The organism is Roseomonas sp. BN140053, assembly GCF_047690175.1.
Lineage (GTDB): Bacteria > Pseudomonadota > Alphaproteobacteria > Acetobacterales > Acetobacteraceae > Roseomonas.
In genome coordinates this window covers 1-54602 of the sequence record NZ_JBLLEB010000021.1, presented here as the reverse complement: position 1 = coordinate 54602, position 54602 = coordinate 1, and the positions used below count along the sequence as shown (strand labels likewise).

General features: G+C 72.4%; 55 protein-coding genes and 2 tRNA genes (1 of these 57 running past the window's edge). 16 read left to right on the top strand and 41 right to left on the bottom strand.

Translation table 11 applies throughout. The features are described 5' to 3' along the window. The 3 genes from ACLIBK_RS17455 to ACLIBK_RS17445 all read right to left on the bottom strand — a co-directional run. A protein-coding gene (locus ACLIBK_RS17455) for a cation:proton antiporter (protein ID WP_415388564.1) crosses the window boundary here: on the bottom strand, window positions 1–1172 show its 5' portion. It extends 88 nt beyond the left edge of the window; only the first 1172 of its 1260 coding nucleotides appear in the window; its start codon is at window positions 1170–1172; its stop codon lies off the left edge, out of view. Between the two features lie 139 nt (window positions 1173–1311). Further along, window positions 1312–1560, bottom strand: coding sequence for a hypothetical protein (locus ACLIBK_RS17450; protein WP_415388563.1), 249 nt, complete (start codon window positions 1558–1560; stop codon window positions 1312–1314). A 627-nt stretch (window positions 1561–2187) separates the two neighbouring features. Continuing rightward, on the bottom strand, window positions 2188–2496 hold the full coding sequence (locus ACLIBK_RS17445; RefSeq protein ID WP_415388562.1) for a hypothetical protein: 309 nt from the start codon (window positions 2494–2496) through the stop codon (window positions 2188–2190). Window positions 2497–2708: 212 nt separating this feature from the next. On the opposite strand from ACLIBK_RS17445, the gene ACLIBK_RS17440 reads away from it, so the two are divergent. After that, a complete protein-coding gene (locus ACLIBK_RS17440) occupies window positions 2709–3095 on the top strand; it encodes a hypothetical protein (protein ID WP_415388561.1) in 387 nt (128 codons plus the stop codon). Window positions 3096–3113: 18 nt separating this feature from the next. Here ACLIBK_RS17440 and ACLIBK_RS17435 read toward each other — a convergent pair whose 3' ends face one another. The 4 genes from ACLIBK_RS17435 to ACLIBK_RS17420 all read right to left on the bottom strand — a co-directional run bounded on the left by ACLIBK_RS17435 (window position 3114) and on the right by ACLIBK_RS17420 (window position 6049). Beyond that, window positions 3114–3314 carry a KTSC domain-containing protein gene (locus tag ACLIBK_RS17435; protein ID WP_415388560.1) on the bottom strand — a complete coding sequence of 67 codons (201 nt, stop codon included), beginning with the start codon at window positions 3312–3314 and terminating at the stop codon, window positions 3114–3116. 87 nt (window positions 3315–3401) lie between these two features. Continuing rightward, window positions 3402–4265 (bottom strand): tellurite resistance TerB family protein, encoded by an 864-nt coding sequence (locus ACLIBK_RS17430; protein ID WP_415388559.1) that lies wholly within the window; start codon window positions 4263–4265, stop codon window positions 3402–3404. Between the two features lie 129 nt (window positions 4266–4394). Beyond that, window positions 4395–5321: a CDP-alcohol phosphatidyltransferase family protein gene (locus ACLIBK_RS17425; protein ID WP_415388558.1), complete on the bottom strand. Its 927-nt coding sequence runs from the start codon at window positions 5319–5321 to the stop codon at window positions 4395–4397. Continuing rightward, a complete protein-coding gene (locus ACLIBK_RS17420) occupies window positions 5318–6049 on the bottom strand; it encodes a phosphatidylserine decarboxylase (RefSeq protein WP_415388557.1) in 732 nt (243 codons plus the stop codon). Before ACLIBK_RS17420 ends, ACLIBK_RS17425 begins: the two co-directional genes overlap by 4 nt. A gap of 49 nt (window positions 6050–6098) precedes the next feature. On the opposite strand from ACLIBK_RS17420, the gene ACLIBK_RS17415 reads away from it, so the two are divergent. Then, entirely contained in the window at window positions 6099–6551 is a 453-nt protein-coding gene (locus ACLIBK_RS17415) for a hypothetical protein (protein WP_415388556.1), read from the top strand. Here the strand turns inward: ACLIBK_RS17415 and ACLIBK_RS17410 are convergent. Then, window positions 6479–7867 (bottom strand): LysM peptidoglycan-binding domain-containing protein, encoded by a 1389-nt coding sequence (locus ACLIBK_RS17410; RefSeq protein WP_415388555.1) that lies wholly within the window; start codon window positions 7865–7867, stop codon window positions 6479–6481. The two genes, ACLIBK_RS17415 and ACLIBK_RS17410, sit on opposite strands and share 73 nt — an antisense overlap. Before the next feature lie 61 nt (window positions 7868–7928). Beyond that, complete coding sequence (locus tag ACLIBK_RS17405; protein ID WP_415388554.1) at window positions 7929–8726, bottom strand: hypothetical protein; 798 nt, start codon at window positions 8724–8726, stop codon at window positions 7929–7931. A 90-nt stretch (window positions 8727–8816) separates the two neighbouring features. Between ACLIBK_RS17405 and ACLIBK_RS17400 the strand changes: the two genes are divergently transcribed. Further along, a complete protein-coding gene (locus ACLIBK_RS17400) occupies window positions 8817–9485 on the top strand; it encodes a cytochrome b/b6 domain-containing protein (RefSeq protein WP_415388553.1) in 669 nt (222 codons plus the stop codon). A 71-nt stretch (window positions 9486–9556) separates the two neighbouring features. Here ACLIBK_RS17400 and ACLIBK_RS17395 read toward each other — a convergent pair whose 3' ends face one another. The 3 genes from ACLIBK_RS17395 to ACLIBK_RS17385 all read right to left on the bottom strand — a co-directional run bounded on the left by ACLIBK_RS17395 (window position 9557) and on the right by ACLIBK_RS17385 (window position 11516). Continuing rightward, window positions 9557–10021 carry a cytochrome c gene (locus ACLIBK_RS17395; protein WP_415388552.1) on the bottom strand — a complete coding sequence of 155 codons (465 nt, stop codon included), beginning with the start codon at window positions 10019–10021 and terminating at the stop codon, window positions 9557–9559. Window positions 10022–10110: 89 nt separating this feature from the next. Next, entirely contained in the window at window positions 10111–10653 is a 543-nt protein-coding gene (locus ACLIBK_RS17390) for an MOSC domain-containing protein (protein ID WP_415388551.1), read from the bottom strand. Window positions 10654–10670: 17 nt separating this feature from the next. Further along, complete coding sequence (locus tag ACLIBK_RS17385) at window positions 10671–11516, bottom strand: uroporphyrinogen-III synthase (protein ID WP_415388550.1); 846 nt, start codon at window positions 11514–11516, stop codon at window positions 10671–10673. A gap of 345 nt (window positions 11517–11861) precedes the next feature. Here ACLIBK_RS17385 and ACLIBK_RS17380 point away from each other — a divergent pair, with 345 nt between their 5' ends. Continuing rightward, on the top strand, window positions 11862–12125 hold the full coding sequence (locus ACLIBK_RS17380; RefSeq protein WP_415388549.1) for a DUF3072 domain-containing protein: 264 nt from the start codon (window positions 11862–11864) through the stop codon (window positions 12123–12125). Window positions 12126–12191: 66 nt separating this feature from the next. Here ACLIBK_RS17380 and ACLIBK_RS17375 read toward each other — a convergent pair whose 3' ends face one another. Next, a complete protein-coding gene (locus ACLIBK_RS17375) occupies window positions 12192–12764 on the bottom strand; it encodes a Yip1 family protein (RefSeq protein ID WP_415388548.1) in 573 nt (190 codons plus the stop codon). A 161-nt stretch (window positions 12765–12925) separates the two neighbouring features. Here ACLIBK_RS17375 and ACLIBK_RS17370 point away from each other — a divergent pair, with 161 nt between their 5' ends. Both ACLIBK_RS17370 and ACLIBK_RS17365 read left to right on the top strand, forming a co-directional pair. Next, window positions 12926–14209, top strand: a complete 1284-nt coding sequence (locus tag ACLIBK_RS17370) for an AmpG family muropeptide MFS transporter (protein ID WP_415388547.1) — start codon at window positions 12926–12928, stop codon at window positions 14207–14209. Between the two features lie 161 nt (window positions 14210–14370). Further along, window positions 14371–14589 carry a DUF2842 domain-containing protein gene (locus ACLIBK_RS17365; protein ID WP_415388546.1) on the top strand — a complete coding sequence of 73 codons (219 nt, stop codon included), beginning with the start codon at window positions 14371–14373 and terminating at the stop codon, window positions 14587–14589. Between the two features lie 39 nt (window positions 14590–14628). Here ACLIBK_RS17365 and ACLIBK_RS17360 read toward each other — a convergent pair whose 3' ends face one another. Next, window positions 14629–15378, bottom strand: coding sequence for a TorF family putative porin (locus ACLIBK_RS17360; protein ID WP_415388545.1), 750 nt, complete (start codon window positions 15376–15378; stop codon window positions 14629–14631). Between the two features lie 231 nt (window positions 15379–15609). On the opposite strand from ACLIBK_RS17360, the gene ACLIBK_RS17355 reads away from it, so the two are divergent. Next, entirely contained in the window at window positions 15610–16122 is a 513-nt protein-coding gene (locus ACLIBK_RS17355; protein ID WP_415388544.1) for a hypothetical protein, read from the top strand. Between the two features lie 349 nt (window positions 16123–16471). Further along, complete coding sequence (locus ACLIBK_RS17350; protein WP_415388543.1) at window positions 16472–16657, top strand: hypothetical protein; 186 nt, start codon at window positions 16472–16474, stop codon at window positions 16655–16657. A 76-nt stretch (window positions 16658–16733) separates the two neighbouring features. Here ACLIBK_RS17350 and ACLIBK_RS17345 read toward each other — a convergent pair. From ACLIBK_RS17345 to ACLIBK_RS17325, 5 genes are all read right to left on the bottom strand, one after another. Beyond that, window positions 16734–16810, bottom strand: a tRNA-Pro gene (locus tag ACLIBK_RS17345). Window positions 16811–17200: 390 nt separating this feature from the next. Beyond that, on the bottom strand, window positions 17201–19030 hold the full coding sequence (gene typA, locus ACLIBK_RS17340) for a translational GTPase TypA (RefSeq protein WP_415388542.1): 1830 nt from the start codon (window positions 19028–19030) through the stop codon (window positions 17201–17203). Window positions 19031–19225: 195 nt separating this feature from the next. Next, on the bottom strand, window positions 19226–19483 hold the full coding sequence (locus ACLIBK_RS17335; protein ID WP_415388541.1) for a hypothetical protein: 258 nt from the start codon (window positions 19481–19483) through the stop codon (window positions 19226–19228). 138 nt (window positions 19484–19621) lie between these two features. Then, window positions 19622–19789 carry a hypothetical protein gene (locus ACLIBK_RS17330; protein WP_415388540.1) on the bottom strand — a complete coding sequence of 56 codons (168 nt, stop codon included), beginning with the start codon at window positions 19787–19789 and terminating at the stop codon, window positions 19622–19624. A gap of 160 nt (window positions 19790–19949) precedes the next feature. Further along, window positions 19950–20936, bottom strand: a complete 987-nt coding sequence (locus ACLIBK_RS17325) for an adenosine kinase (protein ID WP_415388539.1) — start codon at window positions 20934–20936, stop codon at window positions 19950–19952. A gap of 445 nt (window positions 20937–21381) precedes the next feature. Here ACLIBK_RS17325 and ACLIBK_RS17320 point away from each other — a divergent pair, with 445 nt between their 5' ends. Beyond that, the gene (locus ACLIBK_RS17320; protein WP_415388538.1) at window positions 21382–22080 is read left to right on the top strand and encodes a polymer-forming cytoskeletal protein; all 699 of its coding nucleotides are present in this window, start codon (window positions 21382–21384) and stop codon (window positions 22078–22080) included. A gap of 3 nt (window positions 22081–22083) precedes the next feature. Then, on the top strand, window positions 22084–22692 hold the full coding sequence (locus tag ACLIBK_RS17315; protein ID WP_415388537.1) for a hypothetical protein: 609 nt from the start codon (window positions 22084–22086) through the stop codon (window positions 22690–22692). A gap of 358 nt (window positions 22693–23050) precedes the next feature. Here the strand turns inward: ACLIBK_RS17315 and ACLIBK_RS17310 are convergent, their stop codons facing one another. The 7 genes from ACLIBK_RS17310 to ACLIBK_RS17280 are packed head-to-tail and all read right to left on the bottom strand — an operon-like array spanning window position 23051 to window position 32419. Continuing rightward, window positions 23051–25099, bottom strand: coding sequence for a hydantoinase/oxoprolinase family protein (locus ACLIBK_RS17310; RefSeq protein ID WP_415388536.1), 2049 nt, complete (start codon window positions 25097–25099; stop codon window positions 23051–23053). Continuing rightward, on the bottom strand, window positions 25086–26876 hold the full coding sequence (locus ACLIBK_RS17305; RefSeq protein ID WP_415388535.1) for a hydantoinase B/oxoprolinase family protein: 1791 nt from the start codon (window positions 26874–26876) through the stop codon (window positions 25086–25088). Before ACLIBK_RS17305 ends, ACLIBK_RS17310 begins: the two co-directional genes overlap by 14 nt. Before the next feature lie 13 nt (window positions 26877–26889). After that, complete coding sequence (locus tag ACLIBK_RS17300; RefSeq protein WP_415388534.1) at window positions 26890–27864, bottom strand: ABC transporter ATP-binding protein; 975 nt, start codon at window positions 27862–27864, stop codon at window positions 26890–26892. Then, complete coding sequence (locus ACLIBK_RS17295) at window positions 27852–28856, bottom strand: ABC transporter ATP-binding protein (protein ID WP_415388533.1); 1005 nt, start codon at window positions 28854–28856, stop codon at window positions 27852–27854. Before ACLIBK_RS17295 ends, ACLIBK_RS17300 begins: the two co-directional genes overlap by 13 nt. Further along, window positions 28856–29761 (bottom strand): ABC transporter permease, encoded by a 906-nt coding sequence (locus tag ACLIBK_RS17290; RefSeq protein WP_415388532.1) that lies wholly within the window; start codon window positions 29759–29761, stop codon window positions 28856–28858. Before ACLIBK_RS17290 ends, ACLIBK_RS17295 begins: the two co-directional genes overlap by 1 nt. 4 nt (window positions 29762–29765) lie before the next feature. Beyond that, window positions 29766–30746, bottom strand: a complete 981-nt coding sequence (locus ACLIBK_RS17285; protein WP_415388531.1) for an ABC transporter permease — start codon at window positions 30744–30746, stop codon at window positions 29766–29768. Further along, window positions 30743–32419, bottom strand: a complete 1677-nt coding sequence (locus ACLIBK_RS17280) for an ABC transporter substrate-binding protein (RefSeq protein WP_415388530.1) — start codon at window positions 32417–32419, stop codon at window positions 30743–30745. The genes ACLIBK_RS17285 and ACLIBK_RS17280 overlap by 4 nt, the downstream gene beginning before the upstream one ends. Window positions 32420–32556: 137 nt before the next feature. Between ACLIBK_RS17280 and ACLIBK_RS17275 the strand changes: the two genes are divergently transcribed. Further along, the gene (locus ACLIBK_RS17275; protein ID WP_415388529.1) at window positions 32557–34281 is read left to right on the top strand and encodes a M28 family peptidase; all 1725 of its coding nucleotides are present in this window, start codon (window positions 32557–32559) and stop codon (window positions 34279–34281) included. 136 nt (window positions 34282–34417) lie between these two features. On the opposite strand, the gene ACLIBK_RS17270 is transcribed toward ACLIBK_RS17275, so the two are convergent. Then, window positions 34418–35020: a nitroreductase family protein gene (locus tag ACLIBK_RS17270; RefSeq protein WP_415388528.1), complete on the bottom strand. Its 603-nt coding sequence runs from the start codon at window positions 35018–35020 to the stop codon at window positions 34418–34420. A gap of 479 nt (window positions 35021–35499) precedes the next feature. On the opposite strand from ACLIBK_RS17270, the gene ACLIBK_RS17265 reads away from it, so the two are divergent. Both ACLIBK_RS17265 and ACLIBK_RS17260 read left to right on the top strand, forming a co-directional pair. Continuing rightward, the gene (locus tag ACLIBK_RS17265; RefSeq protein WP_415388527.1) at window positions 35500–35718 is read left to right on the top strand and encodes a hypothetical protein; all 219 of its coding nucleotides are present in this window, start codon (window positions 35500–35502) and stop codon (window positions 35716–35718) included. 327 nt (window positions 35719–36045) lie between these two features. Beyond that, the gene (locus ACLIBK_RS17260; protein WP_415388526.1) at window positions 36046–36711 is read left to right on the top strand and encodes a Crp/Fnr family transcriptional regulator; all 666 of its coding nucleotides are present in this window, start codon (window positions 36046–36048) and stop codon (window positions 36709–36711) included. 166 nt (window positions 36712–36877) lie between these two features. Here ACLIBK_RS17260 and ACLIBK_RS17255 read toward each other — a convergent pair. From ACLIBK_RS17255 to ACLIBK_RS17200, 12 genes are all read right to left on the bottom strand, one after another. Further along, window positions 36878–36953 (bottom strand) — tRNA-Glu (locus ACLIBK_RS17255). 270 nt (window positions 36954–37223) lie between these two features. Further along, window positions 37224–37706, bottom strand: a complete 483-nt coding sequence (locus tag ACLIBK_RS17250) for a DUF2267 domain-containing protein (RefSeq protein ID WP_415388525.1) — start codon at window positions 37704–37706, stop codon at window positions 37224–37226. Between the two features lie 234 nt (window positions 37707–37940). Further along, complete coding sequence (ybaL, locus tag ACLIBK_RS17245; RefSeq protein ID WP_415388524.1) at window positions 37941–39704, bottom strand: YbaL family putative K(+) efflux transporter; 1764 nt, start codon at window positions 39702–39704, stop codon at window positions 37941–37943. Between the two features lie 445 nt (window positions 39705–40149). Next, complete coding sequence (locus ACLIBK_RS17240; RefSeq protein WP_415388523.1) at window positions 40150–41493, bottom strand: erythromycin esterase family protein; 1344 nt, start codon at window positions 41491–41493, stop codon at window positions 40150–40152. A gap of 318 nt (window positions 41494–41811) precedes the next feature. After that, on the bottom strand, window positions 41812–43257 hold the full coding sequence (locus ACLIBK_RS17235; RefSeq protein ID WP_415388522.1) for an amidohydrolase family protein: 1446 nt from the start codon (window positions 43255–43257) through the stop codon (window positions 41812–41814). Next, window positions 43254–44147: a LysR family transcriptional regulator gene (locus ACLIBK_RS17230; protein ID WP_415388521.1), complete on the bottom strand. Its 894-nt coding sequence runs from the start codon at window positions 44145–44147 to the stop codon at window positions 43254–43256. Before ACLIBK_RS17230 ends, ACLIBK_RS17235 begins: the two co-directional genes overlap by 4 nt. Before the next feature lie 15 nt (window positions 44148–44162). Further along, the gene (locus tag ACLIBK_RS17225; RefSeq protein ID WP_415388520.1) at window positions 44163–44936 is read right to left on the bottom strand and encodes an enoyl-CoA hydratase-related protein; all 774 of its coding nucleotides are present in this window, start codon (window positions 44934–44936) and stop codon (window positions 44163–44165) included. Further along, window positions 44933–46117 carry a CaiB/BaiF CoA transferase family protein gene (locus ACLIBK_RS17220; RefSeq protein WP_415388519.1) on the bottom strand — a complete coding sequence of 395 codons (1185 nt, stop codon included), beginning with the start codon at window positions 46115–46117 and terminating at the stop codon, window positions 44933–44935. The genes ACLIBK_RS17225 and ACLIBK_RS17220 overlap by 4 nt, the downstream gene beginning before the upstream one ends. Beyond that, window positions 46114–47460, bottom strand: a complete 1347-nt coding sequence (locus ACLIBK_RS17215) for an FAD-dependent oxidoreductase (protein WP_415388518.1) — start codon at window positions 47458–47460, stop codon at window positions 46114–46116. The genes ACLIBK_RS17220 and ACLIBK_RS17215 overlap by 4 nt, the downstream gene beginning before the upstream one ends. Before the next feature lie 11 nt (window positions 47461–47471). After that, window positions 47472–48317, bottom strand: a complete 846-nt coding sequence (locus ACLIBK_RS17210) for an ABC transporter permease (protein WP_415388517.1) — start codon at window positions 48315–48317, stop codon at window positions 47472–47474. Further along, the gene (locus ACLIBK_RS17205; RefSeq protein ID WP_415388516.1) at window positions 48317–49042 is read right to left on the bottom strand and encodes an ABC transporter ATP-binding protein; all 726 of its coding nucleotides are present in this window, start codon (window positions 49040–49042) and stop codon (window positions 48317–48319) included. Before ACLIBK_RS17205 ends, ACLIBK_RS17210 begins: the two co-directional genes overlap by 1 nt. Window positions 49043–49191: 149 nt before the next feature. After that, window positions 49192–50232 (bottom strand): ABC transporter substrate-binding protein, encoded by a 1041-nt coding sequence (locus tag ACLIBK_RS17200; protein ID WP_415388515.1) that lies wholly within the window; start codon window positions 50230–50232, stop codon window positions 49192–49194. 633 nt (window positions 50233–50865) lie between these two features. Between ACLIBK_RS17200 and ACLIBK_RS17195 the strand changes: the two genes are divergently transcribed. From ACLIBK_RS17195 to ACLIBK_RS17185, 3 genes are all read left to right on the top strand, one after another. Continuing rightward, entirely contained in the window at window positions 50866–52218 is a 1353-nt protein-coding gene (locus tag ACLIBK_RS17195; protein WP_415388514.1) for a tyrosine-type recombinase/integrase, read from the top strand. Between the two features lie 317 nt (window positions 52219–52535). Next, on the top strand, window positions 52536–53393 hold the full coding sequence (locus ACLIBK_RS17190; RefSeq protein ID WP_415388513.1) for a hypothetical protein: 858 nt from the start codon (window positions 52536–52538) through the stop codon (window positions 53391–53393). Continuing rightward, window positions 53377–53928, top strand: a complete 552-nt coding sequence (locus ACLIBK_RS17185; RefSeq protein WP_415388512.1) for a type II toxin-antitoxin system VapC family toxin — start codon at window positions 53377–53379, stop codon at window positions 53926–53928. The genes ACLIBK_RS17190 and ACLIBK_RS17185 overlap by 17 nt, the downstream gene beginning before the upstream one ends. A gap of 123 nt (window positions 53929–54051) precedes the next feature. Here ACLIBK_RS17185 and ACLIBK_RS17180 read toward each other — a convergent pair whose 3' ends face one another. Continuing rightward, window positions 54052–54294, bottom strand: a complete 243-nt coding sequence (locus ACLIBK_RS17180) for a helix-turn-helix domain-containing protein (RefSeq protein WP_415388511.1) — start codon at window positions 54292–54294, stop codon at window positions 54052–54054. A gap of 61 nt (window positions 54295–54355) precedes the next feature. Next, window positions 54356–54602, bottom strand: a 247-nt coding sequence (locus tag ACLIBK_RS17175) for a hypothetical protein (RefSeq protein WP_415388510.1), incomplete at its 5' end; no start/stop codon positions are given.

Here is a 54602-nt window from a genome sequence, read left to right as displayed (position 1 = left end):
AGGGCGATGGACAGCACCACCGTCAGCCCCATCACGGCCCAGATCTCCTCGGCCCGGTCCCAGCGCGTCTCGTTCACCGCGTAGGCCAGGTAGTAGAAGCTGCCCAGGCCGCGGATGCCGAAGAAGGCCAGAGTCGCGCGTTCCTGCCAGGGCAGCGTCGTGCCGAGCAGGCTGACCACTCCCGCCACCGGCCGCACCACGAACACGAAGATCAGCACCGCCAGCACGTCCGGCCAGGTCAGCGGTGCCAGCAGCCCGCCCGCCACGGCGCCGCCCAGCAGCACCAGCAGCACCATCATCAGCAGCCGCTCGATCTGCTCGGAAAAGTCATGCAGCCGCTCGTGGAAGTCGTGCTCGCGCTCGGTGTCGCGCACCGCCACGGCGGCCACGAACACCGCCAGGAAGCCGTAGCCGTGCGCGATCTCGGTGATGCCGTAGGCCAGGAAGGTGATGCCCAGCGCCAGGAAGCCGTCCCCCGTGCGCGCCAGCCCGGCGCGGTTGGGGACGTGGAACATCAGCCAGCCCAGGCCGCGCCCCACCACCCAGCCGACGCCCAACCCGGCCGCCAGCTTCCACACCACGTCGGTCAGCAGCCATTCCGTGCCCCACTCCCTGAAACCGCCCGCGCCCAGGGTGGCGGCGGCGATCGCCAGGTTCACGAAGGGAAAGGACAACCCGTCGTTCAGCCCGGCCTCGGCGGTCAGGGCGAAGCGCACCTCGTCCTCCTCGCCCGAACCGGGCGGCCCGACCTGCACGTCGGCGGCCAGCACGGGGTCGGTGGGCGCCAGGGCGGCGCCGAGCAGCAGGGCGGAGGCCAGGCCGAAGCCCAGCAGCCAGTGGCCCACCAGGGCAATGCCCAGGATCGACAGCGGCATGGCCACCGCGAGCAGCCGCCAGGTCGCGCCCCAGTTGCGGAAGCTGAAAGGCCGGTCGAGCTTCACCCCCGCCCCCGTCAGCGCCACGATCACCACCAGTTCCGTCAGGTGTTCCGTGAACACCGGGAAGCGCATCGGATCGGGGGTGAAGCCTTCCACCAGCGAGAAGCCGCCGAAGCCCGCCACCACGCAGAAGATCGGCAGGGACAGCGGCAATTCCCGCAGCACCATCGGCAGCCAGGCCACCAGCAGGATCAGCAGGCCGGCCGCCACCAGCACCAGGATATAGGGGTCCATCAGGCCGCCCGGCCCTGCCAGGTCCGGAGCCGCGCCGCCCGGCATCTCGGCCGATGGCGGGGACGGAATTCAGCCTCGGCGGGCGCCGTTGCCGCGGGCGGCCCGCGCTCCGGACCGGGCAGCACGGGCCCCCGCTGGCTCAAAAGCTGTACTTGCCCTTGGGCGGCTTGGCGGTCTTGACCCGCTCCAGGCTGCTGATAGGCGACGCATCGCGGCCGGACGCCTTGGCGATCTCCTCGTCCTGCTGCTCGATCACCCGGCGGGCACCCAGCTCGCCATCCAGCCCGTTCACCACCGCTTCCGGGACCTTGCGGTTGGAACGGCGGCTGCCGTCCTCATACAACACGTCGAACAGCACGAAGCCGCCGCCGTTGCGCTGCGAAGCCATCACGCAAAACTCCTGCCGCACACGCGCGGGCGTCCCGGTGTTCCGCGCGCTGCTCCGCGGCGGCTGCTCGCGGAGCAGCGCGCCCGCAGGGGCGGGAACGGCCGGAAGGCCGCGGTGACGGGTTCTCGGTTCCTCGACGCTGGCTCCCTGCAGACATCGCCGGCTGCGCCGGCACCGCCCAGGGCGGCTGCCGGCACCCAGGACGTTGCGGAGCCATCACCCCGAAAGATGGTCACGCCGCCGCCCGATGTCCACCGCGGCCACGGGCGGCATGCCGGCCCTGCACCGGCCGCGAGGCAGCAAAAAAGAAGCCCGGCCATTGCTGGCCGGGCGAGTCTAGGGAGGAAACGTGCGGCCGAGTGTAGGCGGGCCGCATCAAGGAAACGCTAACGACGGCCCCGGGTTGCTGCGCCGCAACATAAGCCGGCGGAAAAGCTGTACTCCCCCGCTGGAACGGCGCCGCTGGCACATGGGACCAATCCCGACCACTGGAACGGCGAAGGGCGCCCGGCCGTTGCCGGCCGGGCGCCCCCGCGAGCGGCCCCCATGCGTGTTGCACCGCAGAAGGGCCGCTCTTCCGTTGTCCCACCAGCATCGCCGCAGCGGGTCGCGCCGTCCCGGTGGGGATCAGACCTGGGCCCGACTCCGCTCGCTGCCTTCGGGGACCTCTTCCAGCACCAGCGGCCCGGTTTCGCTCAGCCCCTCGGCACCGCAGCACGGCAGTTCTTCCGCGGCCACCAGGTCCGGGGTCTGCCAGGGATGCGAGGGCAGGCTCCCTTCCCGGTCCCACACCGGCAGGGTGAAGGCGCCGCTGGCATAGCAGCGCGCCCGCTCCGCATTCTCCGCCAGCACCAGGCAGCTGCCGCAGTAGCGGCTCGCCGCCCAGGCCGGATGAGCAAGGGCCTCCGCCACGGGCTTGAGACGAAACATCATCATGACGGCTATACGTTGCACCGCAGCAAACGGATGCAAAAGGGGGTTCGTGTTCACGGGGTTGTCAGACAACGTGACACTTGACGGTCACTGGCAGCACCCGCCGGCGAAACCCCCGCTTCTCGGCTTCTCCGCGAGGTTTGAAGCCCCCTCGCCCGCCCGTCCCGCGTTACGCCCCCGGGGCCGCGGCGGCTCCGCATGGAGGGAGATCGGCCGTGGATGCCGTGAAACTGGCGCGTTTCCTGGGTTGGTTCAGCATCGGCCTCGGCGCCGCGGAGATCCTCGCGGGCCGCTCGCTCGGGCGTTGGCTGGGGATGGAGCGGCGTGCCGGCACCATCCGGCTCTTCGGGCTGCGCGAGGTGGCCAACGGCGCCGCCATCCTGGGCAACCCGACCTCCTCCGCCCTGCTCTGGGCCCGGGTCGGCGGCGACGCGCTGGACCTGGCGACGCTGGGCAGTGCCTTGGTTTACCCGCGGCGGAAGCGGATCAACGCCCGCCTCGCGCTGGGGGCAGTCGCGGGCATCACCCTGCTGGACATCCTGTGCGCCAGCGCGCTGGCCGCGCGGGAACGGGAAACCTCCGCTTGGCGCCCCTGGCGTTGATGCGGCGCGCGGGCGGGCTCAGCCCGCGGTGAAGCGGTCGCGGATGCGGCGGTTGAAGAACTGCCCCAGCGAGCGGGCGCGCAGGAACTGCTCGAACAGGGAACGCGGCACGCCCTGGAACACGTAGGGCTCGCCGCGCCAGTGGAACCACACGGCCAGCTGGGCCGTGTCCTCATCGTGCTCGACGCGGTGAATGGCGGAAGACTGCACTTCGGGCATGGCAACAACGGGCGGCGCGGGCCGCGACCTTTCCTCGGCGGGCGGAACCGGGCAGCGGTCGGAAGGTGCCGGCCGCCCCCGGAAGCCTCAGCCGATATGGGCGGCGTCGGCCTGCCGATCCAGATGCGCCGCCAGCCCCTCCGGCAGCTTCAGCCGGTGCGCCAGCGCTTCCAGATAGGCGCGCTCGGTCGGCTGGTCCGGGTCCACCGCGAGGCGCGAGGCGAGGTACAGCTCCGCCGCCTGCTCCTGGGTGCGGGCCGCGGCCGCCACCTCGGCCGGGCCGATCGGCGCTGCCAGGGTGTCGAACACGAAGGCCTTGGCTTCGGCGTCCAGGCCCAGCTCCTCCACCCGGCCGAAGATGCGGCGCTGTTCCTCGACATCCACGTGGCCGTCGGCCTTGGCCGCGGCGATCATGGCGCGGATCAGCGCCAGCTCGAAGGGCTGGCCGTCCGCGGCGGGGGTCGCCCCCGGCAGGAAGCGCTGTTCCAGCGTCGCCGCTTCCGCCGGCGCGGCCACGGGCGCCTGGGCAGGGGCCTGCCCCTTCTGCCAGTTGTCGAAGGCGCGGCTGGCCAGGGCACCGAGCAGCGCGGCGCCGCCGTGGCTCACCACCCCGCCCAGCCGGCCGCGCTTCTTGCCGCCGCCCACCAGCATGCCCAGCAGGCCGCCGGCCGCCCCGGTGGCCGCGAGCGCCCCGGGACCGCCCATGCCACCCAGCGCCTGCCGCGCCGCGTCCAGCATCCCGCCGCCGCCGGTGCCGCCACCCAGGGCCTGGCGCGCGGCATCCACCATGCCACCGGCCCCGCCCACGCCCGTGGGGTTCAGCCAGGGCGAGCTGCCGGAGCCCTGCTGCGGCGCCACCGCGCCGCCGGTCAGGCCGGACACCCGTTCCAGCGCCGCCGAAGCGGCGCCCGGGCCGAGGAAACGGTCGAGGAGGTTCTTGGCGTCGATCATGCCCATCCATGTCGTGGCCCGGCGGGCGCGCCACAAGATGGACGGATGTTCATGTTACTCTTGGCCGTAGAACCGGCCCGGCGCGGACTCCGCGCCGGGCGTTGCGGGACGCGGGGCCGGCCTGCTGCCTCAGTCCGCGGCGGGGGCGGCGGGCACGGTCAGGTTTTCCGCTTCCTGCCGCAGCCGCAGGTAGGACCGCGAGGCCAACGGCAGCAGCGCGAAATAGATCAGCCCCGCCGCGGCCAGCGCCGCCCAGGGCTCAGCAACCAGCAGCGCGGCATAGGCGGCGGCGCCCAGCAGCAGCGGCAGCACCGCGTCGCGCGGCACCTTGAAGTTCTTGAAGCTCCAGGTCGGCAGGGTGGACACCAGCAGCGCCGCCACCAGCACCAGCAGCGGCGCCACGAAGGCCGGGTGGCGCAGCACCGCCGCCACCCCCGTCAGCCCCCAGCCCTCGAAGGCCAGCGAGGCGAAGACCGGAAACAGCGCCAGCCCGGCGCCGGAAGGCGCGGGCACCCCGGTGAAGAAGGATTGCGCGTAGGCCGGCTTGGGCGGCGGCGGGATCACGCCCTTGGCCAGCGGCACCTGCGCCACATCCAGCGAGGCGTTGAAGCGCGCCAGCCGCAGCGCCATGCACACGGCGAACATCAGGCAGGGGATGAAGCCCACGCCGCGCGCGTCGTGCAGCGTCCACAGGTACAGCACCAGCGCCGGCGCCACGCCGAAGGACACGAAGTCCGACAGGCTGTCGAACTCCGCCCCGAAGCGGGAGGTCGCCTTGAGCAGCCGCGCCAGCCGCCCGTCGATGCCGTCGATGGCGCCGGCCACCACGATCAGCGTCAGCGCCGGTTCCCAGCGGCCGTCAAAGGCGAAGCGCACCGCCGTCAGCCCGGCGCAGAGGCCGAGCATGGTCAGGATGTTGGGCAGCAGCCGGTTGAAGCTCAGCCCCTGCAGCCGCTGCCGGCGGCGGGCATTCAGCCGGAAGCGGCGGCCCCGGCGCGACGCGTCCGAGCCCGGCGCTTCGGGGGGCGCCTCGGGGGGCGGCAGCGCGTCGCTCATCCGATCCCCGGCGTGCTGTCCTGGGCCGAGCCGGCGGCCACGGCGGCGGGTCGCGGCAGCGACAGGTCGGCGATCACCGTTTCGCCGCCGATCATCAGCTGCCCCGGCGCCACCAGCGGGCGCACGCCCTCGGGCAGGTAGAGATCGGTGCGGGAGCCGAAGCGGATGATGCCGAAGCGCTCGCCCGCGCCCAGGCGGTCGCCTTCCCGCACGTGGCACAGGATGCGGCGGGCGATCAGCCCGGCGATCTGCACCACGGCAATGTCACGCCCGTCGGGCAGCCGCATGGCCAGGGCGTTGCGCTCGTTCTCCTCGCTGGCCTTGTCCAGGCTGGCATTGAGGAACTTGCCGGGACGATAGGAAATCCGCGTCACCACCCCATCGGCCGGGGCACGGTTCACGTGCACGTCCAGCACGCTGAGGAAGATCGCCACGCGCCAGCGCGCCGCCTCGCCCAGGCCCAGCTCGGCCGGCGGCACGGCGGGGGAAACCAGCACCACCCGCCCGTCGGCGGGCGCGATCAGCACGTCCGGCCGCGGTGGCGGCACCCGTTCGGGGTCGCGAAAGAAGTACAGGCAGAACAGCACGAAGAGCAGGCCGGGCCAGAACAGCCACTTGCCCACCAGCAAGCCGCCGATCACGGCCACGGCGGCCCCGCCATACAGGAACGGCCGGCCCGCCGGGTGCGGCGGTGCCAGCACCATCTTCACGCTCTGGATCAAGGACATGGTGCCGAGGTTATCACACTGTTCATCGGCGCCGGACAACCCTGGCCCTATGCAGCCGTCCCGCTTCCCCCTCCCGCTCGGGGCCTTCGCCGTGGGCGAGGATTCCAGCCTGTCCCCCCGCGAGCCCGGCACCGAGCCGGCGCTGCGCTTCCTGTGGCGGGGCCATCCCTGCCGCGCCGCCCTGGGGGCGGCGGGGCTGCAACTGTCGGCGGAAGCCGGGCGCGTCCCGTCCACCGCCGGGAATGCCGCGGCGCGCGAGCCGGCCTTCGCGGCGCTGGCCGCCCTGCCCGGCGAGCTGCCGGCGGGCTGGAACCTGGCCCTGCTGCCCGACCACCGCGTCCGGCTGGACGCATCGGCCAGCATCGCCGGCCCCACCACCGCCCCCGCCATCGTGGCGGCGATGGTGCGCTTCGCCTTGGCGCTGGACCCTTACCTGGAGCGGCTGGCCTCGGCCGGGATCGCCGGCGGCGCGTCCGGCACGCCCAGCACCTGCCCGGGATAGATCCGCCGGGCATCGCGGATCTGGTCGCGGTTGGCGGCGAAGATCACGGTGTAGCGGGCGCCGCGGCCGTAGGCCTCGCGCGCGATGCGCCACAGGTTGTTGCCGGGCTGCACCACCACCCGGCCGTCGCGCAGCGTGCCCTCGGGCAGGTGCTCGCGCTGAAAGGCGACCTCCACGCGGGCGGCCACGGCGCCCGGCGCCTCGGCGCGCCCGGGGGACAGCCGGTCCACCCGCAGCGTGTGCCGGCCCGGTTCCGGCAGGGTGTCGGGTGCCAGGGTCCAGCGCCCGGATTCATCGGCCCGCACGTCGCCCAGCAGCCGGTTGTCGGCATAAACCCGCAGCTGCGAGCCGGAGGGCGCGCTGCCGGCAAAGCGCATGTTGCCGGTCTCGTCGTAGTCCACGATGTCCACGCCCAGCGCCGCCGTGCCGCCCTGCAACGGCCGCGGCGCGGCCCCCGGCCCGGGCGGCAGCAGCAGGACCAGGGGCGCCGCGGCCGCTTCCGCCGTGACGGCAGCCGCCCCGCTGCCGGCGGGCGGCACCGCGCCGGTGCTCCTTGCCGCCGTGGTGTCCACCCCCGCCGGGGCCGGCGGATTCGCGCCCGCGCCGCCCGCCGCCGGGCGGTTAGCCGCCCATTGCTCCGCGCCCGGCCGCACCGCCCCCGCCGAGTCCCCGGCCGCCGGTTCCGCCGCCACGCCCGCCCCGGGCCGGGCCGCGGCGCCGGGACGCTCGCCCGCGGGCGGCACGGCGGCCTGGCGCCCGGCCTCGGCCGGCGATTCCCCGCCCGGCGCCCCCCGCGCCACCGCGGTGCCGCCTTCCGGCACCACCACCAGCACCGTGCCCTCGCCCGGCATTTCCTGCCCGTCCGGCAGGCGGGCGCGCAGCGACAATTCCCGCGCCCCCGCGGCCACCGGGCTGTCCGGTAGGATCACCCATTCGCCGCGCGAATCCGCGCGGGTGCGGCCGATCTCCCGCCCGCTTTCCAGCAGCACCACCTCCGCCCCCGGCGTGGCGCGGCCGGCCACCACCGCGTTGCCGCGGGCGCCGACGCGCACGATGTCGAAGCGTGGGGCTTCCAGCCGGCGCGCCGCGGGCGCGGGCGCCACGGCCGGCGCCGCACCGGAGCGCGCGGCCTCGGGCACGGGGGCCGGGCGCGGCGCGGCGGCGGGGGCGGGCAGCGCGGCGGGCGCGGCCGGCGCCGCCGGCCACTGGCCGGGTGCCGGTTCGCGCAGGGTCGGCCAGGCGAACCACGCGCCGGCCGCCGCCCCGCCCAGCACCAGCGGCACGGCCACGAGCACGGTGCGTGTGGCTGTTATCATGGCATCGTAACTACGGCGCGGCGGCCCGGCGGAGCAAGTGCCGCCTGAGCCCCCGCGCGCCTCACCCGCGCAGCCACCACGCCGCCAGCAGCGGCGGCACCGCGGCCAGCGCCGCTGCGGCCGCCGCGGCCAGGGGCGGACGCGCCCGGCCCAGCACCCCCGGCAGCAGCGCTGCCGCCGGGGCGGCCGCCGCGGCCCAGTCCACCGGCGCCGCCCGCCCGGCCAGCAGCAGCGCCAGGCTCGCCGCCAAGCCGCCGGCCAGAACCAGGCGCGACGGCCAGCCCAGCGGTGCCCGCCCGGCCCAGCCGCCCAGGCTGGCGCCTAACCCAGCCAGGGCCAGCCCGGTGGCCAGCCCCGCCGCGCCGGCGATCCACAGCCCCGCCAGGGCAGCGGCAAAACCCACTGCGGCCACCGGTTCCGCCGCCCGGACGCCCAGCGCCCGCAGGAACAACAGCCCGCCCACCGCCGCCGCGCCGCCGGCCGGTGCAGCGCGCCGCCCGTCCGGCAGGCGCAGCGGCGCCCCGGCCAGCCACCAGGCCGCAGCCACCAGCGCCACGCCCGCCGCCACCGGCCCCGCCCGCCCCAGCCTGGGCAGCCCCACGCCGAGCAGCCACAGCGCCGCCAGCAGCGGCAGCAGCCGGTCCGGCAGGCTTCGCGGCCAAGCGCCGGGCAGCGGCAGCAGCAGGACGGCCCCGGCCAGCAGCCCCGCCCCCGCCGCGGCCCCCGCCCAGTTCGGCCGGCGCAGCAGCCGGGCCAGCAGGGCCCAGGCCAGCGCCACCAGCAGCGCCAGGATCGCCGCGTGGGTCCAGCCCGGAATCAGCGCGGGCAGCGCCTCCAGCCGCCGCCACCAGCCCGTCACCGCCCCCTCGCCGGCGCTGCGGACCGCGATCGGCCCTTGCCGTCCACCCGCGGGCGCCGATCATGGGCGCGCGCGAACGGAGGCAGCGGCATGTCGGCAACACGGGTCCGGGTGAAGGTATGGGACGGCTGGGTCCGGCTGGTGCACTGGGGCATCGTCGGGCTGCTGGGCTTCTCCTGGTGGACGGCCGAGACCGGGCGCATGGACTGGCACCTGCTGTCCGGCTTCGCGGTGCTGGCGCTGGTGCTGTTCCGCCTCGCCTGGGGCTTTCTCGGCTCCGACACGGCGCGCTTCTCGCGCTTCCTGCGCTCCCCGGTCGAGGCGCTGCGCCACCTGTCCCACCTGTCCCGGCGCGAGGCCGACACGGAGCTGGGCCACAACGCCGCCGGCGGCTGGATGGTGCTGGTGCTGCTGGCGGTGCTGCTGGTGCAAACCGTCACCGGGCTGATGGCGGACGACCAGGTGCTGACCCACGGCCCGCTGGCGCGGCATGTTTCGGGGGACACCAGCGACCTCGCCTCCTCCATCCACGTGTCCAACTTCTGGATCGTGCTGGCCCTGGCCGGGCTGCACGTGCTGGCGGTGCTGGCCTACGCGGTGCTCAAAGGCCAGGACCTCGTGCGGCCGATGGTCACGGGGGTGAAGCGCCTGCCGGCCGAGTTCGCCGGCCGCGCGCCGCGCCTGGGCAGCCCCGCCCTGGCCGCGCTGCTGCTGGCCCTCGCCGTGGCCGCGGTCTGGGGCATCAGTCGGCTGGGTTGAGGCCGGCGCCCGGCGATGAACAGCACCGGGGCCTAGGGGGACGCCGCTTCTTCCGGAGCCCCCCCGTCCGCTCAGCGGCCGCGGAAGTTGCGGTGGCAGCCGCCGCAACTGGCGCCCATGGCCTGGAAGGCGGTGGCCGTGGCCGCCGCGTCGCCGCTGGCCGCGGCGCGCCGCAGATTCCCCGCCGCTTCCGCCGCCGTGGCCGAGGCGCGCTCGAAGCCGGCGCGGTCGGACCAGACGGAAGCCAGCGCCTTGGTGTCGCCCGTTTCGGTGCCCGGCGGAAACAGCGCCGGCAGGCCGACGAAGTAGCTCTGCATCTCCGCCGCCCGCGGCACGATGGAGGCGATGTCGCCGCGGCTGTCCAGCACGGCCTTGATGGCTTCCAGGTGCCGCTGGTTGGCCTTCATCTCGTCCTTGCGCTGGGCGATCGGGTTGGCCGACACCGCCGGGGGCGTCGGGGCCGTGCCGGTTCCCTGCGCCGCCGCCATTCCGATCCCGGCCACCACCAGCCCCGCCGCCAGCCAACCGCTCCGCATGACGCGAATCTCCCGTGTTCGTGTGCGGCAGCGTGGCACGGGCGGGGGGGATGCAGGCAAGGGCTTCAACCCTGCCTTCGGAGCGCCGCTCACACCACCCGCAGCGGCCGCGGCGGGCCGGGCGGCAGCTCGACCCGGATGGGGTCGCCGGGATGCACCTCGCCGCCCGCCAGCACCACGCCCATGATCCCGGCCCGGCGCAGCAGCCGCCCCGCGGCGTCGCGGTCCAGCACGGCCTGCCGGAGGCCGGGGCGGAAGCGGTCCAGCTGCCCGCAGGGGTGCCGCAGCCCCGTCACCCCCACCACCGCCGCGCCGCCCAGGTGCAGCCGCGCCCCTTCCGGCAGGGCCAGCAGATCCAGCCCCGCGGTGGTGACGTTTTCCCCCATCGCGCCGGGCGCGACGTTGAAGCCGCGCCCGCGCAGCTCCGCGTGCAGTTCCGCCGCGAGGAGATGCACCTGCCGCAGGTTGGGCCGCGTCGGGTCGGCGGCGCGGTCGAAGCGGTGCTGCACCGTGGCGCCGCGATGCGCGTCGCCCTCCACCCCTTCCCCGGCCAGGAGGCGGATGAACAGTTCCTCGGGCTTGGAGAAGCGGTGCGCGCCGCCGCGGCAAACGGCGACCACGCGGGCGGTCACGGCGCGCGCCGCCGCCGTCAGCCGATCGCCGCCACGATCGCGCCCAGCATGGGCTTGAGGTGGAAGTTCTCCCCCGGCTGCATCGCCACCACGCCGCCGGCCTCCTCCACGGCCCGGGCCACCACCGGGCCCACGGCGGCAATGCGGGTGCGGCGCAGCGCCTCGGCCAGCCGCGCTTCCGTGCCGGCGGCCCTGGCCACCTCGCGCAGCCGGCGCACCTGCGGCGAGGAGGTGAAGGCGATCAGGTCCACCTCGCCCGCCGCCATGGCCTCGATCACGGCGGCGACGCGGCCATCCTCCTCCCGGGAAGCGTAGACGTAGGGCGTCACCGGGTCGGGTGCGGCGCCGCGCTCGCGCAGGAAGCCCAGCAGGGCCTCGTTGGGGTTGTCGGGATAGAGCTGCACCCCGACGCGGCGGCCCGCCAGCGGCAGGTTCTCCAGCGCCGCGATCACCCCGGCGGTGGTGGGCAGATCGGCGGAAATGTCGGGCGCCAGCCCGATCGTGCGCAGCCGCGCCGTGGGCTTGGGGCCGCGCACGATCCGCCGCACCCCGGCCAGGGCGGCGCGGAACCCGTCCTCCAGCCCGGCGCGCCCGGCCACGCCCAGTAGGCGCGACAGCCCTTCCCCGGTCAGCAGGATCAGGTCGTCCGGCGGGTTGGCCAGGAAGCGGTGCAGCCAGTCCTCGATCGGCGCGGGGTCGGGGGCGTCCAGGATGGCCACCAGCGGGCAGCGGATCACCGCGGCGCCCTGCCGTTCCAGCATCCGCGCCATCACCTCCAGCTCGCGCGTTTCCGGCACCACCACGCGCCGGCCCGACAGCGGCCCGGCCGGCCCTTCCGCCGCGGTGTTCATCGTGCCGCCCATGCCCCGCTCTCCCGTCGCTGCGCGGGCAGTCTAGTGCGCCCTGGGGACGGGCGCAGCCGCCGGCTCGGCCGGGCAGGCTTGAGCGGCACGGCGGCATCCGGAAAGCTGAGTTCGAGGCTAAACAGGCCTGCCGGGCCTGGCCGCAGGCGCGACGGGGCCGTCGCCGCCCTGCGGGCGCGGCGCCGGGGCCCGCGCCGTGCTGGCGCTGTTCGAGAAGCCAGACGCCTGGCAGGGCTGCCCCACCCCACTGCCCGACCCCTGACCGGCGGTCGTGCCGACGCTGCGTGCAACCAAGTCATGCAGCGAACGTTTAGAGAACAAGCAACGCCACCAGGAACCCGACCCATGGCCCAGACCAAGCAGGACACGCCCCGGCACGACGCCCCCGCGGACGACACCAACCCCAAGTCCCACCCGGAGCCCAACTCCAACGCCGTCAAGGACCCGGATGACTGGACCACCGGCGACGAGGAGATGACCGGCGCCCAGGCCAGCTACCTCAAGACGCTGAGCGAGCAGGCCGGCGAGGAGTTCGACCCCAGCCTGAACAAGGCCGAGGCGTCCAAGCGCATCGACGCGCTGCAGGAAAAGACCGGCCGGGGCCGCTGAGCCGCCCCTCCTTACCGCCGGACGTGAAGGTTCCGGGGCCGCGCTTCGCCGCGGCCCCGGTGCCGTTCAGAAGGCTAGGGCGAGCCCGGCCAGGAAGCCGATCAGCACGTTGACCACGATGGCGCAGGCGATCAGCGCCAGGGTGAACACCAGCCGCCGGTCCTCCGGCACCCGCACCACGATGGGGATGCCGACCCAGAGGATGTAGAGGCTGTACAGGCCCAGGAAGGCCAGGAAGGCCAGCGGGGGCACCAGGAAGAAGATCCCCACCAGCCAGGACGCGGTGGGCGAGTACACCGCCAGCTTCATCGCCTGCAGCGGGTCCGCCGTGCCGCCGAAGCGCGGCGCCAGGAACTCCACCAGCTTGGCCAGCACGAAAACGCCCAGCAGGCCCAGCACGTAGGACACCACCGCGGCCACCAGCGCCGACACCAGCCCGATGCGCAGCCCGGGGTCGACCCGGCTGAGCGCCCCGCCCAGCAGCAACGTGCCGATGAAGCTCGCCACCGCCGGGATCGCCGCCATCGGCACGGCGTAGCCGGTGAAGTGGTCGGCCGGGCGGCCGCCCTCCCCCGCGATCAGCCGCCATTCCGCGGCGGGTTGCAGGATCAGGCCCTTAGCCCGCGATACGATGTTCATTCCCGACACCCCTGCGCGAATCGCGACGACGCGTTCACGGCTTCGGGAGATGTTGCGGGCACTGAACGACCCCGTCCAGCCCGCGCAACGGCGCTTCCCGGATGGCCACGGTGCGCCGCCGCGCGCTTCCGGACCGGCGGCACTTGCGGCAGGGTGCCGCCGTGACACGCCGCTTCCGCCTCCCCGACCGAAGCCTCCTGGTGCTGCTCGCCCTCGGCTTCTCGGCCGGGGTGCCGCTGCCGCTCACCGCCTTCACCCTGCGGCAATGGTTCTCGGAATCCGGGGTGACGCTGACGGCGATCGGGCTGACGGCGCTGATCGGCCTGTCGTACTCGCTGAAGTTCCTGTGGTCGCCGCTGCTGGACGCCGTGCCGCCGCCGCTGTTCCGCCGCTGGGGACGCCGCCGCGGCTGGCTCGCCACCATCCAGATCCCGCTGGCGCTCGCCATCGCCGGCCTCGGCTTCACCGACCCGGCCACCGCGGCCATGACCACCGTGCTGGTGGCGGTGCTGGTGGCCTTCCTGTCGGCCAGCCAGGACATCGTGGTCGACGCCTGGCGCATCGAGGTCCTGCCCGAGCGCGAGCAGGGCTACGGCCTGGCCTGCTACGTGTGGGGCTATCGCGGCGCGCTGCTGGCCAGCAACGCGGGGGCGCTGACGGTGGCCGAGTTCGCCGGCTGGACGGCGGCCTTCGGCTACTGCGCCGCGCTGATCGGGCTGGGCTTCCTGGCCACCGCGCTAGCCGACGAGCCCGAGGCGCCGCACCCGGCGCAGCTGCGCTGGTCCACGCGCCTCCGCGCGGCGGTGGTGGAACCCTTCGGCGAGTTCCTCCGCCGGCCGATGTGGCTGCCCATCCTGCTGTTCGTGGCGCTGTTCAAGCTGGGCGAGGCCCTGGCCGGGGTGATGACCGCGCCCTTCTACCGCGAGATCGGCTTCTCGCGCACGGAGGTAGCGGCAGTGGGCAGCGTGTTCGGCCTGTTCGCCACGCTGCTCGGCGCCCTGGCCGGCGGCTGGCTGGTGGCGCGGCTGGGCACGGCGCGCGCCCTGGTGCTGACCGGGCTGGGGCAGATGCTGTCCAACCTGATGTACGTGGTGCTGGCCCATGCCGGCCACGACGTGCCGACCCTGTGGCTGCAGGTGGGGATCGAGAACGCCACCGACGGCCTGGCCGACGCCGCCTTCGTCACCTACCTGTCGGGCCTCACCAGCCGCGCCTTCACCGCCACCCAGTACGCGCTGCTGAGCTCGCTGGCCGCGGTGCCGCTGCGCACCCTGGGCGCATCCTCCGGCTGGCTGGCCGAGGCGCTGGGCTGGCCGGACTTCTTCCTGCTGACCACCGCCGCCGCCCTGCCGGCCATGGCGCTGATGCTGTGGATGCTGCGCCGCCTGCCGCCCGCCCCGCCGCAGCCCGGCGCGGCACCTGCGGCCGCAGAAACCACGGCCTGAGAACGAGGCCGCAGGCGCTGCCTGCCCGGGGCCCTCGCCGGCTCGCGCCCCGACCGCAGCGGCACCGGCAGCCCGGGCCGGGGTCTCGGACGCCCGCCACCCGGCCGCTCCCCACCCGCGGCCCTTGAGGCGACGGGGCGACTAGGGCATTGCCCTGCGGCATGAACCGCCTCGCCATCGCCATCCTGCTCGGCCTGTCCGGCCTGCTGCTCTACGTGGTGGCGGTGGTGGCGCTGGCGGATTTCGTGATCGGGCTGCACTGGACGGTGCAGGCGCTCTACTACCTCGTCACCGGGCTCGTCTGGGCGATCCCGATTTCCTGGCTGATGCGCTGGGCCGCCCGCGGGCGCGCGCCCGCCGGGGATGCGCGGGAAGGCTGAGAACCCTTCCCGCGTCGCCGAGCCCCGTAAGGCGAGCCCTCAGAAGGTGTGGCTGACGATCACCATGGCGCGGGCATCGCAGATCTTCTGCCCGCCGCCGCATTCGCGCTTGCTGACGTTGGTGTCGAAATAGCCCACCGTGACCAGGAAGCCGAAGAAGTCGCGCGACAGCGTGACGTTCCAGTTGGCGAAGTTCGGCAGGCCGTAGCGCTCGTTGCGGTCGATCCACTGGTAGCCGGCGCGGCCCGCGAGGGTCAGGTCCAGCGGCAGCTTCACCTCGACGCCACCCTCGACATAGACGGCGTTGCGCGATTCCAGCTGGAAGTTGGGCGAGTAGAAGGCCGAGCCCAGCAGCTTCACCCGCTCGAACTCGTAGGACAGCTTGGCCGCCACCTCGAAGTAGCTCAGCTCGAAGCCGCCGGCCGGGGCGCTGTAGCCGGGGTACACGTAGCCCACGGCGCCCAGGTCCACCGACAGCGCGTCCACCTTGAAGCGGTACCCGCCCAGGATGTCCACCTCCTGCCGGGCGTCGGTGGCCTGGAAGGCGACGTTGGACACGAAGGCGCCGATGTAGAAGCCCGTCTCGTGCTGCAGGTCCACCGTGGCCTGCACCGCCCCGCGGTTGCGGGTCTGGCTGACGCCGCGGAACAGGTAGTCGCTGGACACGCTGGGCGTCAGCGTCAGGGTCAGGCCGCCCGGGATCTCGATCTGGGCCGCGGCCGGCTGCGCCACCGCGATGCCCAACGCGCAGGCAATCGCGGCCAGCGATCGTTGCAGAAGCTTGTTCACTGAATTCGTCCCCCTCGCACGCATCGGCGTGCCCGAAGGGGCCAAGCAAGCGGCGTGCAACTCCGGACCGGATGAGGCGATGCGGGATCCGGCAGCACGGCCCACGGGCCGCATGAGCCGGCGTGCTGATGGCAAGAATTGACCTTGGCCAGTGCGGTCCGAACTTCTGCTCAGCCGCCGATGTGTGTAGGCCTTCCGTTCGACCAGCCCTTCAGGGATCAAGAAGCACCGATGCTCCAGGCCCTTACCAGCGGCGGTTCGGTGGCCACGCTCCTCCTGGCCTTCTTTGGCTTCTGGGGACTGCTCGGCCTGCTGCGCTTCCAGCGCCGCGGTGTCGGCTTGAACACCGGCCTGATCCCGCGCTTCGGCCGAAGCTCCGCGACCGGCACCGACGCACGGCTGCTGGACGACGCTCATCCCCATGGCGAGATGCTGGCGGGAAACCTCGATGTGGAGGTGATCGTCCACTATGTCGCACCCTCCGGGAAGGTGGCGCCGCAAGCCATCCGCATGGCGCGCATCTACGGCGAACGCGGGCCACAGGGGATGCAGATCAGCGGCATCATGGCGGCGCCCAAGCCGCCGGTGAAGCTGGGCCTCATGTACCAGTTCTACCGCATCCGCGCCCTGGAAGAGCCCCATGGCGGCGCGACCATCCTGGATGAAGTCGCCAAGGCGTGCTGGATCGCCGAAGCCGGCGGCCTGTTGCGTGCGCCGCAGGGGCAGCACAACGATCCGGCCTGAGGAACCCACCGGAAAAAGAAAAGGCGGCGCCCGAAGGCACCGCCGAGTTTAGGGAGGAAACGTCCAAGAATGCAGCAACCCGGGAGAACCGGCTTGCTGCGCTGCACAATCTCGGCCCGGTATACGGTTTTGACAAGCCGATTCCGCACTGCTGACGAAAAACTGAGCGGCGGATTGCTCCCGGGGTGGCCGGGCCGCCGCACTCCTCCCCTCTCGCGATGCTCCCCTCCCCTGTGACGAAGGTTTCGGCAAGAAAACGCGCAGTTCCGTGAAGGACGGCGGGATTGTTGAACCGAAAAGGGTTCAGCAACACTTCGCCCACAAGAAGAAACCCCGGAAGGAGCGCCCCATGCGATTCGTAGCCAATGTGGTGGAAATCGCGGCCGAATATTTCCAGGCGATCTGGACGCTGGAACCGGATGACCCGGACGCCCAGCCCAGCCTGTGCCACGCCCGCTTCTTCAACAGCCGGGCCGAGGCCCTGCGCTGGATCGACGCCCAGGCTGCCGGCCGAACCATCAGCTGGGAAGTGTGAGAACCGCGGCACTGCCACGAAGGCCGAACCGACCGCTGCGGCCGGACCTGTGCCCATCCGGGCCAGGGCGAGGCGGTGGTCGGAGCGAGAGGATTCGAACCTCCGGCCCCTGCGTCCCGAACACAGTGCTCTACCAGGCTGAGCTACGCTCCGACGCGCCTCGCGCCGCTGGGGGCGGGTGATCCATCCCCGGCGGCGTGCGGGGGCTCCATACCGCCCGTGGGCCGAGCCGGCAAGCCCACCACGGCATGTTCTTTCCCGCATACCGCATGGCCGCCCTGACCGCAGCAGTCAGGCCACCATGGCGCAGGGGAATGCCTCGCGGGCACCCACCCGGCCGTACCGTTCAGGAAGCCCTCCTGCGGCCCTTCCCCGGCCCACGGAGCCCGGCAGCGGGCGCAGCCCTCCCCAATTCCCAGGCCCCAAAACGGAACCGGCCGCTGCCCCCAAATCGGAAGCAGCGGCCGGAACCAAATTCGGCGCGTGGAAGGGCGAAGCAGACCCGGCTGGCAGACCGCGAGCGGGCCTGCCAGCCGGCAGCCCTCAGGCCGCCTCGCTCTCCGAGCGGCGGGCGTGCTTCTTGCGCTCATGCGGGTCGAGGTAGCGCTTGCGCAGCCGCACCGCGGAGGGCGTCACCTCCACCAGCTCGTCTTCCTCGATATAGGCGATGGCCTGCTCCAGGCTCATCTTGCGGGGCGGCACCAGCAGCAGCGCCTCATCCTTGCCGGCGGCACGGATGTTGGTGAGCTTCTTCTCCTTGATCGGGTTCACGTCGAGATCGTTCTCGCGCGAATGCTCGCCCAGGATCATGCCCACGTAGACCTTCACGCCGGGGTCCACGAAGAGCGCGCCGCGCTCCTGCAGGGCGAACAGGGAATACTGCACCGCCTCGCCGTCCGAATTGGAGATCAGCGACCCCTTCACCCGGCCCTCGATCGGCCCGGCCCAGGGCTGATAGCCCAGGAAGAGCCGGTTCATCATGCCGGTGCCCCGCGTGTCCGTCATGAACTCGCCGTGGTAGCCGATCAGCCCGCGCGACGGGATGTGGAAGGTCAGGCGCACCTTGCCGCCACCCGAGGGCCGCATGTCCTGCATCATGCCCTTGCGGAGGGACATCTTCTCCACGACCACGCCCGAATAGCCCTCGTCCACGTCGATCAGGACTTCCTCGAAAGGCTCCTCCTTCTCGCCGGTCTCGGGGTTGATCTGCGTCAGCACGCGCGGGCGGCCGATGGTCAGCTCGAAGCCTTCGCGGCGCATCTGCTCGATCAGCACGCCCAGCTGCAGCTCGCCGCGGCCGGCGACCTCGAAGCTGTCCGCCTCCTCCGAGTCCTTGACCCGGATGGCAACGTTGCCCTCGGTTTCCTTGAACAGCCGGTCGCGGATCTGGCGCGAGGTGACCTTCTTGCCCTCACGGCCGCCCAGCGGGCCGTCGTTGATGCGGAAGGTCATGCTCAGGGTGGGCGGATCGACCGGGATGGCGTGCAGCGGCTCCGTCACCTCGGGGGAGGCGATGGTGTCGGGGATGGTGGCGTCGCTCAGGCCGGCGATGGCGCAGATGTCGCCCGCCTGCACCTCATCGACCGGGACGCGGTCCAGGCCGGAAAAGGTCATCAGCTTGGTCAGCCGGCCCGTTTCCACGATCGTGCCGTCCTGCCGCAGCACGCGCACCGGCATGTTGGTGCGGGCGATGCCCTGCTCGATGCGCCCGGTCAGGATGCGGCCGAGGAAGTTGTCCGCCTCCAGGATGGAGGCGTTCATGGCGAAGGGCTTGTCCAGCTCGACCTTGGGCGCCGGCACGTGGCTCAGGATCAGGTCGAACATCGGGCTCAGGTCCTTGCGGGGCCCGTCCATGGTCAGGTCCGCCCAGCCCTGCCGGCCGGAAGCGAACATGGTGTGGAAATCCAGCTGCTCGTCGGTCGCGCCCAGCGCCGCGAACAGGTCGAACACCTCGTTGTGCACCTCGTCGGCGCGGGCGTCCTGACGGTCGACCTTGTTGATCACGACGATCGGCTTCAGGCCGCGCGCCAGCGCCTTGGTCAGCACGAACTTGGTCTGCGGCAGCGGGCCTTCGGCTGCGTCGCAGAGCACGATGGCGCCGTCCACCATGCTCAGGATCCGCTCGACCTCGCCGCCGAAATCGGCGTGGCCGGGCGTGTCCACGATGTTGATCTTGACGCCCTTCCATTCCACCGCGGTGGACTTGGCCAGGATGGTGATGCCGCGCTCGCGCTCCAGGTCATTGCGGTCGAGCGCGCGCTCGGCCACGTGCTGGTTGGCACGGAAGGCGCCGGCCTGCTTGAGGAGGTTGTCCACGAGCGTGGTCTTGCCGTGGTCGACGTGCGCGATGATCGCGACGTTGCGAAGTTCCATAGGGACTGTCCGGGTCTGAGGGGGTGCGCGAGACCGGAGTCACCCCGGACAGCGCCATGTTGCGCCGCACACATAGGCGCTCGCGCGCGGAAATGCGAGCGCGCCCTGCGGTGGACAGGGTTGCAACGCTGCCGGGCGCCGCGGGTATCCCTGCGCCGGCTCCCTTCCTCCCCTGTCAGCCCCGGCGGCGGTGCCTCAGTCCGGGTTGCCCTCGGCAGGGGAGCGGTAATCCACCGCCACGCCGCTGCGCCCGCGCTGGGCCGCCACCGGCCCGGGCCCGACCCGGGGCGTGGTGGCGGTGCCGATGGGGGTGTCGCGGTCGGTGCCGGGCACCAGGGCGCTGGAAGGCCGCACCGCGGGCGCCTGCGCCTGGACCGGCATGCCGGGCGTGCCGCAGGCCGAGAGCAGCAGGGGGGCCGCGACGACCAGGAGGGTGGCGGTAATCCTCGGCATCAAGTCTTCATCCCTGCGTCTGGCCGGCCCGGCGCTGTGGTGGCCGGCATGGAAAAAACTGAACAGAACAGCGGCGGACAGGTTTCGCCGGGCACCCGGCCCCCGAGCCGCCGGGCGGTCCGCCCCGTCCTGCCCCCCTCAGTGCGAGTTGTTGGCGTTGGGCGCCACCGGGCCCGGCCCCACCGGACCATCCGCCGCATCGCCGACGCGGGTATCGGCGAAGCGGCCGGGCGTGACGCCGCTTCCGGCGCAGCCCGCCAGCAGGGAGGTGGCGAGCAGCAGGGCGGCAGCGAAGGATCGGGCCATGGTCTGGTCTCCCGGGAAAGGCGGAGGGCCGGCCTGGACGCCGGCGCGCAGAACAGGAACCGGCGCCCGCCCGCCAGGTTGCCGCGCCCCGGCCCGCCCGGGCCTGACGATCCCGCTACTCCCGCCCGCGCCCCCTGGCGCCCGGCCGCAACGCGCCGCCTCAGCCCGCCCCCACCAGGGCGCGCAGGTCGGACTGCGGCCGCGCCCCGAAATGCGAGATGATCTCCGCCGCCGCCACACTGCCCCAGCGGCCGCGCTCGGCCGGCGGCAGGCCGCGCACATGGGCGGCCAGGAAGCCGGCGGCATAGGCGTCGCCGGCGCCGGTGGTGTCCACCACCGTCGCGGGCTCGGCGGGAACGTAGAAGACCTCGCCCTCCGCCACCACCACGCTGCCCTGTTCCGAGCGGGTCAGGGCGGCCACGCGCACCTCGGCCCGCACCGCTTCCAGCGCTTCGGCGAAGGTAGCGACGCCGTAGAGGCTCAGCACCTCCGCCTCATTGGCGAAGAGGATGTCGGTGCGGTCGCGCACGAAGGCGCGGAAGGCGTCGCGGTGGCGGCCGACGCAGAAAGGGTCGGACAGGGTCATGGAGACTTCCCGCCCTGCGTCCCGGGCGATCCCGGCGGCCCGCACGAAGGCCGCCTGCGCCGCCGGCGGGTCGAACAGGTAGCCTTCCAGGTAGGTCACCGCCGCCGAGCGCACGGCCTCCTCGTCCAGGTCCGCCTCGCCGAAGCCGACGCAGGCGCCGAGATAGGTGTTCATGGTGCGCTGCCCGTCGGGCGACACCAGGATCAGCGACCGCGCGGTGGGAGCGCCCGACTTGGCCGGCGGCGTGGGGTAATGGACGCCGATCGCCTTGAGGTCGTGCGCGAAGACCCGCCCCAGCACGTCGTCCGCGACCTTGCCCAGGAAGCCCACCCGCGCGCCCAGGGCGGCGGCGGCGGCGCAGGTGTTGGCGGCCGAGCCGCCGCCGCTTTCCAGCCCCGGCCCCATCGCGTCGTACAGCGCCGCGGCCTCCGCCGTGTCGATCAGCCGCATGGCGCCGCGGTCCAGGCCGCGCTGCTCCAGGAAGCCGTCCTCGGCGCGGGCGATGACGTCGACGATGGCGTTGCCGATGCCGAGGATGTCGAGGGTGGGGGCGTTGGTCATGCGGGAAGCGCGCTCCGGCGGGAAAGCAGCGGCGTAGCAGGCGCGACCGCCCGCGTCAGGGGGGCGGGCCGGGACGGGCCTCCGGGGCTGCCCCCCTGCCCGGCCCTGCGGCCGTCATCGCCGTGCTCCTGCCCGGCTCTCTATCGCCGGGCTCCGGTCCGGCCTTCCGACTTTCCATCACCGGCCTCCGGCCCGGCCCTCGCGCTCCCGCCCCGCCTCCCGCGGCAACGCGCCCAGGCCGAGCCACCCGGCCCGCCCGCCGCAGCCAGCGGCCTTTCGGCAACAGTGTTCCGTGCCCAGGCGCCACAATTGTGCCCGTTCACCGGAGCGTGTTAGCCCGAACCGCCAGCGGGGCATGGTGGGGACCATGCCTCGCCGCACCGGCGCCCGGCAGCCAGTTTACGCCGCGCGCCTGCTGCAACGGGGTTGCCGGGGGAGCCGCACCATGTCCGTCTTTCGACGCAAGCGGGACGAAACCGCTTCGCCCACGGCCGAGGCACCGCCCTCGGCCGCCGTGCCCGTGGCCCGCGACCCGGACCTGTCCGTACCGCCGTTCCGGCCCACCGCCCCGACGGCGGGCGCGGCCCCTAAGGATCACTCCACGATGAGCCTTCCGCCCAAGCCCAGCGCCGCGCCCGGCCTGCCCGCCGGCCTGTCCTCCGGCCAGCCCGGCATCCCGGCGCGTCCCCAGGGCGGCAATGCCGTCCCGCTGGCCGGTGCCCAGCCCGGCGCCGCGCCGCGCAGCCAGGCGGCCGAGCGCCGCACCCTGGTGGTGGGCAAGGGCATCAGCCTGCAAGGCACCGTTGCCGATGCCGAGCGCCTGGTGGTGGAAGGCACGGTGGAAAGCCAGATGATCCACGCCCAGGAACTGCAGATCACCCATGCCGGGGTGTTCAAGGGCGAGGTCGAGGTCGAGGACGCCGAGGTCGCCGGCGTGTTCGACGGCACCATCACCGCCCGCGGCAACCTGATCATCCGCGCCACCGGCCGGGTGCTGGGCGTCGCCCGCTGCCGCCGCCTGCAGGTGGAGGAAGGCGGCCAGCTGTCGGGCCGCATGGAGATGCTGTCGGACAACGCGTCCGGCGGCTTCCAGCCCGCCCCGGCCTTTCCGCCCCACCCCGACCACGACGCCACGGAAGCCTGACCGGTGAGGCGGCCCTTCGCCGCCGCACCGCTTCCCCGGCCCGTCCGGCACCTTTCCGCCCTGTCGGCCGTCACCCTGGTGGCGGCCTGCGCGGCGCGTGAGCCGCCGCTGGCCGATACCCAGGCGCTGCTGTCGCAGGTGATGGAAAGCTACCGCGCGGATCTCGCCGGGGTGGGCGGTGCCCCCCCGGCCGGACCGCGCTCGGCCGATCCCGCCCTGCGCCCCACCGCCGCCCGGGTCGCCCCGCGCACCACCGGCGGCGCCCCCGGCAACATCGCCCCTACCCCGGGCGAGCCCCCCGTCGAACGCGCCGCGGCCCCGGGCCGGGAGGCCCTCGCCGGCCTGCCGCGCGACGCGGCGGCTCTGACGGGACAAACACCCGAAACCGTGCTGCGCGTGCTGGGCCCGCCGGCCTTTCGCCGGGTGGAAGGCCCGGCGGAAGTCTGGCTCTACCAGGGCGGCGGCTGCCACCTCGATCTCGTGCTCTATGCCGAAGCCGGCGGCCCCCGCGTGGGCTGGGCCGCCGCCCGCGCCGCCGGCACCGGCCGCGTCACTGAAACCGCCTGCCTGCGCGCCATCGCCACCGCCCCGCGTCAGAGCCCGGGCGTCTGACCCAGGCCCGGCCACGCCGCGCGGTCGGGGCAGCCTTCGCGATTTCTGTGCGGGGTGGGTGGCCTTCGGTGTTCGGCCGTGGCCAAGGGGGCTCTGTCCCCTTGGAGCCCCCGCGAGGAGCTTAGGCTCCTCGACCTCATGAGTGCCTCCGGCGGGGGCGGGCTGGACAGGGCATTCCATCATGGCTGCCGTCGGCCATCCCGCCCCCGCCGGAGGCACTCAAAGTGGGGTCCGGGGAGTTTAAACTCCCCGGCGGGGTCCAGGGGCAGCGCCCCTGGCCAACGTCAAAACCCCACAGAACCAATCGCCCCACATGGCAACTGCGAACGCCACCCTGGCAGCGCAGCCGCGGCCGGGATCAGGCTGCCGGGTCGCGGCGCAGGATCAGGGCGCCGGAGGCGTGGGCTTCGGCGGTCCAGCCGGGCGGCACCAGGGTGGTGGCGTCCAGCTGGGTAACGATGGCCGGGCCGGCGAAGCGGTCACCGGCGCCCAGGGCGGCGCGGTCGAACAGGGCGGCGTCGCGGCTGCCGCCCTCGAAGTGGACGCGATGGGTGCCGGCGGGCACGGTGCCGCGGCCGGGCGGCAGCGCGGAGGTCGCGGGGTCCGGCAGCAGCCCCACCGCTTCCAGCCGCAGCGTGACGATTTCCGGGATGCCCTCGGGCAGGTCGAAGCCGTAGAGGGCGCGATGCGCGGCGCTGAAGGCTGCGGCGGCGGCCTCGATGCCGCCGGCCCAGGGCACCGGCAGTTCGCCGCCCTGGCCGGCATAGCGCATCAGCACCACCGGATCGGTGCGCCGGGCGGCGGGGGCCACCTGCTCCTCGGCGAACCAGCGGCTGGCTTCCTCCTCCAGCGCCGCGAAGCTCGCGGTGATGGCGGCGGCATCGCCCGCCTCGCCGGCCAGCACGGAGCGGCTGAACTCCGCCCGCAGGTCGGCGGCCAGCAGCCCCTGGGCGCACAGCACGCCCGGCGAGGGCGGCACCAGCACGGTGCCGATGCCCAGCAGGTCCGCCAGGGCGCAGCCGTGCAGCGGCCCGGCGCCGCCGAAGGGGATCAGCGCGAAGTCGCGCGGGTCGTGGCCGCGCTCCACCGACACCACGCGCACCGCGCCCACCATGTTGGAATCCGCGATGGCCAGGATGCCGCGCGCCGCGGCATGCAGCGACAGGCCCAGCGGCTCCGCCACCTCGCGCCGCACCGCATCCTCGGCGGCTTCCACGTCCAGCCGCATGCGGCCGCCCAGCAGCGTCGGCGGCAGGTGGCCCAGCACGACGTGCGCGTCCGTCACCGTGGCGCGGGTGCCGCCGCGGCCGTAGCAGGCCGGGCCCGGGGCGGCGCCGGCGCTCTCGGGACCCACGGCCAGGGCGCCGTCGCGGGTGACGCGCGCCAGCGAGCCGCCGCCGGCGCCGATGGTCACCATGTCCACCATCGGCAACGGCAGCGGCCACTCGCCGACCTTGCCGTTCTGCGTCAGCCCGACCTGGCCGCCCTTCATCAGGCAGATGTCGGCGCTGGTGCCGCCGATATCCACGGTGATCACGTCCGGGAAGCCCGCGGCTGCGGCCACGGCGCGCGCGCCCACCACGCCGGCGGCCGGGCCGGACAGGGCGGTGACGGCCGGCGCCCGGCGGATCGAGGCCGCGCCGGCCACGCCGCCGTTGGACTTCATCAGCAGCAGCGGCGCCGCGATGCCGGCGCCGTCCAGGCGTTCCTCCAGCCGGCGGACATAGGTGGACACGGCCGGCATCACCTGGGCGTTCAGGATGGTGGCCAGGCCGCGCTCGTATTCCCGCACGACAGGCAGCACGTCGGACGACGCGGTAACGGCAACCCCCGGCAGCGCCGCGCGCAGCAGCTCCGCCACCCGGCGCTCGTGCTCGGGCGCCGCGAAGGCGTGCAGCAGGCACACCGCCACGGCGGCCACGCCCGCGGCGCGGCACGCTTCCGCCGCGCGCGCCACGCTGTGCTCGTCCAGCGGCACCAGCTCGGACCCGTCGGCGGCGATCCGCTCCCGCACCTCGAACACGCGCGACGGCGGCACGGGGCGCGCGGGCTTGATCCAGGCGTGCAGGTTGGCGCGGCGCGGGATGTCCTGGCGGCCGATCTCCAGCACGTGCCGGAAGCCTTCCGTGGTCACCAGTGCGGTGGTGGCGCCCTTGCCTTCCAGGATCAGGTTGGTGGCGACCGTGGTGCCGTGCAGCACGCGGCCCACCGACACCGCCTCGCCGGCCGCCGCGTCCAGCGCCAGCTGCACCCCGGTCAGGAAGGCTTCCGACGGGTCGTGCGGCGTGGAGGGCGTCTTGGCGGTCCAGGCGCGGCCGCTGCTGTCGTCCTGCAGGGTGATGTCGGTGAAGGTGCCGCCGATATCCACGGCCACCGAGAGCGGGCGGGACAGGTCAGTCGAGGACATGCGCGTAGGCCCCGCGATGGAATTCCATGGTGGCCGGGCGCGTGGCGCGCAGCGCTTCGGTACCGGCAGCGTCCACTGCGCCGTCGCGGATCGCCACGCCGTAATGCGTGGCCGCAGCCTCGACGCTGACCAGCCCGCCCAGCACGTCGGTGAGCACCGCCTCGGGCGGGCGGTCATGCGGGTGGCCGCGCCCTCCCCCGCCGCCGGTCTCGATGCGCAGGATGTCGCCGCGCACCAGCCGGTTGCCGTCCGACAGCGGCCGCAGCAGGCGTTCCCCCGGCGTGCCGGGGTTCACCAGCACGCGGCCGGGGCCGCCGGACATGCCACCGGCGGCGCCCCAGGGCGGGTTCTCCACGCCGTCCAGGCGCACCGCCAGCACCGCCTCGTCGGCCAGCACCTCGTATTCCCGGATGATGCCGCAGCCGCCGCGGAAGCGCCCGGGGCCGCCGCTGTCGCGGTTCAGCGCGTAGGCGCGCAGGCGGATCGGGTATTCCAGTTCCAGGAACTCCACCGGGTAGTTTTCCTGGGCCACGAAGTACACGCCGTCGATGCCGTCGGCGAAGCCGCGCGCGCCGTAGCCGACGCCCAAACCGTCGCTCATCAGGAAGGGCTTCCCGTTGACGGTGCCGCGCAGCAGCATGATGACGTAGGCCGCGTGTGCCGCGGGTGCCTCGCCGCCCGCCACGGACACCAGCCCGTTCAGCGTCGCCAGCATCCGCATCATGGTCAGGCCGCGCATGCCCAGCGCCGCCGGGAAGCGCGGCTGCAGCAGCGATCCTTCGCGCAGCAGCACCTCGTCCAGCGAGCGCGGGCCGCCGGCATTGACCACCTGGTTCGGATCGCCGCCTAGGAAATACAGGCCCAGCGCCATGCCGGGCACGTCGGGGTTCATCAGGAAGTTCACCGGCCCCGGCGACTGGTCGTCGGTTTCCGTGGCGTCCAGGATGAAGCGGTCATCCTCCGTGCGGGTCAGGGCGAAGCGCAGCCGGAACGGCCCGTTGCCGTGCCCGTCGCCGTCGATGCGGTCGGTGAAGCGGTAGGTTCCCACGGCGAAGGTTTCGCGCAGCCGCGCCCGCACCGTGTCGCGCGTGCGGGCAAACAGCTGCGCCAGCGCGTCGGTCAGCACCGCGGCGCCGAAGCGGGCGGCGATCTCGCGCATCCGCGTCACGCCCAGCTCCACGCTGGCCATCAGCGCGCGGGTGTCGCCCTGCGCGATGCGGGGATAGCGGGAGTTGCGGTAGAAGATGTTCAGCGTCGCGGTGTTGGTGACGCCCGCCGCGATCAGCTTGGTCGGCGGCACGATGATGCCTTCCTGGAAGATGTCCGTGGCGTCGGGGCTGATGGAGCCGGGGCGCAACCCGCCGATATCGGCAAAATGCGCCCAGCCCATCACGAAAGCCACGCGCTCGCCGTGCAGGAAAACCGGCGCCAGGAAGACTTGGTCGTTGGAATGGCTGACGGCGCCGCGGGAACCGTAGCAGTCATTGTACCAGTACAGGTCGCCATCGACCATCTCGTCCGGCGGGAAGTGCTGGAATACCGGCCCCGCCACGTCGCCGAAGATCGGCACGTTGGCGCCCACCGCCATCACGCCATTGGCGTCGAACAGCGCGGTGTAGAAATCCTTCTTCTCGCGGATAAAGGCGGACATGGCGGTGCGCTCGATCAGCGCCTCCATCTCCGCCTGGGCGGCGCGGATGGCGCCGCGCACGATCTCCAGCGTCACGGGGTCGCAGAGGCGGCCCGCGAGCGGCATGGCGGGAACGGCTTGGTCCATGGGGCGGGCCTCCTCAGGCCAGGTGGCAGGCGGCGCGGCGGCCGGGGGCGATCGAGCGCAGCAGCGGCGGCTCGGTGGCGCAGCGGTCGAAGGCCAGGGGGCAGCGGTCGCGAAAGGCGCAGCCGGAGGGCTGGTGGGACTGGTCCGGCAGCCCGCCGCGCAGCGGCAGCGCGCCGCGGTCCTGTTCCACCCGCGGCACCGGCACGGCGGCCACCAGGGCGCGGGTATAGGGATGCGCGGGGGCGGCCACGACCTCCGCCGTCGGCCCTTCCTCGACCACGTGGCCGAGATACATCACCGCCACTTCCTCGCACACGTAGCGGATCAGCGCGAGGTCGTGGCTGATGTAGATGGCCGCCAGGTCCAGCTCGTCTCTCGCGGCGCGCAGCAGGTTCAGCACCCCCGCGCGCACCGACACGTCCAGCATGGACACCGGCTCGTCGGCGATGATCACCCGCGGCCCCGTCACCAGCGCGCGGGCCAGCACCACGCGCTGCAACTGCCCGCCGGAGAGTTCGTGCGGGTGGCGGTCGAGATAGGCGGCCGCCGGGAGCAGCCGCACGCGGTTCATCACGTCGGCGATGCGGTCGGCGTGCTCGGCCTCGGGGATGCCGAAGTTGCGCAGCGGCTCCGTCAGCGTGCGGCGGATGGAGAAGCGCGGGTTCAGCGCGTCGAAGGGGTTCTGGAACACCAGCTGCACGCGCGCGCGGAAGGGCCGCAGCGCCGCCCCGCGCAGCGGCGTCACGTCCTGCCCGTCGAAGATCACGGAACCCGAGGTCGGCTCCTCCAGCCGCAGCAGCAGCCGCGCGGTGGTGGTCTTGCCGCAGCCGCTCTCGCCCACGATGCCCAAGGCGCGGCCGGGCGCCACCGACAGCGACACGCCGTTCACCGCGCGCACCAGTGGCCGGTGGCCGCGCAGCACGTCCTTCACCCGGCGCGCGGCGGGAAACGCCTTCACCAGGTCGTTGGCGGCGATCAGCGGGCCCACGTCGCGGCCTCCCCGGCGCGGGCGCGCAGTTCCGGCGCTTCCCCTGCGCGCCAGCAGGCCGCGTGGTGGTCGGGGGCGATCTCGGCCAGGGCGGGGTCCTCGGCGCATTTCGCGACGGCGAAGGGGCAACGCGGGGCGAAGCGGCAGCCGGAGGGCGGGTTCAGCAGCGAGGGCGGCGAGCCCTCGATCGGCACCAGCTCGCCGCCAGCGCGTTCCAGGTCGGGAAAGGCGTTCATCAGCCCCATGGTGTAGGGGTGCAGCGGCGCTTCCAGCACGGCGCGCACCGGGCCGCTCTCCACCACGCGGCCGGCATACATCACCACCACGCGGTCGCAGGCGTAGGCCACCACGGCGACGTCGTGTGTCACCAGGATCATCGCCAGGCCCAGGCGCGACTGCAGCCCCTTCAGCACGTCCAGGATCTGCCGCTGCACGATCACGTCCAGCGCCGTCACCGGCTCATCGGCGATCACCAGCGCCGGTTCCAGCGCCAGGGCCAGCGCGATGGAGGCGCGCTGCCGCATGCCCCCCGAGAACTGGTGCGGCCAGTCCGACAGGCGCCGCGCGTCCAGCCCCACCAGGGAGAACAGCTCCGCCGCCCGCGCCGTGGCGGCGCGGCGCGACAGGCCGCCGCGCTCCACCAGCACCTCCATCAGCTGGGCGCCGACGCGCTGCACGGGGTCCAGCGCGTTCATCGCGGTCTGCGGCACGAAGGCCAGCCGCCGCCACAGCAGCGCTCGGCGTTCGGCGGCCGAGCGTCCCACCAGGTCGCGCCCCTCGAACACCGCGGAGCCGCCGGCGATGCGGGCGGCGCGCGGCATCACGCCCATCAGCGCCCGGCCGAGGGTGGACTTGCCGCAGCCGCTTTCCCCCACCAGACCGACGATGCTGCCGGCCGGCACGTCGAAGGAGGCGCCGTCCACGGCACGCACCGGGCCAGCGGAGGTCGCGTAGTGCACCGCGAGATCGCGGACGGAGAGCAGGGCGTCCATCAATCCCCCAGCTTCGGGAACAGCAGCTTCTCCGACCCGCGGCCCACCAGGAAGCCCGCCAGCACCAGCAGCACGATGCAGGCGCCCGGCGGCACGAACCAGTTCCAGGCGCCGCGCGACAGCGCCTGATTGGCGAAGGCATCCTGCAGCATCAGCCCCCAGGACACCGCCGTGGGATCGCCGAAGCCCAGGAAGGAAGCGGAAGCCTCCGTCAGGATCGCCCAGCCCACGGCGATGGAGCCGTAGAGCGCGGCCAGCGGCGCCACCTGCGGCGCGATGTGCACGAAGATGATGCGCGCGGGCGAGCAGCCCGTGACCCGCGCCGCCTCCACCCAGCCGCGCTCGCGCAAGCTCAGCACCTGGGCGCGGATGACGCGCGCGGTGTTGGGCCAGAGCAGCAGCGCCACGGAGGCCACCAGCGTGTCGGTGCCGGGATGCGTCAGCGCTGAGACCACCAGCACGAAGGGCAGGAAGGGCAGGCCCAGCACCACGTCGGCCACCCGCATCACCATCGCGTCCACCTTGCCGCCGAGGTAGCCGGCCAGCAGCCCCATCAGCGTACCCAGCGCCACCACGCAGACGGCGGCGGTGACGCCCACCAGCAGCGCCGAGCGCGTGCCGTAGACCAGCTGCGAGAAGATGTCCCGGCCGCCGCCGGTGGTGCCCAGCAGGTGCTCGGCCGAGGCCGGCAGGTAGCGGGCCACGCGGTAGGCGCCGGTGAACAGGATCTGCCGCGGGTCGTGCGGCGCGATCTGGTCGGCGAAGATCGCCACCACCACGAAGATCACGTAGATCAGCAGCCCCACCAGCGCGAAGGGCTGGCCGCGCAGGAAGCCGCCCGCGGCGCGCGCGCCGCGCGCCAGGGTGGACAGGCGGCCGGGCCGGGAGGCCAGGGCCGCGGGCACGGCGTTATCGCTTGGCACCGACGGACACCCTCGGGTCGAGCCAGGCGTAGAGCAGGTCGGCCACCGTGTTCATCACCACCAGCACGAAGGCGATCAGGATAAAGGCCCCCTGCGCCAGCGGATAGTCGGCGCCCTGCACCGCGCCCACCAGCAGGCGGCCGAGGCCGGGCCAGGAGAAGACCTGCTCCACCACCACGTTGCCGCCGAAGGAGGAGCCGAGGCCCAGCGCGAAGGCGGTGGCCACCGGCAGCAGCGCGTTGCGCGCGGCGTGACGCATCACGATGGCCCAGCGCGACAGGCCCTTCATGCGGGCCATCACGATGAATTCGTCGTTCAGCACCTCCAGCATGGTGGCGCGCATCAGCAGCAGCGGCAGGCCCTGGAGGTACAGCGCCAGCGTCGCCGCCGGCAGCACGAGGTGCCACAGGAAGTCGGCGGAGAAGAGGCGCGCGGCCTCGGAGGAGAACTCGGCCCCCGCCTCGTTGGCGCCGCCGGAGGGGAAGATGCCCCAGCCGAAGGAGAGCCAGGCCAGCAGGATCATGCCCAGCCAGAATTCCGGCGCGGCCCGCGTCATCAGCGCCGCCGGGATGGCGATGCCCTCCACCAGCGTGCCGCGGGCGAAGGCCAGGAAGGCGCCCGCCACGATGCCGAAGGCGTAGGCCACGATCAGCGCCGACACGGTCAGCATCACCGTATTGGGCAGGGCTTCCAGCAGCAGGTCCAGCACCGGCCGCTTCTGCAGGAAGGACACGCCGAAGTCGCCCTGCAGCAGGTTGCCGAGGTAGAGCAGGTACTGCTCGTGCAGCGGGCGATCCAGGCCGAAGGCGCGCAGCAGCGAGGCGCGCATCTCCTCGCTGAAGCTTTCCGACAGGAAGTTCAGCGTCGGGTCGCCCGGCATCATCCGGAACAGCACGAAGGTCAGGCTGGCCACGGCCCAGAGCACGAAGAGCGCGTGGCCGAGGCGCCTGAGAAGCAGGCTGATCATTGGTAGGCGGGCGTGGTCTCCCGCACCCCGGCAGGGTAGCAGAGCTTGCCCCCCACCACCCGGTAGCCGGCTTCCTGCAGGATGCGCTTGGCGCCGTCGAGGTTGCCGCCGGGCACGCGGTTCTCGATGCCCTCGTCGTGCCAGACCTTGAGCGCCGGAGAGACCAAGGAGTTGGCCGGCACCGCCTGCCCGTTCCAGGCCGCGCCCGCCATCATCTCGCGGTTCACCGCGGCCGACAGCGCCCGGCGGAAGGCGGGGTCGGAGAAGGGCGGGCGGCGCAGGTTGAAGCCGATGAACTGGAAGCCGATGTCCACTTCCTCACGCACCGCCATCATGTTGGGCAGGCTCTTGGCCATATCCTTCAGCAGCTCGGGGTCACCGAAGTAGTCGGCAATCACGTTGATCTCGCCGCGGCGGAAGGCGCCCAGCGTCGCCTCGATGTTGGTGATGATGCGCATGATCCAGCGGTCCGCCTTGGGCTTGGACCAGTGGTTCGGGTTGGCTTCCAGCACCACCTCCTCGTTGGGACGGTGGCGGACGAACTTGAAGGGACCGGAACCGATCGCCTTCTCGTCCACGTAGGATTCCAGGTTCTGCGGCTGGTTCAGGTATTGCTGCATCACCGGGTCCCAGAGCTTCTTGGGGATGATGTTCAGCTTGGCCAGCACGGCGATGTGGAAGGCCGCGTCGGGGCGCTTGAGGGTGAAGCGCACCGTGTTGCCATCGGTCGCCGCGACGTTGGCGATGTTGGCCACGAAGGGCTTGTACATGGGCGCCTCGTCGCCCATCCCCGGCGCCTGGAAGGAATACACCACGTCCTCCAGCGTCACCGGGCTGCCGTCGTGGAAGGTCATGCCCTGGCGGATCACGCAGTCGATGGTGGTGGGGTCCACCTGCGTCACGCGCTCGGCCGCCCAGGGCTGCGGCAACCCGTCGGTGCCCACACGCATCAGCCGGTCCCAGACCAGCTCGTTGACCCAGGAATCCGGCCCACCACCGATATAGAGCGGGTGCACCGCCTTGATCGGGTCGGTGCTGTTCACGATGATGTCGCGCTGCCGGCCGGTGGGCGTCAGGCTGATCCAGTTCCAGAAGTTGCGGATGCCCAGCCCCGCCTGCATCACCGCGCTGTCCTCGCGGAAGACCTGCTTGTTGAAGGCCTGCAGGTTGGTGGGGTGCACCAGGAAGGCGTAGGGCTGGTCCTGGTTCACCCGCTCCTGCACCTCGCGCACCAGCTCGCGCCGGCGGTTCTGGTCCATCTCGGCGCGCTGCGCCTCGGCCAGGCGGTCGTAGTCGGGGTTGTTGTAGCCGACGAAGTTGTAGCCGGTGGCGATGTTGGCGGAATGGAGCAGGTTGTAGACCATCTCGTCCGGGTCGCCGCGCTCGGGGCGGCCGACCATCTGCCACATGGTGGCATCCCAGCGCTGCCGCTCGTACCAGACCACCTGGGTCAGCTGCTGCTGCGGCAGCGGGCGCAGGTCCACCTGCAACCCCAGCTTGCGCCATTCCTGCGCGATCAGCTCCGCCGCCTGATAGGGCGCGGGCGCCGCCGCCTGCGGCCGGGTGATCAGCACGATCGGCCGGATCGGGTCGCCCTGCCCTTGCGCATGTGCTTCCAGGCGAGGCACCGCGACCAGCGCAGTGGCCGCGAGCAACAGGTGGCGTCGGTGCATCGGAAGGTTCCCGGGAAACTGGTCCGGACAGGATGCAAGCATATTCCATGCCCTCGTCAACCTGCCGGATGCGCCTTGCCAGCGCGGCGATGCGGTGCTGGCATCCCGCGCCGCACAGATCCCGGAACCCACGCGCCATGCCCATCTCGCCTGCCGAACAGACTTTCCTCGATGCCGTGTCGCTCGACGCGCCCTGGGATCTCGTGACCACCTTCGCGGGCACGCCGCGCTGGAAGCCCGACGACGTGAACGCCGCGGCCGAGATGATCGTGGAGCGGCTGCGCCGCCACGGCGTGCCGGTGGAGGTGCACCAGCCCGAGATCTGCCTGTCCGTGCCGCACGACGCGTCCGTGACGGCCGAGGGCACCACCTTCCGCGCCAAGCCGCCCTCCTCCGCGCTGTCCGTGCCGGAAGGCCGCACCGCGCCGCTGGTGAAGCTGGTGGCCAACCCCAAGGCGCTGCGCTCCTATAACCGCGACATCGGCACGCTGTTCGGCGGCTCCATCAAGTCGGTGGAGGAAGTCCGGGAAAAGGTCGGCGGCAAGATCGTGGTGATGCAGGGCTTCGGGAACCCGGCCCTCACCAGCCTGATCGAGGAATGGGGCGGCGTCGGCCTGATCGCGGTGAACCCGGGGATCGACATCCACTGGGGCACCTGCACCACCATCTGGGGCAGCCCGGACCTGCACGACCTGCCGCGCAAGCCCAAGATCCCCGTGGTGGCGGTGAACAACCCCGACGGCCAGAAGCTGATGGCGCTGGCCGAGCGCGGCGGCGAGGCCACCATCCGCACGGTGATGGAGGAAGGCTGGTTCCCGCAGAAGATCCCCGTCGCCACCATCCCCGGCACGGAGGAGCCGGAGAAGTTCGTGATGCTGCACGGCCACTACGACAGCTGGGATGTCGGCGTGGGCGACAACGCCACCGGCGACGCCTGCATGCTGGAACTGGCCCGGGTGCTGTGGAGCAAGCGCGACCAGCTGAAGCGCAGCGTGCGCATCGCCTGGTGGCCCGGCCATTCCACCGGCCGCTACGCCGGCTCCACCTGGTTCACCGACGCCTTCGCCCAGGACCTCGACGAGAACTGCCTGGCGCAGATCAACTGCGACAGCCCTGGCTGCCGCTGGGCGACTTCCTACCACGACACGCGCGCCTTCTCGGAAAGTGCGGAGATCGCGGCCGGGGCGATCCGCGACATCAAGCCCGACGCCGACATCAAGACGCTGCGGCCGCCGCAGGCCGGCGACTATTCCTTCAACAACATCGGCCTGCCCAGCTTCTTCATGCTGTCCAGCACGATGCCGGAAGCGCTGCGGCACGAGAAGAACTACTACGACGTGTCCGGCTGCGGCGCCAACATCGCCTGGCACACGGAAAACGACACGCTGGAGATCGCCGATCCCGACGTGCTGATGACGGACATGAAGATCTACCTGCTGTCCGTGCTGCGCGTCGCCAATGCCGAGGTTCTGCCCTTCAACTGGACCGCGACCTGCGACGAGTTCGACACCACCATCAACAATTACGAGGCCGCGTCCAAGGGCATGGCCGACCTGTCGCCGTCGCGCGAGGCGGTGCAAACGCTGCGCGCCGCGCTGGGCCGGCTGGACAGCGCGCCGACGGCCGCGCGCAACGAGGCGGTGCAGGCGCTGTCGCGCATCCTGGTGCCGCTGAACTACACGCGCGAGCCGCGCTTCACCCACGACCCGGCCTACACCGTGCCGCCGCTGCCCACCCTGGCGGTGGCGGCGGAGATGCCGGAGATGGCGGAAGCGCTGCGCAAGCCGGCGGCCGTGGAACTGATGCGCGGGCAGAACCGCTTCTGCGCCGCGCTGCGGGCCGCCACCAAGCTGCTGCCCTGACGCGCCGCGCCGCCGCCGGCCCTCATCCGGCCGGCGCGCGGCGCGCCACCGCCGGCCGCCACCGGGCCGGCGGGCGCCGCGGGCCGCTGCCGCCCGCGGCCGCGATGCGGGGCGAAGCCTCGCCCCGGCACCGCCTTCAGGCGGCGGGGAAGCCGCCCTCCAGCACCACCTCGGCCAGGGGCTTGCGGGTGCTGGGCACCTCGCGGGCGGCCATGCGCTCGGGCAGCAGCGACTTGTCGCCCTGGCGGCCGATGGCGATGGCGGCTTCCACCCGGTAGCCCTGCGGCACGTTCAGCTCGGCAAAGGCGCGGTCGAGGTCGAAGCCGACCATGCCGTGCGCCTGCCAGCCCAGCAGCGTCGCCTGCAGCGCCATGCTGCCCCAGGCAGCGCCGGCATCGAAGGAATGGCTGTGCGACGGCACCGGCTTCTCGGCCCCGGGCGTCAGCATCAGCGAGTTGGACACGATGATCACCAGTGCCGCGGCGTTCTTGGCCCAAGACTGGTTGAACTCGTTCAGCAGCCCCAGGAACCTGTCCCAGCTCGGCGTGCCGCGGCGGGCATACAGAAAGCGCCAGGGCTGCGAGTTGTAGGAGGAAGGCGCCCAGTGCGCCGCCTCAAGGATCGTCAGCAGCTCCGCTTCCGGGATCGCCTCATCCGTGAAGGCGCGCGGCGACCAGCGCTCCAGGAAGAGCGGGTTGATGGGATGCTCGGCGGTGCGGAAATTCGCCTGGACGGTCATGCAGAAACCCCTTGTTCGATCCCGCGCATGTAGAGGCTCGCCCCGGTCCGGAGAAGGCGGCCACCGCCCGGCCGCCCCCGCGCGACGTTCCTGCAAGAACTGCCAGTGCCGGGGTGGCGCCGCGGCACGGCACACCCCCGGCCAGGGCCGTCGGCCGGGCAACGCGGCAGCGGCACGGCCCCGCCGCGACCGGCGCCCCGGCTGGCACCGAGGCATCGCCCCCTCCCCGGCCACCCGATTTTGCCCGCCCCCCCGCGCAGCCCGCCGCCCCGCCAGCCGTTGCCAGCAGGTCGCCGATCCCGCGCCGTGGGTGATCCGCAGGCCCGGTCCGCCAGCGCGGCCCCGGCGCGGCACCCGGCACCGCCGGAATCGACGGTTATGCGGATGGCGCCATCGTGGCCACCTGCAGCGCGGGTGCCGGGCTTGCCCGGGGCCCGCGCCGTTCCGGACGATGAACTGCCACGGAGGAGAAGCGAAGCGTGAGCGACAAACCGAGGCCCCTGGCCGGCGACTGGAGCGAGGCGTCCCGCAAAACCGAGCAGAGCTGGGACAAGGAACCCGGCAAGGCCAAGGACGCGCCGGAGCAGCCGGCGGAGGAGTCGATGGAGCGCACGGAGGAAGGCTACGGCTCCGGCAAGGACGGCGCCGATCCCGCAAAGGACGACGACGGCCGGATGCCGGACCACCCCGCCCGCTGAAGCGGCACGGTGCGTCCCGCCGCCACGGCAGGACGCACCGTCCCAGCCCCGGTTCAACCCCCGCCGCCAGGGCCCGCGGCCCTCGATGCTCGCCATCCGCGCGCCTGCATCCCCGACGAATGTGCTTTTGCGTACCGACCTCGAATCCCCTGCGCGCCATACGGTTCCCACCGTCCGGATCGCAGTTCGGCATGGACGGCTGGGAGAGCAGCGTGGTCCCGCCGATACCCGTCGCCGGATCGCCTTGTGGCCCACACTGCTCCCTCCGAAGCTGCTTCGCGCAGCCGTCTTCTTTCCGCCCTGCCCGCCGAAAGCCTCCACCGCCTTTTGCCGCGACTCACCCGGGTGGAGCTTCACCTCCGCCAGGTCCTGCACCTGCCGGGACGGCCCATCACCACCGTGTACTTTCCCGAGACCGCCTGGGTTTCCATGATCGCCACGCTGGAAGACGGCGACGGCGCCGAGGTCGGCGTGATCGGCCATGAAGGCGTGGTCGGGCTGCCGGTGATCCTGGGCGCCGACCACGACGACCTGGAGGCCATGGTGCAGAACCCCGGCACCGCCCTGTGCATCGGCGCGGCCGCCTTGTGGGAGGAGATGGAGCAAGACCCGGCGCTGCGCCTGCTGCTGCTGCGCTACGCGCTGGTGCACCACGGCCAGGTCGCCCGCACCGCCGCCTGCAACGGCCGCCACTACACCGAGCAGCGCCTGGCCCGCTGGCTGCTGATCGCGCATGACCGCTCGCAGGGCGACGAGTTCCCGATGACCCACGAGCTGCTGGCGATGATGCTGGGGCTGCGCCGCGCGGGCGTCACTGTGGCGGCCGGCATCCTGCAGAAGGCGGGGCTGATCCGCTACGAACGGGGCCGCATCACCATCACCGACCGTGCGGGGCTCGAGAGCGCGTCCTGCGAGTGCTACGGCGTGGTGCGGCGCTCGCTCGACCGGCTGCTCGCCCCCCTGGCCGAGGCAAAGGATCCCGGCCGCTCCTGAACCGGGCGGCGGCGCGGGCCGGGCCGCGCGCGGCTGCCACCGCCGAAGCACAGGCTGGCGGAAAGCGGGCGGTTCGCAGGGCTGATGGGCCGGATTGCGGCAGGGGTGATCCAGCCGTCCCAGCGCTTCGGGACGGCGCGGAAGGTCGCAGTGGCGGAATGGCCTATGGCGTCCCGTACGGGATTCGAACCCGTGTACCCAGCGTGAAAGGCTGGTGTCCTAGGCCTCTAGACGAACGGGACAGGAGGCCGAGTGCTAGTAACCCCAAGCGTCCCGCCTGCCAACCCGTGCCCCCGCCCCGGAACCTTGCGGCGGGAGCGGAAAAAAACGGCGGCCTGCGAGGACGCGCGGGTCCATAGCCTGATTGCCCGGCGCAGCCTAGCCCCCTCCCCGGCGAGGGGCGTTGCGCCGCACCAGGCACAGCGGCTGTTTGGCGAAGCGCCCCGCGGGGCAGCGCGCGCCACCGGCGTGCCCGCGCCACCCGCCGCGTTTCCCCGGACCGGCGCCGCGCCTCAGGGCGCGCCATTCTCCGCGCCCGCCGCGTCGGCGAGCTTGCTGCGAACCACCGCCACCTCGCGCCACACCTCCCGCAGCTCGTCCGGCAGCACGTCCACCAGCTTGGTGACTTGGCCGGGATCGACACGGTGGGCGATCACGCGAAACACCGCCCGCATAGCCTCGCCCGGCTCCACCGGGCTGTTTTCGGGCAGCTCCGCACGGATGCGTTCCGCGAAGGCGCCCAGCGACCGCATGCGCTCGGGCGGCTGGGTCGGGTGCCAGGCCTCGTAATAGGCGCCGCGCAGCAGCAGCGGCAGCTGCGCGCCGAGATGCGCGGCGAGGCCGACCGGCACCCGGTCGCGCAGCGTCCGCAGCACCGCGCCCAGCGCGTGCCACGCCGCTTGCCGGTCCGCTCCCAGCGCGGCCTCGACCTCGTCGAGCCACGCAACCGTGGACACCAGCGTTTCGTCGAACACGTGGAACCCGGTGTCCGCCATGCTGCGCTTTCCCTCATGCCATCCTGGATCAGGGACGGCATATGTGGCCGTTCCCCGCCGCGGCATCTCGGCCAGCCCCGCCCGGCCCGCTGACCGGGGCCCTGACACGCGGAGTTGAGGCGGTGCCCGGGGTCGGCATGGCGGACGCACGCGGCCCCGCCGTCTCACCCCCGCAGCGTCACCGCCCGTCCCGACCGGCAGCACGCCGCGGGCCGTGCCTCTCGCCGCGGCCGGCTAGGACAGCGACACCGCCGCAACGGCGACCGGGCTGCCCTGGGCCGCATCGAAGGACGCGCCATGCGCCAGCGCCCCGGCGGGGTCGCGCGCCGCCTGCACCATGCGCCGGGCGATCTCGCGCTCGCCCATGATGGTCAGGGTGGAACCGAGCCGGGTCAGGTGCTCCACCGCGCCATCCGTGTGCGCCCGCGCCACGATCTCCAGCCCCGGGTTCAGCGCGCGGGCCTGTTCCACCACCTGCCCGGCCTCGAAGGCTTCCGGCACCGTGACGAAGAGCCGGTGCGCCGCGGGCAGGTTGGCGGCGGCCAGCACCCGCGGATCGGCGGCGTTGCCCTGCAGCACCTCGCAGCCGTCCCGCCGCGCCGCTTCCAGCGCCGCGGGGCGGTCGTCCAGCACCAGCAAAGGCCGGCCGGTTCCGGACAGTTCCGGCCCCACCAGCGCGCCGACGCGGCCGTAGCCGACCAGGACGTCATGCCCGGTCAGGCGCGTGGTGGCCGGCACGGGCGCGATGTCGGGCTCCTCCACCGGGGCGGGGCCAGCCGTCGGCGCCACAGGGATGGCGGCCCGCCGCGCTGCGCGCCGGGCATTGCGCGTTTCCACCAGGGCGAACAGGAAGGGGTTGAGCAGGATGCTCAGGATCGCCCCCGCCAGCACGAGGTCGCGCCCCTCGGGCGGCAGCAGCCGCATCGAGACGCCCAGCCCCACCAGGATGAACGAGAACTCCCCGATCTGCGCCAGCGCGGTGGCGATGCTCAGCGCCGTGGCCTGCGAATGCCCGAGCAGCCGCACGATGACCCAGGCCACGGCCGACTTGCCCAGCACGATGATGGCCAGCGTGCCCAGCACCGCCCAGGGATCGCGCACCAGCACCGCCGGGTCGAACAGCATGCCCACCGACACGAAGAACAGCACCGCGAAGGCGTCGCGCAGCGGCAGCGCTTCCTCGGCCGCGCGCTGGCTCAGCTGGCTCTCGGCCATCACCATGCCCGCAAAGAAGGCGCCCAGCGCGAAGGACACGTCGAAGAGCTGCGCCGCCCCGAAGGCCACCCCCAGCGCCAGGGCATAGACGGCCAGGCGGAACAGCTCGCGCGAGCCGGTATGGGCGACGTAGTGCATGATCCAGGGGATCACCCGCCGGCCGCCGATCAGCATCAGCGCCACGAAGGCGGCCACCTTCAGCACCGTGATCCCCAGCGTCAGCGCCAGGTCGGACAGCGACACGGCCCCGCCGGCGGTGGCCTGCCCCAGCGCGGGCAGCAGCACCAGCGCCAGGATCATCACGAGGTCCTCCACCACGACCCAACCCACGGCGATGCGGCCGCGATCGGTGTCCATCAGCCGCCGCTCGCCCAGCGCGCGCGTGAGCACCACGGTGCTGGCCACCGAGAGGGCGAGGCCGAGCACCACACCCGCCCCCGGGCCCCAGCCCAGCAGCCAAGCCAGCCCCATGCCCATGAGCGTGCCGGCGACGATCCTGAGGATCGCCCCCGGCACGGCGACCCGGCGCACCGATATCAGGTCGTGAAGCGAGAAATGCAGGCCAACGGCGAACATCAGCAGGATGATGCCGATCTCGCTCAACTCGCCGGCCAAGCCGGCATCGGCCACGAAGCCGGGGGTGAAGGGGCCCACGGCGACGCCGGCGAGCAGGTAGCCCACCAGGGGCGAGATGCGCAGGCGCTGGGCCAGCAGCCCAAAGGCGAAGGCCAGCACGAGGCCGGCGCTGATCGTGGCGATCAGCGGCGTGTGTTGCTCAGGCATGCATCTTCGATCCAGCTCCGGACGCGATCTCGGGACAAGTCTCGATTGTAGACCGATTCCGTCCCCGGCCGCCCGGGCAACCTACCTCACGGCCGGCGATGCTGCTGCGGCCCAAGCAGCGGTGCGGTGTTCCTGGGGAGTGCGCGCCGGTTGGGCCGCGAGGCGGCAAGGCGCAGTTCCCGCACCACCGGTGCGAACAAACCGGCCCAGGGCGCTTCGGGCGCCCCCCGGCATCCCCGGCCCGATGCAGCCCCCGGCGCTTCCCTCCCCTGGAGGGCTCCGAGCCCCCGCGAGGCGCGACTCCGCCGGTGGGGAACAAGCGTGTGCACTGCCTGCCATCCGCGCCGGCTCTCCCTCGCCGGGGCGCTGATGGGTTCGGAGGCACGGAACATTCCTCCGCGAGCGATCCAGGGGAGCGGCTCTTCTCCCCTCCCCGGCCGGAAGCTCAGATCCCGAACGGATAGGTGTCCGGCATGCCCCGCGGGGGTTCGGTGTCCAGCGGCGTGACGGCCTGGGTCTGCTCGAACCAGACCACCGCGTCGAACTGCTCGGGCAGCACGGCCTCGAAGTAGTGGCTGTAGAACTCCGTGTCGGGCCGGTAGATCACGCCGATGGCGCGTTCCAGGCGCGGGCCGAGCAGTGCCTCGCGCAGGGCGGCACGGCCGGGACCGCGCAAATCCGTCAGGCTGCGGGCCAGGCCGGCGCGGCGGAACAGGTGCTCGTAGCTGTCGGGGCGGGCGGGCAGCACCTCCATGACGCGCATCGGCCCGTCCCAGTCATCCGCCGCCGCCACCGTGCCGCGGTCGGTGCCGAAGCCGATCAGCGCCGCATCCGCCCCGAAGGCGGTGCGGCACAGCTCGCCGATGTTGAACTCGCCGCTCCAGCCCATCGCCGTGGCGGAAGCATTGCCGATATGCGAGTTGTGCGCCCAGACCACGGCCTTGGCATCCGGCCCGCGCGCTTCCAGCACGGCGCGCAACGTGTCGAACATGTGCCGGTCGCGCAGGTTCCAGGACTCCGCCCCGCCCCGGTACATGGCGCGGTAATACCCCTCGGCCGAGCGGACGATGCGCGCGTTCTGCGCCGCATCCAGGAACCCCTCCCCGTCACGGCCGAGATACTGCACCCGGTGGTCCAGCAGCTCGCGCAGCTGCGCGATGGCCGCGTCCTCGCAGGACTGGCTGGCGCCGTGCAGCACGGCGCGGCCGTAATGCTCGGGCTCGGCCTGCCAGGGCGTCAGGCAACCGTAGCGCTTCCGCGCGACGCGCGCGGCCTCCGGGTCCACCTCCTCGAGGTAGCGCAGCACGGCCCCGATGGACTGGCCCAGGCTGTACACGTCCAGCCCGCGGAACTCCGCCCGCTCACGCTCCGGCCGGGCCTCGTTGTGGCGGCGCAGCCACTCCACGAAGTGCAGCACCTCGCGGTTGCGCCACATCCAGCTCGGGAAACGCGCAAAGGCCGCTTCCGGCGAAGGCTCCGGCGCGCGGTGGCGCACGTAGCGGTCGATGCGCCCGGCATCCGGCCAGTCCGCTTCCACCGCCACGATGCTGAAGCCGTGCCGCTCGATCAGCCGGCGGGTGATGGCGGCCCGCGCCCGGTAGAACTCGGCGGTGCCGTGCGTGGCCTCGCCCAGCAGCACCACGCGGGCTTCGCCGAAGCGGTCGAAGCAATTCCCGAAAGCCTCCTCCTGCTCGGGCGGCGGCAGGGGCTCGCCGGCGGGGTGCAGGGCGCGCAGCGCTTCCTCGGTTCCCGCGGTTCGGCTCCGTTCGAGGATGCCAGGATCGGCCATGGCGCTTCTTCCTCCGGTTCGGCTGGCTCGCGCGGCGGGCGCCCCCTCCGGATGGGGCCGGGCGCCGTTCCCCGCGCATTGCCGCGACGATGCGGTTCACGCCGGGAAAACGTGGCCGCCGCCACGGTGGTTCGCCGCGACGCCCAAATCTCGCGAAACCTTGCCTGATGGGAGCCGCGCCGCCATGGCCTTGTTTCCACCCCACTCGCCCGGGGCCATGACCGCGTTCTCCCCCCTGGCCGATTCTGCCGGCGGCGCCCTGGTCCCCCCGGTCCTGCGCAACAGGGCGGCAAGACCGCGCGGATTCGCCGGTGCTCGCTAGAACCCCTGGGTTGCCAGAGCCGCTGCTATCCCGGGCAGGGCACGGCGCACGACCTCGTCGCCCGTTCGCAGCCGCTCCCGCAGCATCTCCCGCGCATCCCGGGCAGCCCGCAGCGCCGCCGCTTCATCGAAGGCCAGGATGACGCCGTCGCGGAGCAGCCAGCGGCCGCCGACCATCACCGCCTCCACCGTTTCCGCCCCGCCATGCAGCGCGAGCCCTTCGGCGCTTTCCACCGCCATGGTCGTGCCGGCCGCGTCGCGCCGCAGCAGCACGAGGTCGGCGAACTGCCCCGGTGCCACGCGCCCGAGCTCCCGCTCCAGCCCCAGCACGCGCGCGCCGTTTCGCGTCGCCATGGCCAGCACCTCCGCGCCGCGCGGCCATTCCGCCGGGTCGCTGCCGGGCGAGCGGTGCAGCATCAGCGCCAGGCGCATCGCCTCGAACAGGTCGTGCCGCCCGGCGGTGTTGCTGCTGTCCGTGCCCAGCGCCAGCGTCACCCCGGCGCGGCGATAGGCGGCGAAGGGCAGCACACCGCTGCCAAGCATCATGTTGCTGGCGGGGTTGTGCACCACCACGGCGCCGTGCCGGGCCAGCAACTCCCGCTCCGCCTCGCCCGTCCAGACCCCGTGTGCCAGGGACAGGCCTGGGGCGAGCAGGCCCTGCCGCGCCATCTCCGCCACCGTGCCGCCCGGCCAGCGGTTGCCGATGCGCGCCTGTGCGCGCGTTTCCAGCAGGTGGGTGTGCACGGGCACGCCGTGCCGGTCGCGCAGCGCGCGCCACAGCGCCCAGGCCGCCGGCGAGCAGCGCTGCGGCGCGTTGGGGCCGAGCATCGGCACCACCCGGCCGGAACCGCCGCGCGCCGCCTGCACGATGGTGGCGAAGCGTTCGGCATAGGCGGGGTCCAGCGGCGGCGGCCCGCCGGCGATGGCCTCCAGCTCCGGCGGCAGGGTGACGCCCAGCAGGTCGTAGTCGCTGATGTCCTGGAGAAAGGCGGCGTAGCCCACCCGCAGGCCGGAAGCCTCGTGCGCCGCCAGGGCGGTTTCGGCCAGGGCGACATAGGGCGTGTGGTCCACGGTGGCGGTGATCCCGCCGCGCAGCCGCTCGGCCGCGCCCAGCAGGATCGCCGCCTGCAGCGCGCCGGCATCCAGCGCCCGGCCGTGCACGGTGGTGAACAGCGCCCAGAGTTCCAGCGGCAGGGCGCTCTCGGTGCCGCGCAGCAGGGTGGCGTAGCCATGCGCGTGCGCGTCCACCAGCCCCGGCAGCAGCCAGCAGCCCTCGGCCGCCACCCGTTGCGCCGCGCGGGCGGCGAGGTCCCGGCGCGCCTGTTCTTCCCAGGCCAGGGCGGCGACGCGGCCTTCCGCCACCAGCACGGAGGCGGGCGCGGCGGAGCCGTCGTCGCGCGGCAGCAGGGCGCCGTCGATCAGGATGGGGTCGGGGTGCGTCACAGCGCCTCCAGCCACTTGGCCAGCTCGCCCACCAGGGCGTTGCCGGCGGGGGAAAGGCTGCGCTGCGTCGGCACGAACAGCCCGATGTGCTGTTCCGCCAGCCGCGGCGAGGCGAGCGGCACCCAGACCATCTCGCCGGCCGCGAGTTCGGCCAGAAAGGCGAAGCGCGTGTAGAAGCCCACCCCGAGGCCGGAGCGCAGCAGCCGCTTGATGAAGGCGATCTCGTTGGAGGCGAAGCGGACCTGCACGGCGGCCCGGAAGGCCGCGTAGTCGTCATCCACGAAGGAGGGCGCGGGCAGGTTGTCACGCTGGATCAGCGCGGGAAAGAGCAGCAGTTCCTCGAAGCCGAGCCGCTTGCGCCCGGCCAGGGGATGCGAGGCCGTCATGATCGCGCCGATCGGCGCGGGCACGCTGACCACGGATTGCAGCGCCGGCCCGGCCGGTGCCACGAAGGTCAGGCCGAGATCCGCCTCCGCCGCCTGAACCTGCCGGAACACGTCCGAGGGCGAGGCCGAGACCACGGAAAAGGTCACGGCCGGATAGGCGGCGACGAAGCGTTCCAGCGCCCCGGGCAGCAGGTCCAGCAACAGGCTGTCCAGCGCGGCGATGCGGACATGGCCGGTGCGGATGCCGCGCAGCCCGTCGATCTCGGCCACCAGCCGGTCGTAGTCGTGCAGCGTGTCGCGAACGTGGCGCAGCAGCACCTCGCCGGCCGGGGTCAGGCGCATGCCCTCCGGCAGCCGGTCGAACAGGCGGACGCCCAGCTCGTCCTCCAGCTTGAGGATCTGCCGGTTCACCGCGGAGGAGGCGACGCGCAGCGCCGTTGCGGCCTTGCGCACGGAGCCGCAGCGCGCGACCTCGCGCAGGTAGCGCAGGACGGAGGCGTGCAAGCAGCGCGCCCCCGGTCAGCGCCCCGACCAGGCAGGCGCGCGGCGCTCCCGGAAGGCGCGCACCCCTTCCTCCCCGTCGGCCGAGCCCAGGCATTCGATCACGGCGGGCAGGCGCAGCGCCTGCGCTTCGGGCGGCGAGAGCTGGGCGGTGCGGCGCACGGCCTGCTTGACCGCCCGCAACGACAGCGGCGCGCAGGCCAGCACCTGCGCCAGCCAGCGCTCCACCGCCGCGTCCAGCTCCGCCGCCGGCACCACCTCGTTCACCAGCCCCATCGCCAGGGCCTCGGCCGCGCCGACGCGGCGGCCGGTCAGCAGCATGCCCATGGCATTGCGGTAGCCGACCTGGCGTTGCAGCAGCACCATGCCGCCATCCAGCGGCAGCCGGCCGACGCGCGGTTCCGGCAGGCCGAAGCCGGCATGCTCGGCCGCGACCGCGATATCGCAGCCCAGCAGCATCTCCAGCCCGCCGCCCAGGGCGTGGCCGTTGACGCGGGCGATCACCGGCACGTCCAGCGTGGTGCGCAGCGCGATGCCGCCGAAGCCGCCGGGGCGCGGCTCCGCCCAGTATTCCAGCCCGGTCTTGCCGCCGCCCTTCATGTCGGCGCCAGCGCAGAAGGCGCGCTCGCCGGCGCCGGTCAGCACCACGGCGCGGATGTCGCGGTCGGCCTCGATGCGCTGCCAGATGACTTCCAGCGCCGCCTCCGTGGCGGCGTCCACGGCGTTGAGCACCTCCGGCCGGTCCAGGGTGACGCGGGCGACGTGCTCCGCGACCTCCAGCCGGACGCTCACGCCAGCACCCCGTCGCGCTTCAGCGTTGCCACGGCGTCCGCGTCATAGCCGTGCTCGCGCAGGATCGCCTCACCATCCTCGCCCAGGTGGGGCGGCAGGTGGCGCAGGGCGAAGGCGTCGCCCGACAGGTGCACGGGCGAGCCGAGCAGTCCCAGCGGCCCTTCCGCCCCTTCCGCGTCCAGCAGCATGCCGTTGACCGCGGTTTGCGGGCATTCCAGCGCCTCGGGCAGCGAGCGCACGGGCGAACAGAGCAGGTCGCGCCCTTCCAGCCGCTCGATCCAGTGGGCGGTGCTGCCCTCGGCGAAGCGGGCGCGCAGCAGCGCATGCAGCTCGGCGCGGTTGCTCTGCGCCAGGGTGAAGGTGCGGAAGCGCGGGTCTTCCGACAGGTCGTCCAGGCCGAGCGCCAGGCAGATCTCGCGCAGCGGGTTGGCCTTGAAGGCGCCCACCACCACCACGGCGCCGTCGGTGGTGTCGAAGACGCCGGTATAGGGCATGCCGCCCCAGGAAAAATCCTGGCCGCGCATCCGCCACATCGCGGCTTCCTGCATCTGCATCGCCAGCACGCTGTCGTAGAGCGAAACGGAGACCATCTGGCCGTGCCCGGTGCGCTCGCGCTGCAGCAGCGCCAGCAGCACGCCCTGCACCAGGTGCATGCCCGCAGAATAATCGGCCAGCGCCGTGGGATAGATCAGCGTCGGCTCCTCGGGGGCGCATTTGCGCGCCATCAGCCCGGTCATCGCCTGGGCCAGGATGTCCTGGCCGCCCTTGTGGCTGTAGGGGCCCTCGGTGCCGAAGCCGGTGCCGAAGGCGAAGATGATGCGCGGGTTGATCCTGGACAGCGCCTCGTAGCCCAGCCCCATCCGCTCCATTACTCCGGCGCGGAAGTTGTTCACCACCACGTCGGCCTGCGCCGCCAGCCGGTGCACCACCTCCAGCCCCGCCGGCGACTTCAGGTCCAGCGCGATGGAGCGCTTGTTGCGGTTCATGGCGCAGAAGATCGGGTTCTGCGCGCCGCCGGGATCGTCGGGCAGCGACCAGCGCGACAGGTCGCCCTGGCCGACGCGCTCCACCTTGATCACGTCGGCGCCGTAGTCGCCCAGCATCTGCGTGGCGCAGGGGCCCAGCATCACCTGGGTGAAGTCGAGCACCTTGATGCCCGACAGCGGCTGCTGCGCGCTCATGCCGCCACCGCCTCCCGCGTCGCATTGGCCGAGGGCACGTCGCCGGGATCGGCACCGCGCGCGCGCAGCCGCGCCTGCAGCGCGCGCACCTCCACCGCGCGCGGCGTCACCCCGGCGGACACGGCCATCGCGGCGGCGGTGCCGGCAGCCTCGCCCATCGCCATGCAGGGCGGGATCTCGCGCGAAATCTTCTGCGCCGAGGAGGTGGCGGAGTAGTGCCGCCCCGCCACCAGCAGCCCCTCCACCCCGCGCGGCAGCAGGGCGCGATAGGGCGTGTAGTAGTCCCGCCCGCGCGCCACGCTGTCGGGGAAGTGGACGCGGTCCTGGATATCTTCCTTGGTCACAACGTAGTCGCCTTCCAGCAGCCGCGTTTGCCGCACGCCGGTCTGCGGCGCCACGTCCACCACGTGGCAGTTCGCGAAGCCCGGCAGGTTGGCGCGGGCATAGTCCACCGCGGCATGGATGTGCTGCCGGCCGCGGAACTCCATTGCCGTCAGGTCCTCCACCCGCAACCCGTCCAGCCCGGTGATATGCGGGCAGTTGCACCACACGATCCCCGGCAGCGGCGTCTTCATCCACCACACACCCCAGGACCCGCCGAGCAGCTTGCGCACCGCCATGTCGCGCCGCGCGTGCTCCTCCGGCTCCTCGTATTCGAAGCGCTCGGCTTCTTCGGTGTCCACGCCGCCGAGGCGGAACACCGTGGTCATCATATACTGCCCGTGCAGGAAGGGCGCGCCGGCACCCGCCGCCACGTCCAGGTCGCCGGTGGCGTCAATCACCACGGAGCCGAGGATCGCCTGCGGGCCGGACTTGCTCTCGACCACCACGCCGGTGACGCGGTTGCCTTCCATCAACGTGTGCGAGAACCAGGAATGCAGCCGCAGCTCCACCCCGGCTTCGCGCACCATGTCGTCGCTGGCGCGCTTCCAGCCATCGGGGTCGAAGGCCACGGCGTAGCAGATCGGGTGCGGCTTGGTGCGGACGTTAAAGTCGAACAGGCCCCAGCGCGCCCATTTGCGGTACATGGCCGGGTCGTGGCCGCGGTCGGATTCCGGCGGGAACACCGCCAGCCGCAGCCCCACCATGCGGTCGGTCAGTTCCTGGCAGAGGCCGCGCACGGTGATCTCGGCGCCGTTGCACAGGTCGTCCAGCACCAGCACCATTCCGCCCGAGGCGAGGCCGCCGAGATAGGGGTAGCGCTCCACCAGCACCACCTTGGCGCCCTCGCGCGCCGCGGCGACGGCGGCGGCGAAGCCGGCGGGCCCGCCGCCCACCACCACCACGTCGGCGCGGGACACCACGGGCACGCCGCGCGCGGGCAGCGTCACGAAGTCGGTCATGGGATGTTTCCTCAGTGCGCCTGGGCCGTCGGCAGGCCGCGCAGCGTCAGCCGCTCCAGCCAGGCGACGACCAGGAAGAAGCCGATGGACAGGGCGGAGCCGCAGATGATGGTGGCGTAGAGCAGGGCGCTGTCGAAGTTGTAGGTGGCCTGCACGATCAGCGCCCCGATGCCGACCTGCGAGCCGATCCACTCGCCCACGATGGCGCCGATCACCGCGGTGGAGGAAGCGATGCGCAGCGCCGAGAACAGGAAGGGCAGCGCGGAGCGCAGCCGCAGCCTGAAGAACACCTCCCGCCGCGTGGCAGACAGGACGTGCATCAGCTCCATCGATTGCGGCGATACGCTTTCCAGGCCCCGCACCGCGTTCACCAGCGTCGGGAAAAAGGACACCAGTGCCGCGATGGCGATCTTGGGGGCCATGCCGTCGCCCAGCAGCAGCAGCAGGATCGGCGCCTTGGCCACCACGGGGATGGAGTTCAGCAGCACCACGATGGGGAAGAAGGCTTCCTCCACGGTCTTGCGGTGCACGAACACCGTGGCGATCACCATGGCCGAGGCCGTGCCCAGGGCGAAGCCCAACACCGCCTCGATGGCCGTGGGCCAGAGATTGGCCAGCAGCACGTCCCACTTCGCCACCAGCGTCTGCACCACCACCACCGGCGAGGGCGCGATGAAGGGCTTCACCTCCAGCCCGACGATCAGCCCCCACCACAGCAGCAGCAGCGCCGCGGCACCCGCGATCGGCAGCAGCCGGCGGCGCCAGCGGGCGCGGCGGGCGGCCGCCAGCCAGGCGGCATGCGCGTCGTCGGCCGTAGGGAGGGCGGACGGCGCCGTCCCGGTCAGGGCGAGGTCCATCAGCAGCCCTCCAGCGCGGTGCGCAACTGTGCCGCCAGCGCGACGAAAGCCGGGGTTTCCCGCAGGCCGAGGTGACGCGGTTCCGGCAGATCCACCGGCACCAGCGCCCGCACCCGCCCGGGACGCGCCGCCATCACCAGCACCTGCTGGCCGAGAAAGGCAGCCTCCTGGATGGAATGGGTGACGAAGACCACGGTGGTGCCGGTTTCCCGCCACACCCGCAGCAGCTCCTCGTTCAGCCGGTCGCGGGTGATCTCGTCCAGGGCGCCGAAGGGCTCGTCCATCAGCAGCAGCCGCGGCCCGCCCAGCAGGGCGCGGGCGATGGCCACGCGCTGGCGCATGCCGCCGGACAGCTCGTGCGGCCGGGCCTTCTCCCAGCCGGCCAGCCCCACCAGCGCCAGCAGCTCCTCCGGCGTGCGGGCGCCGGGCGGCAGCTTCGGGCGGCCGCCGACTTCCAGCGGCAGGCGCACGTTGTCCAGCGCCGTGCGCCAGGGCAGCAGCGCCGCATCCTGGAACACGAAGCCGATCTGCCGGTTCCGGCGTGCCTCGGCCGGGCTGGTCCCGAGCACGCGGCACTCGCCGGCGCTGGGCGGCAGGATGTCGGCGATCACCCGCAGCAGGGTGGACTTGCCGCAGCCGGACGGGCCGAGCAGCGTCAGGAAGCCGCCCTGCTGCACCGTCACGGACACGTCCTGCAACGCGGTGACGGCGCGTTCCTCGGTCATGAAGCGGACGGACACCGCGCGGCAGGCAAGCGCGGGTGCGCCTCCCCCGGCGGCGAGCACAGCCCCGCTGGGGGCCACGGCCTGTGCCGGCCCGTTCGGCGCAGGCCCGGCCGGCGGCGAGGCAACGGTGGTGGCAGCCGACACCGCGCTCACCCGAGGGTCGGGCGCTGCCCGCGCGTCGCGTCCAGCACCGACATGCTCATCACCTCGGCCAGGGCGGGGGTGCGCTTGGTGAACTGGCCGAGCTGCGCGTAGAGCGCGATCTGCTCCTGCCACACGGCCGGGTCCATGCTGCCCCAGCCCTGGGTGGCGGTGACGGGGGTGAACTCGGCGGCCAGCATCACGTCCGCCGCCTCGCGCTCATCCGCGGCATTGAGGTTGGGCAGTTCCTTCAGCAGCAGGGCCACGGCCTCGTCGCGATGGGCATGGGCGTAGGCCCAGCCCTTGCCGGCAGCGCGCAGGAAGCGCGCCAGGACATCGCCCTTGGTGCGGATCGTCTCGGCCGTGGCGTAGTAGGGCAAGGCGTAGAGCCGCACCCCGGCATCCCACAGCTTCAGTTCGATGCGGTCGGGGCCGAGCACCTTCAGCGCCGTGGTGTTGGTCACCCAACCCGTGACCACGTCCACCTGCCCGGTCAGCAGCGGCGTCATCTCCGAGCCGATGGTGACGACCTGCACGTCCTTCAGCTCCATGCCGTTCCGCGCCAGCAGGGCCCGCAGCAGGATCACGCCGGTGGCCTGGATGCCGACCTTCTTGCCGCGCAGGTCGGCGGGCGTGCGCACCGGCGCCCGCGGCAGGGAGAAGAAGGCGTAGGGGTGCTGCTGCGCGCCCACGGCGAAGCACTGCACGGGGATGTCCTGCGACGCCGCCAGCATCAGCGAGGGCGAGGAGGACAGTTGCCCCATCTCGTAGCGGCCGGCCGCCACCACGGCGACGCCGTCGTTGTTGGGCCCGCCGGGCTGGATGCGCAGGTCGAGGCCTTCCGCCGCGAAATAGCCGAGCTGCTTGGCGACGATCTCGCCCAACTGGTTGCCGCCCGCGATCCAGCCGAGTTGCAGGCTCACCACGGGGTTGGCCGCTTCCGCACCGACGGAGATGAACCCCGCGCCTCCCAGCGCCGCGACGCCGGCCGAGGCCTGTATCAGGTTCCGGCGGGACAGGCGCGCGGTGGAAGAAGAAGGCTGCGGCATCGTGGTGATCCCCTGGATGACAGCAGCGTGACAGGAGGAGAGCGAGCGCGAATAGCGCAAAAATAAGCCGGGCGTGCTGCCGAGACGGCATCACACCTGTTTTGCATGCGCGCGGCTTGTGCTGTTGATCAAGGAGGGGGCAGCTTACGCCCAGGCGGGGGGCATTCGTGGTTTGCGGCGCAGCACGCCGGGCCCTGCGATGTTCAACCCTGGCGGTCCGACGTCAAAGAACCGGCCCAGCCAAGGAGCCGAATTTTCAACACCGTCGGTATCCGAGGAGCGGAAATGATGTGACGCCACAGAAGGCCGCCGTGAGCCACCGGCTGGGTTCATGATGCCCGCGAGGAGCACACGAAGGGAAATGCGCCGGGACAGGCAGCTACAGGATGGCCAGAGGTCCTCAGGGCGCCGACAGGGTTGGTGGGCGCTCACGGGCTCGAACCGTGGACCCGCTGATTAAGAGTAGGCGAGATTAGCTCGCCGTCTCACGCCACGGAACGCCAAAACCGGCCTATCACCTTGCTTTCACAGCGGGTCCGCAGAATAAGTCTCGCCACGAACCGCCATGCGGACCCGTAGCGGACCTTCCTGCCGGGTCCGCACGGGGTCCGCAAAAGTAATCAGTGGGTCCAGATGCCCAAGCTCACCGACCGCTTCATCCAGTCCTTCCGCCCCGCCGAGGGGGCAAAGGACCGCCTCGCCTTCGACACCGAGTGCCGGGGTCTAGGGATCCGCGCCACCGCCAACGGGAACCGCGTCTTCCTCGTCCAATGGACCGACGCAGCGACGGGCAGGAAGGTGCGGGAGCCGCTAGGAGCTTGGGGCAGCCTGACGGTTGACCAGGCGCGGGAAGCCGCACGGGTACGGCTGGGCAAGGTCGCCCAGGGACTGAACCCGAAGGCGGAGCGGGAGAAGACAAAGGCTGAGGATACTCGCCGGCGAGCGGAGGAGGCTCAGGCGAAGCAGGAGGCCCGCTATACTCTGGAGACCCTGATCGAGGAATGGGCGCGGCTGCACCTCTCTGGCCGCCGCCCCTCCTACGCGGCCGAGGCTCAGCGGGCACTGCGGAACGCCTTTGCGTCCCACCTTGTCTACGCAGCCTCCAGCTTATCCCGCTCAGACGTGGTCGGGGTGCTGGATGCCCTGGCCGCCGCAGGAAAGGCGCCGATCGCGAGCCGAACCCTGGCCTATGGGCGAGCCTGCTATGGCTGGGCCGTGAAGCGTGGCCGGCTGGGGGTGAACCCCTTCGCCGACCTGCCGGTGATCGCAGGGGGCGCCCCCTCCCGGGATCGGGTTCTCACCGACGCGGAGCTCGGGGCGCTATGGCGAGCAGCTGGAACCCTGGGTTTCCCGTTTCGCCCCGTGGTCCGGCTCCTGCTGCTGACGGCGGCGCGCCGGGAGGAGGTAGCGGGCATGGGATGGTCCGAGCTCTCCGCCGACCTCAGCACTTGGACCCTGCCGAAAGAGCGAGCGAAGAACGGCCGGGCCCACGTGGTGCACCTGCCCGAGGCCGCGCGCGCCGAGCTGCGCCTAGTGCCGCGGATCGATGGTCGGGATCTCGTGTTCACCGTCACGGGCAAGACGCCGCCCAGCGGCTTCAGCAAGGCAAAGCTGGCGCTGATGACGGCGATGAAGAGGGAGGCGGGTGACAGCAAGTCCCCCTCCCCTGCCCCGGCCACGAAGCGCGCGGCCCCTGCCCTCCCCGAGTGGCGCTACCACGACTTCCGACGGACGGCGGTGACCTGGCTAGCGGGTGCTGGCTTCCCGCCGCACGTGGCTGACCGGCTGCTGAACCACGTTACCGGCGCCATCCAGGGTGTCGCTGCGGTGTACCAGCGGCACGACTTCCTGGCCGAGCGGAAGGCAGCACTGGACGCCTGGGCGACGCACGTCGTGGCCTGTGGTGAAGGTGGAGGCCGGGAGCCGGAGAACGTGGTCGCACTCGCACCGAGGCGGCAGCGGAAGGCGGGTACAGAGGGCACCTAAGCCCATCCCCTACCCCTTCTCTCCCTTACCAGGGGGCTCTAGACCGCCACAACGCCACAACCCAGGACTTACCTAGGTTTTTGCCGCTTTCGTTCCGCCACCACAATTTCTGCGTGGCGGTTCGAAATTGGGCTGTAACCCGCAGAAAACCTGGGTTGTGGCGTTGTGGCGGTTTGAAAACCGGCTCTGTGGATTACTGACCGCCTGGCAGCTTCGAAAGTTGTTTCACCGGTGCCCGACGTATTGACGCGCTTGCCGCCGGAGAGACGTTCGGCGATCGTAGGTCGTCGCGCGCTCGAGCCGGGGAGGTGCCGTCCATGCAGACCATGAAGCTCACCATCGCCGGTAAGGGCGAGGGCGACGACGCGCCACTAGTGGAGGACCTCATCGGGCAGCTGGGCGACTTCCTCGGCTTGCTGCGAGAGGTCGAGGATGCTGTGGCGGAGCCGGGCGAGGAGAACGAGATTGTCTGGAGGGTGACGGGCGCCACGCGCAACTCCCCCCTGTCGATTGAGATCACCGCTTTCCCTAAGCGGCACGGCATGAACATCGACCAGCGTGAGCGTAAGGTGCGTGCAGCTGCCGCCCATGGCCTCGCTGAAATCAAGCGTGCGCCCGCACGCCCCGATTGGTTCGACGACCGCGCGTTGACGAAGGCCGGGGGCATCTTCGGTCGGGTGTCCAACGGCCTCGCCGCCACCACGATCGACTTCGGCAATGACCTTCCGCCCGTCGTTATCACCAGCGAGACGGCACGGGCCGCAGCTGCCAACATCGTGCGGATCCAAAAGCCGGTCGATCGTCCTTATCGCGAACTCGGCTCAGTTGAAGGCTATTTCGAAGGTTTCGAGCGGGATGGCTTTGGGCGCCTCGTCCTTCGCCTTCGCGCTCGCCTTACCAATGAGACGGCTAAATGCATCCTCCAAGGGCAAGCTGCGGCTGCCTTTGAGGAGCGCAGCGTGGGCGAGGTTATCGAGCGTGGCCGCCGGCTAGTCGTTTCCGGCACCCTCCACCACAGGGGCCCAGGGCGCCTCTACCAAGTCGATGCCGACCGGCTGCAGCTCCTCCGCAACAGTGGCTTGCCCGACGTCGCCGACATCACTGATCCGGGTTTCACCGGAGGCCTAAGGTCCGAAGACTTTCTAGCAGGGATGCGGGATGCCGGCTCCGCCTAAGCGCCTGTACTGGGACGCCTGCTCCTGGATCGCGCTGATCCAAGATGAGACGGTCTCCGACGCCGATACAGGAGTAATGGAGCACCGCGGTTCTATGTGCAGGGCGGTAGTAGCCGCCGCCAAGAAGAACATCGTCGAGCTGGCGACTTCGGCCTTTTCACTGGCTGAAGTCTGCAAGCGCCCTCCGCCTGGCACGCCGGCCGATGCGGCCACGCTGGCCGCCTTCTTCGAAAACTCCTGGGTCCTCAATGTGTCCGTGGATACCTACGTCGGTGGCCTCGCGCGCGATCTGCTGCTCGATGGTCACCCCGGCCTCAAGCCTGCCGATGCGGTCCACCTCGCCAGTGCCCTCGCCGCCCGCGTGGAGGCTTTCCACACCTTCGACCGTAGGCTGTTGAAGCTGAGCGGCAAGATCGTCGCTCTCGACGGCTCGCCCCTGCTGATCTGCAAACCCGAGGTACCAGCACCTCCGGCTCCGCTGCTGGAGGAGCTCAAGCGCGACGCGGGTGCTTCGCTGCCAGGAATGCGGCACTAGTTTTCCGTCTCGTTGTCCACGCGCTGGCCCTGCAGATGCGCACGCGAGAGTGCGTGGCTTCAATCTCTGACTTTTAGGCCTGCCGCCCGTGCGCCTTCTGCTCGATCCGCAGATGCTCCCGCATTAAGCACCAACCCTCAGCCGCGGCTCGCTTTCCCAGCCAGTTCCACAGTCGACCCCACCCACAGTCTCGAAGGCGGAGCGGATCGATCGCAAGCTTGCTTCGCTCGTGACGAACGCCCCCTTTTCGAAGCGCCGGACTACCTCACTGGAGATACCTGCCAGAGCAGCCAGACGCACCTGTGTCCAGCCGAGGAGCTTCCTGCCTTGGAGGCATTGGTGAGGCGTCAGCACATACTCTTCCATGGTGGCGGCCCTCGCTCGCTACATCGGCTTCTGAGAAGTGGCTCAGCTCTCCTTCGGCCCGCTACTCGACATCCTGACAGGCATTCGAAATGGCGCCGTCACCTTCGGATGTCCTGCGCCCACGAGGTTTGCGGGATTTCGAAATACGTTCGAGCATATCGGCTGCGTACAAGCCGGCTTCTCGGACATGCGGAGTATCTGCCGGCAGGCCATCAAGGTCTCGGGCTGCGTCGGAGGTTTTGGCCACGAACACGAGCATGGCGGCAACCTCCGCCAGGTCGCTCTTGGGGAGGCGCGCCGCTATGGCA

Coding starts and splice junctions, on each gene's coding strand:
- ACLIBK_RS17450 (WP_415388563.1), bottom strand. CDS start 1,560: ATGGCTTCGCAGCGCAACGGCGGCGGCTTCGTGCTGTTCGACGTGTTG.
- ACLIBK_RS17445 (WP_415388562.1), bottom strand. CDS start 2,496: ATGATGATGTTTCGTCTCAAGCCCGTGGCGGAGGCCCTTGCTCATCCG.
- ACLIBK_RS17435 (WP_415388560.1), bottom strand. CDS start 3,314: ATGCCCGAAGTGCAGTCTTCCGCCATTCACCGCGTCGAGCACGATGAG.
- ACLIBK_RS17430 (WP_415388559.1), bottom strand. CDS start 4,265: ATGATCGACGCCAAGAACCTCCTCGACCGTTTCCTCGGCCCGGGCGCC.
- ACLIBK_RS17425 (WP_415388558.1), bottom strand. CDS start 5,321: ATGAGCGACGCGCTGCCGCCCCCCGAGGCGCCCCCCGAAGCGCCGGGC.
- ACLIBK_RS17420 (WP_415388557.1), bottom strand. CDS start 6,049: ATGTCCTTGATCCAGAGCGTGAAGATGGTGCTGGCACCGCCGCACCCG.
- ACLIBK_RS17415 (WP_415388556.1), top strand. CDS start 6,099: ATGCAGCCGTCCCGCTTCCCCCTCCCGCTCGGGGCCTTCGCCGTGGGC.
- ACLIBK_RS17410 (WP_415388555.1), bottom strand. CDS start 7,867: ATGATAACAGCCACACGCACCGTGCTCGTGGCCGTGCCGCTGGTGCTG.
- ACLIBK_RS17400 (WP_415388553.1), top strand. CDS start 8,817: ATGTCGGCAACACGGGTCCGGGTGAAGGTATGGGACGGCTGGGTCCGG.
- ACLIBK_RS17395 (WP_415388552.1), bottom strand. CDS start 10,021: ATGCGGAGCGGTTGGCTGGCGGCGGGGCTGGTGGTGGCCGGGATCGGA.
- ACLIBK_RS17385 (WP_415388550.1), bottom strand. CDS start 11,516: ATGGGCGGCACGATGAACACCGCGGCGGAAGGGCCGGCCGGGCCGCTG.
- ACLIBK_RS17380 (WP_415388549.1), top strand. CDS start 11,862: ATGGCCCAGACCAAGCAGGACACGCCCCGGCACGACGCCCCCGCGGAC.
- ACLIBK_RS17375 (WP_415388548.1), bottom strand. CDS start 12,764: ATGAACATCGTATCGCGGGCTAAGGGCCTGATCCTGCAACCCGCCGCG.
- ACLIBK_RS17365 (WP_415388546.1), top strand. CDS start 14,371: ATGAACCGCCTCGCCATCGCCATCCTGCTCGGCCTGTCCGGCCTGCTG.
- ACLIBK_RS17355 (WP_415388544.1), top strand. CDS start 15,610: ATGCTCCAGGCCCTTACCAGCGGCGGTTCGGTGGCCACGCTCCTCCTG.
- ACLIBK_RS17350 (WP_415388543.1), top strand. CDS start 16,472: ATGCGATTCGTAGCCAATGTGGTGGAAATCGCGGCCGAATATTTCCAG.
- typA (WP_415388542.1), bottom strand. CDS start 19,030: ATGGAACTTCGCAACGTCGCGATCATCGCGCACGTCGACCACGGCAAG.
- ACLIBK_RS17335 (WP_415388541.1), bottom strand. CDS start 19,483: ATGCCGAGGATTACCGCCACCCTCCTGGTCGTCGCGGCCCCCCTGCTG.
- ACLIBK_RS17330 (WP_415388540.1), bottom strand. CDS start 19,789: ATGGCCCGATCCTTCGCTGCCGCCCTGCTGCTCGCCACCTCCCTGCTG.
- ACLIBK_RS17325 (WP_415388539.1), bottom strand. CDS start 20,936: ATGACCAACGCCCCCACCCTCGACATCCTCGGCATCGGCAACGCCATC.
- ACLIBK_RS17320 (WP_415388538.1), top strand. CDS start 21,382: ATGTCCGTCTTTCGACGCAAGCGGGACGAAACCGCTTCGCCCACGGCC.
- ACLIBK_RS17310 (WP_415388536.1), bottom strand. CDS start 25,099: ATGTCCTCGACTGACCTGTCCCGCCCGCTCTCGGTGGCCGTGGATATC.
- ACLIBK_RS17305 (WP_415388535.1), bottom strand. CDS start 26,876: ATGGACCAAGCCGTTCCCGCCATGCCGCTCGCGGGCCGCCTCTGCGAC.
- ACLIBK_RS17295 (WP_415388533.1), bottom strand. CDS start 28,856: ATGGACGCCCTGCTCTCCGTCCGCGATCTCGCGGTGCACTACGCGACC.
- ACLIBK_RS17285 (WP_415388531.1), bottom strand. CDS start 30,746: ATGATCAGCCTGCTTCTCAGGCGCCTCGGCCACGCGCTCTTCGTGCTC.
- ACLIBK_RS17280 (WP_415388530.1), bottom strand. CDS start 32,419: ATGCACCGACGCCACCTGTTGCTCGCGGCCACTGCGCTGGTCGCGGTG.
- ACLIBK_RS17275 (WP_415388529.1), top strand. CDS start 32,557: ATGCCCATCTCGCCTGCCGAACAGACTTTCCTCGATGCCGTGTCGCTC.
- ACLIBK_RS17270 (WP_415388528.1), bottom strand. CDS start 35,020: ATGACCGTCCAGGCGAATTTCCGCACCGCCGAGCATCCCATCAACCCG.
- ACLIBK_RS17250 (WP_415388525.1), bottom strand. CDS start 37,706: ATGGCGGACACCGGGTTCCACGTGTTCGACGAAACGCTGGTGTCCACG.
- ybaL (WP_415388524.1), bottom strand. CDS start 39,704: ATGCCTGAGCAACACACGCCGCTGATCGCCACGATCAGCGCCGGCCTC.
- ACLIBK_RS17240 (WP_415388523.1), bottom strand. CDS start 41,493: ATGGCCGATCCTGGCATCCTCGAACGGAGCCGAACCGCGGGAACCGAG.
- ACLIBK_RS17220 (WP_415388519.1), bottom strand. CDS start 46,117: ATGAGCGCGCAGCAGCCGCTGTCGGGCATCAAGGTGCTCGACTTCACC.
- ACLIBK_RS17215 (WP_415388518.1), bottom strand. CDS start 47,460: ATGACCGACTTCGTGACGCTGCCCGCGCGCGGCGTGCCCGTGGTGTCC.
- ACLIBK_RS17210 (WP_415388517.1), bottom strand. CDS start 48,317: ATGGACCTCGCCCTGACCGGGACGGCGCCGTCCGCCCTCCCTACGGCC.
- ACLIBK_RS17205 (WP_415388516.1), bottom strand. CDS start 49,042: ATGACCGAGGAACGCGCCGTCACCGCGTTGCAGGACGTGTCCGTGACG.
- ACLIBK_RS17200 (WP_415388515.1), bottom strand. CDS start 50,232: ATGCCGCAGCCTTCTTCTTCCACCGCGCGCCTGTCCCGCCGGAACCTG.
- ACLIBK_RS17195 (WP_415388514.1), top strand. CDS start 50,866: ATGCCCAAGCTCACCGACCGCTTCATCCAGTCCTTCCGCCCCGCCGAG.
- ACLIBK_RS17190 (WP_415388513.1), top strand. CDS start 52,536: ATGCAGACCATGAAGCTCACCATCGCCGGTAAGGGCGAGGGCGACGAC.
- ACLIBK_RS17185 (WP_415388512.1), top strand. CDS start 53,377: ATGCCGGCTCCGCCTAAGCGCCTGTACTGGGACGCCTGCTCCTGGATC.
- ACLIBK_RS17180 (WP_415388511.1), bottom strand. CDS start 54,294: ATGGAAGAGTATGTGCTGACGCCTCACCAATGCCTCCAAGGCAGGAAG.